This window comes from Rubellimicrobium thermophilum DSM 16684 (assembly GCF_000442315.1).
Taxonomy (GTDB): Bacteria; Pseudomonadota; Alphaproteobacteria; order Rhodobacterales; family Rhodobacteraceae; genus Rubellimicrobium; species Rubellimicrobium thermophilum.
Window position 1 is genome coordinate 82067 of the sequence record NZ_KE557322.1, and the last position, 56020, is coordinate 138086.

47 protein-coding genes, 1 tRNA gene and 11 pseudogenes (1 of these 59 only partly in view) are annotated in these 56020 nt (G+C 72.0%); 31 read left to right on the plus strand and 28 right to left on the minus strand.

Translation table 11 applies throughout. The features are described 5' to 3' along the window. Positions 1-1299, minus strand: a pseudogene (glpD, locus tag RUTHE_RS09990) (glycerol-3-phosphate dehydrogenase); the annotation flags it as partial. A 197-nt stretch (positions 1300-1496) separates the two neighbouring features. Between glpD and RUTHE_RS09995 the strand changes: the two are divergent. Continuing rightward, entirely contained in the window at positions 1497-2282 is a 786-nt protein-coding gene (locus RUTHE_RS09995; RefSeq protein ID WP_021098278.1) for a DeoR/GlpR family DNA-binding transcription regulator, read from the plus strand. A 12-nt stretch (positions 2283-2294) separates the two neighbouring features. Here RUTHE_RS09995 and ureG read toward each other — a convergent pair whose 3' ends face one another. From ureG to RUTHE_RS10050, 13 genes and pseudogenes are all read right to left on the minus strand, one after another. After that, entirely contained in the window at positions 2295-2912 is a 618-nt protein-coding gene (gene ureG / locus RUTHE_RS10000) for an urease accessory protein UreG (protein ID WP_021098279.1), read from the minus strand. Positions 2913-2939: 27 nt separating this feature from the next. Further along, positions 2940-3581: an urease accessory protein UreF gene (locus RUTHE_RS10005; protein WP_021098280.1), complete on the minus strand. Its 642-nt coding sequence runs from the start codon at positions 3579-3581 to the stop codon at positions 2940-2942. Beyond that, positions 3560-3910, minus strand: coding sequence for an urease accessory protein UreE C-terminal domain-containing protein (locus RUTHE_RS10010; protein WP_021098281.1), 351 nt, complete (start codon positions 3908-3910; stop codon positions 3560-3562). Before RUTHE_RS10010 ends, RUTHE_RS10005 begins: the two co-directional genes overlap by 22 nt. 5 nt (positions 3911-3915) lie before the next feature. Then, complete coding sequence (locus RUTHE_RS18315; RefSeq protein ID WP_021098282.1) at positions 3916-4119, minus strand: hypothetical protein; 204 nt, start codon at positions 4117-4119, stop codon at positions 3916-3918. 20 nt (positions 4120-4139) lie between these two features. Further along, positions 4140-5848, minus strand: a pseudogene (gene ureC / locus RUTHE_RS10015) (urease subunit alpha). A 133-nt stretch (positions 5849-5981) separates the two neighbouring features. Beyond that, positions 5982-6287: an urease subunit beta gene (locus RUTHE_RS10020; protein WP_021098284.1), complete on the minus strand. Its 306-nt coding sequence runs from the start codon at positions 6285-6287 to the stop codon at positions 5982-5984. Between the two features lie 18 nt (positions 6288-6305). After that, the gene (locus tag RUTHE_RS10025) at positions 6306-6608 is read right to left on the minus strand and encodes an urease subunit gamma (protein WP_021098285.1); all 303 of its coding nucleotides are present in this window, start codon (positions 6606-6608) and stop codon (positions 6306-6308) included. A 6-nt stretch (positions 6609-6614) separates the two neighbouring features. Beyond that, positions 6615-7490, minus strand: coding sequence for an urease accessory protein UreD (locus RUTHE_RS10030; RefSeq protein WP_021098286.1), 876 nt, complete (start codon positions 7488-7490; stop codon positions 6615-6617). A gap of 405 nt (positions 7491-7895) precedes the next feature. Next, positions 7896-7971, minus strand: a tRNA-Thr gene (locus RUTHE_RS10035). Positions 7972-8013: 42 nt separating this feature from the next. Next, positions 8014-8778, minus strand: a complete 765-nt coding sequence (locus RUTHE_RS17595) for a tetratricopeptide repeat protein (protein WP_245542221.1) — start codon at positions 8776-8778, stop codon at positions 8014-8016. A gap of 388 nt (positions 8779-9166) precedes the next feature. After that, positions 9167-9535 (minus strand): annotated as a pseudogene (locus RUTHE_RS17600) (heme biosynthesis HemY N-terminal domain-containing protein); the annotation flags it as partial. A 39-nt stretch (positions 9536-9574) separates the two neighbouring features. Then, positions 9575-10894, minus strand: a complete 1320-nt coding sequence (locus RUTHE_RS15510) for a COG4223 family protein (protein ID WP_021098288.1) — start codon at positions 10892-10894, stop codon at positions 9575-9577. Between the two features lie 522 nt (positions 10895-11416). Further along, entirely contained in the window at positions 11417-11980 is a 564-nt protein-coding gene (locus RUTHE_RS10050; RefSeq protein WP_021098289.1) for a uroporphyrinogen-III synthase, read from the minus strand. Between the two features lie 208 nt (positions 11981-12188). On the opposite strand from RUTHE_RS10050, the gene tsaD reads away from it, so the two are divergent. Genes tsaD through RUTHE_RS10065 form a run of 3 tightly spaced genes read left to right on the plus strand, consistent with a single transcriptional unit; the run spans position 12189 to position 14682 of the window. After that, entirely contained in the window at positions 12189-13274 is a 1086-nt protein-coding gene (tsaD, locus tag RUTHE_RS10055) for a tRNA (adenosine(37)-N6)-threonylcarbamoyltransferase complex transferase subunit TsaD (RefSeq protein ID WP_021098290.1), read from the plus strand. Beyond that, positions 13271-14245 (plus strand): NAD(P)H-dependent glycerol-3-phosphate dehydrogenase, encoded by a 975-nt coding sequence (locus RUTHE_RS10060; protein ID WP_021098291.1) that lies wholly within the window; start codon positions 13271-13273, stop codon positions 14243-14245. The genes tsaD and RUTHE_RS10060 overlap by 4 nt, the downstream gene beginning before the upstream one ends. An 11-nt stretch (positions 14246-14256) precedes the next feature. Further along, entirely contained in the window at positions 14257-14682 is a 426-nt protein-coding gene (locus RUTHE_RS10065; RefSeq protein ID WP_021098292.1) for an EVE domain-containing protein, read from the plus strand. A 59-nt stretch (positions 14683-14741) separates the two neighbouring features. Here RUTHE_RS10065 and ahcY read toward each other — a convergent pair whose 3' ends face one another. Beyond that, on the minus strand, positions 14742-16145 hold the full coding sequence (gene ahcY / locus RUTHE_RS10070) for an adenosylhomocysteinase (RefSeq protein ID WP_021098293.1): 1404 nt from the start codon (positions 16143-16145) through the stop codon (positions 14742-14744). A gap of 148 nt (positions 16146-16293) precedes the next feature. On the opposite strand from ahcY, the gene RUTHE_RS10075 reads away from it, so the two are divergent. Continuing rightward, positions 16294-16893, plus strand: coding sequence for an HD domain-containing protein (locus tag RUTHE_RS10075; protein ID WP_021098294.1), 600 nt, complete (start codon positions 16294-16296; stop codon positions 16891-16893). Positions 16894-16942: 49 nt separating this feature from the next. Here RUTHE_RS10075 and RUTHE_RS10080 read toward each other — a convergent pair whose 3' ends face one another. Together RUTHE_RS10080 and RUTHE_RS10085 are read right to left on the minus strand one after the other, a co-directional pair. Continuing rightward, entirely contained in the window at positions 16943-17500 is a 558-nt protein-coding gene (locus tag RUTHE_RS10080; protein WP_021098295.1) for an ActR/PrrA/RegA family redox response regulator transcription factor, read from the minus strand. Between the two features lie 84 nt (positions 17501-17584). Further along, a complete protein-coding gene (locus RUTHE_RS10085; protein ID WP_021098296.1) occupies positions 17585-18208 on the minus strand; it encodes an SCO family protein in 624 nt (207 codons plus the stop codon). A 117-nt stretch (positions 18209-18325) separates the two neighbouring features. Between RUTHE_RS10085 and RUTHE_RS10090 the strand changes: the two genes are divergently transcribed. The 13 genes and pseudogenes from RUTHE_RS10090 to hslU all read left to right on the plus strand — a co-directional run bounded on the left by RUTHE_RS10090 (position 18326) and on the right by hslU (position 33431). After that, positions 18326-19741, plus strand: a complete 1416-nt coding sequence (locus RUTHE_RS10090) for an ActS/PrrB/RegB family redox-sensitive histidine kinase (protein ID WP_021098297.1) — start codon at positions 18326-18328, stop codon at positions 19739-19741. A gap of 740 nt (positions 19742-20481) precedes the next feature. Next, positions 20482-20889 (plus strand): annotated as a pseudogene (locus RUTHE_RS18630) (hypothetical protein); the annotation flags it as partial. Between the two features lie 236 nt (positions 20890-21125). Further along, on the plus strand, positions 21126-21707 hold the full coding sequence (locus tag RUTHE_RS17605; RefSeq protein ID WP_021098298.1) for a PAS domain-containing protein: 582 nt from the start codon (positions 21126-21128) through the stop codon (positions 21705-21707). Positions 21708-21914: 207 nt separating this feature from the next. Beyond that, the gene (gene tsaE / locus RUTHE_RS10100; protein ID WP_021098299.1) at positions 21915-22376 is read left to right on the plus strand and encodes a tRNA (adenosine(37)-N6)-threonylcarbamoyltransferase complex ATPase subunit type 1 TsaE; all 462 of its coding nucleotides are present in this window, start codon (positions 21915-21917) and stop codon (positions 22374-22376) included. 73 nt (positions 22377-22449) lie between these two features. Continuing rightward, on the plus strand, positions 22450-23382 hold the full coding sequence (locus tag RUTHE_RS10105) for an aminoglycoside phosphotransferase family protein (protein ID WP_040645694.1): 933 nt from the start codon (positions 22450-22452) through the stop codon (positions 23380-23382). After that, positions 23379-24086, plus strand: a complete 708-nt coding sequence (locus tag RUTHE_RS10110; protein ID WP_021098301.1) for a nucleotidyltransferase family protein — start codon at positions 23379-23381, stop codon at positions 24084-24086. Before RUTHE_RS10105 ends, RUTHE_RS10110 begins: the two co-directional genes overlap by 4 nt. Beyond that, positions 24083-25288 carry a PD-(D/E)XK nuclease family protein gene (locus tag RUTHE_RS18320; protein WP_021098302.1) on the plus strand — a complete coding sequence of 402 codons (1206 nt, stop codon included), beginning with the start codon at positions 24083-24085 and terminating at the stop codon, positions 25286-25288. Before RUTHE_RS10110 ends, RUTHE_RS18320 begins: the two co-directional genes overlap by 4 nt. Further along, positions 25234-27066 carry a double-strand break repair protein AddB gene (addB, locus tag RUTHE_RS18325; RefSeq protein WP_021098303.1) on the plus strand — a complete coding sequence of 611 codons (1833 nt, stop codon included), beginning with the start codon at positions 25234-25236 and terminating at the stop codon, positions 27064-27066. The genes RUTHE_RS18320 and addB overlap by 55 nt, the downstream gene beginning before the upstream one ends. A gap of 97 nt (positions 27067-27163) precedes the next feature. After that, positions 27164-30292: a double-strand break repair helicase AddA gene (gene addA / locus RUTHE_RS10120; RefSeq protein WP_021098304.1), complete on the plus strand. Its 3129-nt coding sequence runs from the start codon at positions 27164-27166 to the stop codon at positions 30290-30292. After that, complete coding sequence (locus tag RUTHE_RS18330) at positions 30184-30699, plus strand: PD-(D/E)XK nuclease family protein (protein WP_342662241.1); 516 nt, start codon at positions 30184-30186, stop codon at positions 30697-30699. Before addA ends, RUTHE_RS18330 begins: the two co-directional genes overlap by 109 nt. Before the next feature lie 62 nt (positions 30700-30761). Then, complete coding sequence (gene trxA / locus RUTHE_RS10125; protein WP_021098306.1) at positions 30762-31082, plus strand: thioredoxin; 321 nt, start codon at positions 30762-30764, stop codon at positions 31080-31082. A 37-nt stretch (positions 31083-31119) separates the two neighbouring features. After that, positions 31120-31674, plus strand: a complete 555-nt coding sequence (gene hslV, locus RUTHE_RS10130; protein WP_021098307.1) for an ATP-dependent protease subunit HslV — start codon at positions 31120-31122, stop codon at positions 31672-31674. A gap of 437 nt (positions 31675-32111) precedes the next feature. Beyond that, positions 32112-33431, plus strand: coding sequence for an ATP-dependent protease ATPase subunit HslU (hslU, locus tag RUTHE_RS10135; protein WP_021098308.1), 1320 nt, complete (start codon positions 32112-32114; stop codon positions 33429-33431). Here hslU and RUTHE_RS10140 read toward each other — a convergent pair. The 5 genes from RUTHE_RS10140 to RUTHE_RS10160 all read right to left on the minus strand — a co-directional run bounded on the left by RUTHE_RS10140 (position 33419) and on the right by RUTHE_RS10160 (position 37524). After that, positions 33419-34270 carry a metallophosphoesterase family protein gene (locus RUTHE_RS10140; RefSeq protein ID WP_021098309.1) on the minus strand — a complete coding sequence of 284 codons (852 nt, stop codon included), beginning with the start codon at positions 34268-34270 and terminating at the stop codon, positions 33419-33421. The two genes, hslU and RUTHE_RS10140, sit on opposite strands and share 13 nt — an antisense overlap. Then, positions 34267-35208, minus strand: coding sequence for a diacylglycerol/lipid kinase family protein (locus RUTHE_RS10145; RefSeq protein WP_021098310.1), 942 nt, complete (start codon positions 35206-35208; stop codon positions 34267-34269). Before RUTHE_RS10145 ends, RUTHE_RS10140 begins: the two co-directional genes overlap by 4 nt. 83 nt (positions 35209-35291) lie before the next feature. Next, on the minus strand, positions 35292-35948 hold the full coding sequence (locus RUTHE_RS10150) for a Smr/MutS family protein (protein ID WP_021098311.1): 657 nt from the start codon (positions 35946-35948) through the stop codon (positions 35292-35294). Next, positions 35945-36865, minus strand: coding sequence for a murein transglycosylase A (mltA, locus tag RUTHE_RS10155; RefSeq protein ID WP_021098312.1), 921 nt, complete (start codon positions 36863-36865; stop codon positions 35945-35947). The genes RUTHE_RS10150 and mltA overlap by 4 nt, the downstream gene beginning before the upstream one ends. After that, on the minus strand, positions 36862-37524 hold the full coding sequence (locus tag RUTHE_RS10160; RefSeq protein ID WP_021098313.1) for a Tim44/TimA family putative adaptor protein: 663 nt from the start codon (positions 37522-37524) through the stop codon (positions 36862-36864). Before RUTHE_RS10160 ends, mltA begins: the two co-directional genes overlap by 4 nt. A 174-nt stretch (positions 37525-37698) precedes the next feature. On the opposite strand from RUTHE_RS10160, the pseudogene RUTHE_RS16110 reads away from it, so the two are divergent. Continuing rightward, positions 37699-38186: pseudogene (locus tag RUTHE_RS16110) on the plus strand (FxsA family protein). Positions 38187-38482: 296 nt separating this feature from the next. Next, a complete protein-coding gene (secB, locus tag RUTHE_RS10170; RefSeq protein WP_051150456.1) occupies positions 38483-38986 on the plus strand; it encodes a protein-export chaperone SecB in 504 nt (167 codons plus the stop codon). 16 nt (positions 38987-39002) lie between these two features. Here secB and dnaQ read toward each other — a convergent pair whose 3' ends face one another. The 4 genes and pseudogenes from dnaQ to RUTHE_RS10190 form a co-directional block, all read right to left on the minus strand. Further along, positions 39003-39710, minus strand: a complete 708-nt coding sequence (dnaQ, locus tag RUTHE_RS10175; protein ID WP_021098316.1) for a DNA polymerase III subunit epsilon — start codon at positions 39708-39710, stop codon at positions 39003-39005. Further along, entirely contained in the window at positions 39710-40318 is a 609-nt protein-coding gene (gene coaE, locus RUTHE_RS10180) for a dephospho-CoA kinase (RefSeq protein WP_281167468.1), read from the minus strand. Before coaE ends, dnaQ begins: the two co-directional genes overlap by 1 nt. 20 nt (positions 40319-40338) lie before the next feature. Continuing rightward, a pseudogene (locus RUTHE_RS10185) lies at positions 40339-41178 on the minus strand (shikimate dehydrogenase). Then, positions 41175-41786, minus strand: a complete 612-nt coding sequence (locus tag RUTHE_RS10190; protein ID WP_342662232.1) for a Maf family protein — start codon at positions 41784-41786, stop codon at positions 41175-41177. The pseudogene RUTHE_RS10185 and the gene RUTHE_RS10190 overlap by 4 nt, the downstream one beginning before the upstream one ends. Before the next feature lie 357 nt (positions 41787-42143). On the opposite strand from RUTHE_RS10190, the gene hemJ reads away from it, so the two are divergent. The 7 genes and pseudogenes from hemJ (at position 42144) to RUTHE_RS18635 (ending at position 49542) form a co-directional block, all read left to right on the plus strand. Then, positions 42144-42584, plus strand: coding sequence for a protoporphyrinogen oxidase HemJ (gene hemJ, locus RUTHE_RS10195; protein ID WP_040645696.1), 441 nt, complete (start codon positions 42144-42146; stop codon positions 42582-42584). Between the two features lie 173 nt (positions 42585-42757). Next, positions 42758-44029 carry a transcription termination factor Rho gene (gene rho, locus RUTHE_RS10200; protein WP_021098321.1) on the plus strand — a complete coding sequence of 424 codons (1272 nt, stop codon included), beginning with the start codon at positions 42758-42760 and terminating at the stop codon, positions 44027-44029. Further along, positions 44022-45347 carry a tRNA uridine-5-carboxymethylaminomethyl(34) synthesis GTPase MnmE gene (gene mnmE / locus RUTHE_RS10205; RefSeq protein ID WP_021098322.1) on the plus strand — a complete coding sequence of 442 codons (1326 nt, stop codon included), beginning with the start codon at positions 44022-44024 and terminating at the stop codon, positions 45345-45347. Before rho ends, mnmE begins: the two co-directional genes overlap by 8 nt. Positions 45348-45351: 4 nt before the next feature. Further along, on the plus strand, positions 45352-47229 hold the full coding sequence (gene mnmG / locus RUTHE_RS10210) for a tRNA uridine-5-carboxymethylaminomethyl(34) synthesis enzyme MnmG (RefSeq protein ID WP_021098323.1): 1878 nt from the start codon (positions 45352-45354) through the stop codon (positions 47227-47229). Then, positions 47226-47860 (plus strand): annotated as a pseudogene (gene rsmG / locus RUTHE_RS10215) (16S rRNA (guanine(527)-N(7))-methyltransferase RsmG). The gene mnmG and the pseudogene rsmG overlap by 4 nt, the downstream one beginning before the upstream one ends. Then, positions 47853-48646, plus strand: a pseudogene (locus tag RUTHE_RS10220) (ParA family protein). The pseudogenes rsmG and RUTHE_RS10220 overlap by 8 nt, the downstream one beginning before the upstream one ends. A gap of 12 nt (positions 48647-48658) precedes the next feature. Continuing rightward, positions 48659-49542, plus strand: a pseudogene (locus RUTHE_RS18635) (ParB/RepB/Spo0J family partition protein). On the opposite strand, the gene ubiB reads toward RUTHE_RS18635, so the two are convergent. After that, positions 49539-51062 carry a 2-polyprenylphenol 6-hydroxylase gene (ubiB, locus tag RUTHE_RS10230; protein ID WP_021098329.1) on the minus strand — a complete coding sequence of 508 codons (1524 nt, stop codon included), beginning with the start codon at positions 51060-51062 and terminating at the stop codon, positions 49539-49541. The pseudogene RUTHE_RS18635 and the gene ubiB overlap by 4 nt on opposite strands. Beyond that, complete coding sequence (gene ubiE, locus RUTHE_RS10235) at positions 51063-51767, minus strand: bifunctional demethylmenaquinone methyltransferase/2-methoxy-6-polyprenyl-1,4-benzoquinol methylase UbiE (RefSeq protein ID WP_051150458.1); 705 nt, start codon at positions 51765-51767, stop codon at positions 51063-51065. Between the two features lie 327 nt (positions 51768-52094). On the opposite strand from ubiE, the gene mutM reads away from it, so the two are divergent. From mutM to dnaN, 4 genes and pseudogenes are all read left to right on the plus strand, one after another. Further along, positions 52095-52967: a bifunctional DNA-formamidopyrimidine glycosylase/DNA-(apurinic or apyrimidinic site) lyase gene (gene mutM, locus RUTHE_RS10240; RefSeq protein WP_021098331.1), complete on the plus strand. Its 873-nt coding sequence runs from the start codon at positions 52095-52097 to the stop codon at positions 52965-52967. 107 nt (positions 52968-53074) lie between these two features. Then, the gene (rpsT, locus tag RUTHE_RS10245; RefSeq protein ID WP_021098332.1) at positions 53075-53389 is read left to right on the plus strand and encodes a 30S ribosomal protein S20; all 315 of its coding nucleotides are present in this window, start codon (positions 53075-53077) and stop codon (positions 53387-53389) included. Between the two features lie 814 nt (positions 53390-54203). Continuing rightward, positions 54204-55560: pseudogene (gene dnaA, locus RUTHE_RS10250) on the plus strand (chromosomal replication initiator protein DnaA). A 66-nt stretch (positions 55561-55626) separates the two neighbouring features. Beyond that, a pseudogene (gene dnaN, locus RUTHE_RS10255) lies at positions 55627-56020 on the plus strand (DNA polymerase III subunit beta) (it continues 724 nt past the right edge of the window).

Sequence of the window (56020 nt, forward strand, 5' to 3'; positions counted from 1 at the left end):
CCAGGAAGGGATGATCGGCGCGCAGCCGCTCCATGAGGGCGGGGGCCCCGTCCACCGGGAAATCCCCCCCCGGCAGGGGCGCCCGGGCGGTCCAGGATGGGCCCCGCACGCCCAGCACCGGGCGATCCGCTCCATCGCCGCCTCGGCCAGGCGGCGATGTGTCGTGATCTTGCCGCCGATGACATGCAGCACCGGAGCCCCCGGCGCCGTCTCCAGCCGCAGCGCATAATCGCGCGAGGCCGCCGCCGCAGACCCCGTGCCCGGGTCATGCAGCGCCCGCAGCCCCGAAAAGCTGTGCACGATCTCGCCTTCGGTCACGGGACGGGCGAAATAGTCCGACACGAAGGCCAGCAGATAGGCCCGTTCCTCCGGGGTGCAGACCGGGGGCGTGTCGGGATCCGGATGATCGACATCGGTGGTCCCGATCAGGGTGAAATCCTGCTCGTAGGGAATGGCAAAGACGATGCGCCCGTCGCGCCCCTGCAGGAAATAGGCGCGGTCATGATCATGCAGGCGGCGCGTGACGACATGCGACCCCCGCACGAGGCGGACCGTCTCCTCCGCGGGCAGGCCGAGGCGGTGGCCGATCTGCCCGGCCCAGGGACCGGCGGCATTGACCAGAAGCCGCGCCTGCAGCGCCTGTCCGCCGGCCTGCACCGTCCAGAGCCCCTGGTCCGCCCGCGCCTCCGTCACCCGGCAGCGGGTCAGGATCCGCGCCCCTCGCGCCGCCGCATCCCGCGCCAGCAGCACGACAAGACGCGAATCATCCACCCAGCAGTCCGAATATTCGAAGGCACGGGTGAAGCGGGATTGGAGCGGCTGTCCGGCCGCATCCCGGCGCAGATCGAGGCTGCGCGTGGGGGGCAGGATCTCGCGCCCCCCCAGCCCGTCATAGAGGGCCAGTCCCAGCCGGATCAGCCAGGCCGGCCGGCGCCCCCTGGCCCAGGGCATCGCCAGCCCCAGCAGGCGGGAGACGGGGGTCGAGGCCTCGAAGCGCATCTGGGGATGAAGGGGCAGGACAAAGCGCAGCGGCCAGGCGATATGCGGCATCATCCGCAGCAGCACTTCCCGTTCGGCCAGGGCCTCTCGCACGAGGCGCAGCTCGAGATATTCGAGATAGCGCAGCCCCCCATGAAACAGCTTGGTCGAGGCCGAGGACGTCCCCTGACCGAGATCGCCCGCCTCGCACAGCGCGACGCGCAGACCGCGGCCCGCCGCATCGCGGGCAATGGCACAGCCATTCACCCCCCCGCCGATCACCAGGAGATCGAAGGGCCCGCCGCCGTCCTGCTGCGCCATATCCGCCTTCTCCCCGCCTCTTCGGCCCGCCAGGCCCGCCAGACATTACCCATTGCTGCGCGATCTGTAAAGATTTCTGTTCGTTTCTGTTCGTTTCGGGTGGGCGCTTTCGCGATCGGCGCGCGGTTGCGCGCCTCCTCGCGCAGGGGGCGGCAAACTGCTAGCAAGAGCCATCCCCCCGACGCGATCGCCCACCCATGTCCCAGACCCTGCGCCAGCCCGAGATCCTCGACCTTCTGCGCCGCGACGGACGCGTCACGGTCGAGGGGCTGGCGCAGCATTTCGGGGTCACGCTCCAGACGATCCGGCGCGATCTGGCCGATCTGGCCGAGGCCGGGCAGATCGAGCGGGTCCATGGCGGGGCGGTGCTGCCCTCGCGCATCGCGAATATCGGCTATGAGGAGCGCCGCCGGCTGCACGGGGCCGCCAAGGCGGCGATCGGCCAGGCCTGCGCCGCGCTGGTGCCGCAGGACTGCTCGCTCTTTCTGGCCATCGGCACCACGACCGAGGCCGTCGCCCGCGCCCTGCGCGGCCACCGCAACCTTCTGGTGGTGACCAACAATGTCCATGTGGCCCAGATCCTGCTCGGCAACCGCGACTGCACGGTGATCCTGTCGGGCGGGGCGATCCGGCGCGCGGACAGCGGGCTTGTCGGCCCCCTGACGGTGCAGACGATCCGGCAGTTCAAGTTTGACATCGCCATTCTCGGCTGTTCGGCCCTGGACGAGGAGGGCGACCTGCTCGATTTCGACATCGAGGAGGTGGGCGTGAACCGGGCTGTCATCGAGCAGGCGCGGCGGACGATCCTCGTGGCCGATCATTCCAAGTTCCAGCGCAGCGCGCCGGCGCGCATCGCCTCGCTGCGCGACATCGGGACCTTCGTCACCGACCGCCCCCTGGCGCCGGCCCTTGCCGCCCGCTGCCGCGACTGGGGAACCGGGGTCGTCGTCACCGGTCCTGCGGCCGAGACCCCAGAGGTCTGAAGGCCGGCCGCCTCAGACCGGAAGCCCCCCCAGACGGGCAAGTGTTTCGACGATGGCCTCCACGCCTTCGCCCCGCCGCAGCGCGGCGAAGATCACCGGCCGTTCGCCCCGCATGCGGGCGGCATCACGGGCCAGCACCTCGAGGCTGACCCCGACATGGGGGGCCAGATCGGTCTTGTTGATCACGAGGAGATCGGAACGGGTGATGGCCGGGCCGCCCTTGCGGGGGATGTCCTCGCCGGCGGCCGTATCGATGACATAGACGGTCAGATCGGCCAGTTCCGGCGAGAAGGTGGCCGACAGGTTGTCCCCCCCCGATTCGATCAGGATGAGATCGAGATCGGGATGACGGCGGTTGAGCTCGGCCACCGCGGCGAGGTTGATCGAGGCATCCTCGCGGATGGCGGTATGCGGACAGCCGCCCGTCTCCACCCCGATCACCCGGTCCGCAGGCAGGATCTGCATCCGCATCAGGGCCTCGGCATCTTCCCGGGTGTAGATGTCGTTGGTGATGACCGCGACGCTCAGCCGGTCCCGAAGACTGCGGGCCAGGGCGGCGGTGAGCGTCGTCTTGCCGGCGCCGACGGGGCCGCCGATACCGATCCGCAGGGGGCCGTGGGGGCTGGTCATCACAGGGTCTCCCGGAACAGGGCAGGATCAGGAACGGAAGATCCGCGGAAAGCAGGTCTCGTGCTGCAGCGCGGCGATGTCGATGCCCAAGGCACAGCCGCCGAGATCCTCGACGGACAGGGTCCGGGTCTCTTCGGCGATGCGGATGCAGAGCGGGATCAGGCGGCGCAGGACGGCCTGCCCGGCGGTCTGGCCCAGCGGCATGAGCCGCAGCGCCGCCTGCACCTGCCCCGAGGCCAGGTTCAGCAGATGGAGCCGCACCGCCGGCCCCGGCGGCAGACCGGCCAGCGCCACCGCCCGGCCCACCGCCACCGGCAGGGGCAGATCGGGCAGATCGAATCCCCAGGACCCCCGCAGCGCGGCAGCAAAGGCGGCCCCCTGTTCGCGGATCTCGGCCAGCCGTTCGGCCGACGGGGCGAGCGCCAGCGCCAGCTCGGCCAGGGCGGCCAGAGCGGGCCCCTCGGCCCGGGCGGCCTCGGTCAGCAGGATCGCATCGCTGCGCCCCGCCCCGCGAAGCAGCAGCGTCCCGATCCAGGACTCGAGCCCCGCGGCATCGGCCACGGCGCCGGTGGCCACCGCGGTCTCGAGCCCATGCGACCAGGCGAAGCCCCCCGTCGGAAAGGCAGGCGAGAGCCACTGGGCGAGCGTCAGATGCGCCTCAGCCTCCATGCCCCCTGTCCTGCGCCGCCCTGCCCGGGATGGCCGGCCCCGGCGTCATGGTCGCCGTGGCCGTCATGCCCGTCATGGTCGTCATGACGATGATGGTGGCCCATCGTCCGGCCGTGACCATAGGCCCCCCCCTCGGGCTGGAAGGGGGCGGTCACCTCGCGCAGCTCGGCCCCAAGCTGCCGCAGCATCCCCGCCAGGACATGATCATGCGGCACCAGCAGGCGCCCCGCCTCGATCCGGCAGGGGGCGTGGCGGTTGCCGATATGCCATGCCAGCCGCGCCAGATCGGGGCCGCGGACCTCCAGCAGGGCCTCGGGGGCGGCTTCCACCGCGATCAGCCGCCCATCCTCGAGCAGGAAGGCATCCCCCGGCCCGACATCGGTGGTCGCAGGCAGATCGACCAGGAATCCCTCCCCCCGGTGGTGACAAGGCGGCGGCGGCGCAGCAGACGCTCCTCATGGCGCAGCACCACATGGCCATGCGGCTCCCCCCCCAGGGGAGCGCGCCGGACGGATCGGGCGGGGGGAAGATCGGGCATGGCCGGCCTGCCTCAGAACATCAGAAAAGGAAGTAGCGCTGCGCCATCGGCAGGACGGCGGCCGGTTCGCAGGTCAGCAGCGCGCCATCGGCGCGCACTTCATAGGTTTCGGGATCGACCTCCATCCGTGGCAGGGCATCATTGAGCCGCATGTCCCGCTTGCCGATTCCGCGGGTGTTGCGCACCGCGACCGTCTCTTTGGCCAAGCCGAACCGGCGGCCGACATCCGCCGCCTGCGCGGCCGCGCTGACGAAGAGGACGGCCCCCCGTTGACACTGCGCCCGAAGGCCCCCCACATCGGCCGGGACCAGACCGGCTGGGGCGTCGGGATCGAGGCATTGGGATCGCCCATCTGGGCACAGGCGATGCTGCCGCCGATCAGCACCATCTCCGGCTTCACGCCGAAGAAGGCCGGATGCCAGAGCACGAGATCGGCGCGCTTGCCCGCCTCGACCGATCCGGTCTCATGCGCGATGCCATGCGCGATGGCGGGGTTGATCGTGTATTTGGCGACATAGCGGCGCGCGCGCAGATTGTCGTTCGCGCCCTGCTCCTCCGGCAGGCGCCCGCGCTGGCGCTTCATCTTGTGCGCGCTCTGCCATGTGCGGATGATGACCTCGCCCACGCGCCCCATCGCCTGACTGTCCGATCCGATGATCGAGAAGGCGCCCATGTCATGGAGGATATCCTCGGCGGCGATGGTCTCGCGCCGGATGCGGCTTTCGGCAAAGGCGACATCCTCGGGCACGCGGCGGTCGAGATGGTGGCAGACCATCAGCATGTCGAGATGTTCATCCACCGTGTTGACGGTGAAGGGGCGCGTCGGATTGGTCGAGGCGGGCAGCACATGCGGCTCGCCGCAGATGCGGATGATGTCGGGGGCATGGCCGCCGCCGGCCCCCTCGGTATGAAAGGCGTGAATGGTGCGCCCGCCGATGGCGCGGATCGTATCCTCGACAAAGCCGCTCTCGTTCAGCGTGTCGGTGTGGATCATCACCTGCACATCCATCGCATCGGCCACGCGCAGGCAGCAGTCGATGGCGGCGGGCGTCGTGCCCCAGTCCTCGTGCAGCTTCAGGCAGGCCGCCCCGGCCAGGACCTGCTCCTCCAGGGCGGCCGGGCGCGAGGCATTGCCCTTGCCCGCGAACATCAGGTTGACCGGAAAGGCGTCGGCAGCCTGAAGCATCCGCCCGATATGCCACGGCCCCGGCGTGCAGGTGGTGGCCAGCGTGCCATGCGCGGGGCCGGTGCCGCCGCCGATCAGGGTCGTGATGCCCGAATGCAGCGCATCCTCGATCTGCTGGGGACAGATGAAATGGATGTGGCTGTCGATGCCCCCGGCGGTCAGGATGCGGCCCTCGCCCGCGATGGCCTCGGTCCCCGGCCCGACGACGATGGTCACGCCGGGCTGGATATCGGGGTTGCCGGCCTTGCCGATCCCCGCGATCCGGCCGTCGCGCAGGCCCACATCGGCCTTGTAGATGCCGGTGTGGTCCAGGATCAGGGCATTGGTGATGACCGTGTCCACCGCCCCTTCGGCGCGCGACCGCTGGCTTTGCCCCATGCCGTCGCGGATGACCTTGCCGCCGCCGAACTTCACCTCCTCGCCATAGAGGGTCAGGTCGCGCTCCACCTCGATCCACAGATCGGTATCGGCAAGCCGGATCCGGTCCCCGGTCGTGGGGCCATACATGGCGGCATAGTCGCGGCGCGAAATCGTGACGGGCATGACGATGGTCCTGTCGATCCGGGTGGGAGCTTCGGCCTCGGCCGGGGAGGGCGCCAGCCCCCGGCGCGCCCGCGAGGGGGCATCCGGGGCCCGGCCCGGACCGATCTGCACGGAAAACGGGCAGATGGCGCCGTCAGAGCCTGCCCATGATGCAGCCGTTGAATCCCCAGATCTCCCGCGCCCCGCCGACGGGAATCAGCCGGACCTCGCGCCGCTGGCCGGGCTCGAAGCGCACCGCCGTGCCGGCGGGGATGTCGAGCCGCCGGCCCCGCGCCGCCCCCGATCGAAATCCAGCGCCGCATTCGCCTCGGCGAAATGATAGTGGGAGCCGACCTGCACCGGCCTGTCGCCGCGGTTGGCCGACCATGAGCGTGATGGCCTCGCGCCCGGCATTGAGTTCGATATTGCCCTCGGCGACCCGGATCTCTCCCGGAATCATGGACAGCATCCCTCCCTGTCAGCGGATCGGCTGGTGCACGGTGACAAGCTTGGTGCCGTCCGGAAAGGTCGCCTCGACCTGCACCTCCGGGATCATCTCGGCCACCCCCTCCATCACCATCTCGCGCGTCAGGACCCGGGCCCCCGTCTCCATCAGCTCGGCGACCGAGCGGCCGTCGCGGGCCCCTTCCATGACCGCATCGGCGATCAGCGCGATGGCCTCGGGGTGATTGAGCCGCAGGCCGCGGGCCAGCCGCCGCCGCGCGACCTCGGCCGCCATGGCGATCAGGAGCTTGTCCTTTTCGCGGGGGGTCAGTTGCATGAATCCTCACAATCTCCAGACCTTGGGCAGGGCCCGGTTTCCCAGAAGCTCCAGCGCGGGGATGAGACTCCGCCGCAGCGCGAATCCGTCCTCGGCCAGGAGGCGGGCGAAGAGCAGCCCCTCCCGCAGGAGGCTGGCCCCGGCCCGTCCGGGCAGAAGGCGCCGCAGCGGATCGAGCCGCGCCTCGGCCTCCGGCGCGACAAGCAGGAGGCTGGCCCAGGCGCCCGCATCCCCCAGCATCGCCGCTGCCCCGGCCGCCGGCCAATCCTCCTCCCCGATCCGCAGACGGTCGGCGAAGACAAGATGCCCTTCGCGGATCACCTCCCAGCGGTCGCGGAACCAGGCGCGGCGGACCCTCTCGCCCATCGCCCGGCGCCCGAGGATCACCGGTTCGGCCAGCAGCGCCCGCGCCCCGGAGCCCAGATCGAGCCGCAGACGCCGGTGGATCGCGCCGCCGTCGTAGAGGATCGTCTCCTGCGGCAGCCAGTCGAGACGCCCGCCGCTCTCCACCTGAAGATCCACGGTCATCTCCGCCGGCCCCGAAACCGTGCGATAGATCCGCTCGGCGGCCTGGGTCGAGACGCGAAGCCAGCTTCCCGCGCCCGCAGACAGGTGCAGATCCAGCCTGTCGCCCCCCGTCAGCCCCCCGGCGGTGTTGAGCAGGACCGCCTCGAGAGGGTCCTCGCCATCGCCATGCGGCCAGAGGAGCTTGAGCGATCCTTCCTGACGGAAGCGAGCCAGCCGCGAGGACCCGTCCCGGCGGATCGCCCGCGCCGCCGCTGCGCCGCGCGTCCGGGGCAGGGACGCAGGGACATCCGGCGCCGCACCGGCCTCGGGCAGGGGGGCGCTCCGGTCGGACCCGGACAGGCCGAAGCGGGGCATCCCGATCCGGCCTGCCGGGGCGGGGGGCCATGGCAACGGCCGGGCGGTCACGGTGCCGGACAGGCGCCGCGCCGCGCCCTCTGCCCGCCCGTCGGGATCCGATACCGCCTCGCCAAGGGTCCGCCCCGTCTTGCCTCATGCGGAATGGACAGGCCGGAAGGCGGAAGGAAAAGGCATGGCGGCGCCGGATCGGGCCATTGCGCGGCCTGTCTGCCCGCAAAACAGGCAGATCCGGCCAAAGTGTCCGCCGATTGGGCGATTTCTGTCCGGGGGACGGCGCCTCCGCGTCTCGGGCGGAATGCGGGGCCCGGGGGAAGACGGGAGCGATTCGCCGCGGCCTCTGGCCGGACCGCTGCCGCCAGCCGCAGCGGGATGCGGCCCTCAGTTGGGCGATACGGGGAGATCTGGTGCCGCAGAAGGGACTCGAACCCCCGACCCCATCATTACGAATGACGTGCTCTACCAGCTGAGCTACTGCGGCGCCGGGCGGCTCTTAGCATTGCCCGGCGGCGGGGAAAGGGGGTCAGCGAAGCGGTTCGACATCGGGTCGCGGCGGTTCGATCGCGTCGCGGACAGCGGAAGGGGGGCCTTCGCTGTCGGGCCGCACGGGCGGCACCTCCGGCATGGCCGCGGCGGCGCCGTGCCCCCGGTCCGGCGCGGCGGGGGGGCGTGCCTCGCCCACAAGCAGCGGCAGGAGTTCGACACCGCCCGGCAGCTTTGCCTCGGCCGGCGGGGTCTTCCAGCTCAGCGTGTCGAAGGCATGGCAGCTCTCGCAGACCGGGACCCAGTCCTGATGGATGCGTCCGCAATTGTCGCAGACCCATTGCGGCCCGCGGGGGGCGGCCAGCGCACGGGTCAGCCAGCCGCGCACCGCGGCTTCGTCCTCGCCCATGCCGCGCGCGATCGCCGCCATCAGCGTCAGGTTGCGGCCGGTGGGTTCGCGCTCGGGCAGATCGCCCAGCGCGCGCCGCGCCTCGGCAAAGTCGCCGGCGGCGATCAGCAGCTCGGCTTTCAGCATGCGCGTCTCGGGATGGTCGGGACGCAGATCGGTCAGCGCCCGGAACCGGGCCAGCCGTTCGGACGGGCTTTCGGAGGGGGCGATCTCGGCAAAGGCGGCGGCCAGATCGGGATGGGGCTGCGCCTCCCAGGCCTTGCGCAGCACACGCGCGGCATGGCGGGCCTGGCCCTGGGCGATATAGCCGCGCGCGGCCATGACGGCGGCAGGGGACGAGATCGGGCGAAAGCCGGTTCGCCTCGATGGCGGCCTCGCGCGCTTCGATGCTGGCATCGTCCCGGGCCACATCGGCGGCCTGCGACAGGGCCAGGATGGCATCGCGCCGCCGGTGGACATCCCGGGGCAGGCCGCCCGTCCGGCGCTGCGCGGCCAGAGTGCGGCGTGCCCCCGCCCAGTCATGGGATTCGGCCTGCAGGCGCAGCAACAGATCCTGCACCTCGCGGTGGCGCGGATCGACCTCGAAGGCCTTTTCGGCCAGACGCAGCGCGGTCACGTCGTCGCCTTCGGCCATCTTGTGGCGCAGAAGGCCGAGCAACCCGGCCAGGCGCGTCCGGTCATGGCGGGCCAGCAGCGCCCATTCCTCGGCCGCGCGGGGGCGGTCGCCGGCCGCCTCGGCCGCCTGGGCGATCATCAGATGCACCAGTTCCGGTTCGTCGAGATGGCGGCGGGCCGCCTCGGCCCGGCGGAGCGCCCCCGCCCCGTCGCCGGTGACCAGCAGCAGGGCCGCCTCGGTCAGCGCCTCCATCCCCTTGCGCTGCCGGTTGCGCCTGAAATGCCGCGACAGGGCCGTCTCGTCGCCGTTGAGAAAGCGCAGGATCGCCCCCAGGACGCCCAGGAGCTTCAGCAGCAGCCACAAGGCGACCAGCAGGATCAGGAGCGCCAGGCCAAGCTGGATCGGGCTCAGCGTCACCTCCCAGCCGCCGATCGCGATCACCGCCCCGCCGGCCTGCTCCATGAGCCAGGCCCCGCCCAGCGTCACGGCTGCCACAAGGGCCACGAAGAGGAGGATCTTGAGAAGGGACCAGAGCATCGCGGGCCTTTCGGGGACTGGACGGCAGGGAGGTCGGGGTCAGGGGACGGCCGCGCGCAGATCGGCCAGGGCGGCATCGGCGGCCGCCCGGGCTTCGGCACGGTCCAGCCAGTCCGCCATCGCGGTGCGGGCCATCCCGGGAAGGGTTTCGAGTTCCGCCAGCGCCCCGGTGAGGTTGCCTTCCGCCAGAGCGGCTTCGGCGCGCGAGAGGACGGCATCGGGGTCGTCTCCGGCGCGGGGGGTCGTCGAACGCAGCGCAAGCCAGCGGCTCAGCAGGCCGCCCAGCCCCCCGCCCTCGGCCGCTCCGGCCTCGCGGGCCGCAGCCAGCGCCGCACGCGCCGCATCGGGAAAGGACTGACGCAGCGCGGCAAGGGTCGGGGCGCCTTCCTCTCCCAGCGCCTCCAGCGCTCCGGGCACCGGCGTTCCGGCCGCGGACAGCGCCTCAAGCGCCGGGGCAAAGGGCTGCCCCGTCTCGAGCGCCGCGGCGATCTCGGCCAGGGCGGCGCGGCGGGCGGCTTCGGCCTCGGCCGCGGCGACCCGCGCCTCGGCCTCCTCGACCCGCCCGGCGGAAGCCTGCGCCTCCTGCGCCAGGGCCCGGGCCTGTTCGGCCATGGCCAAGGCCTCGGCGGCGGCCTGCTCCCCAGCCTGTTGCGCTGCGGCAAGGCCGCTTTCGATCTGCTCGCCAAGATCGGCCTGTGCCGCCTCGAGCGCATCAAGGCGCGCGCCGAGGGCCGTCAGCTCCTCGCGCAGCGCCGCAACCTCGCTGTCAGGGGGCGCCTCTGTCCGGGGGCCGGTCCCGAGGGCCTCACCGGCATCGGGGCGGGCTTCGAGGGCGGCGATCCGTTCCTCGAGGGTGGCCATGCGCGCCGCCATTCCTGCCAGGCTCTCCTCGAGAGCCCCCGCGGCAGGGGCCTCGGCGGCTTCGGCGGATGCGGACAGGGCCTCGACCCGCTCCCCAAGAGCGTCAATCCGCCCTTCGGCCTCTGTCAGCGCAGCCGAGAGGGGTTCGATCGCCGCGGCGATGTCCGGTGCCGGCCGAGCCTCGAGAGCGGTGAGCCGGGCCTCGATCCCTTCCGGCAGGGGCAGGGCAAGGCGCCCGCTGTCGAGCGCCCACCATCCCCCGCCCAGCGCCAGGGCCGAGACCAGAAGCCCGCCCAGCAGTCCGGCACCGAATCCCCCGCGCGCCCGCCGCGCGGAGGGCATCGCCGCCCCCGCCCCCGCGCCCGGCGCCGCGCCCGCCGCGGGGGGCATCAGGCCCGCCGACGCCCGATCCGGCTCCTTCTCCGGCCGGCTCTCCTCCACCCCGAGGACCGGCAGCCGGCCGGCCCCGTCCGCCTCGCCGTGCGGAGTTCCGGGCATCGCCCCGGGGGCGCCGGCCAATGGAGCCGATGGATCGGGGGCCCGAGTCTCATCGGGATCCGTCTCGGGGGCGCGGCCGGAGCAGCCGTCCCATCGGGGACGGCGGGGGCCTCTTGCGTCGAACTGCCCGCCCCGGCGCCGCTGTCCGCGGTCCCGCCACCGGGGGCGTCGCCGGTCCCCTCACGGACTGCATCCGGAGCTTCGCCGGCTTCGTCACGGGCCTTTTCGCGGTCCTCATCCCGGGGGCCGGCAGCAACCGCATCGGTTGCCGCAGCGTCCCCGGTCCGGATCCCGGTGTCCGCCTGCGGCAGCCCCCCCTCCTCCGGAGAAGGAGGATGTTCCGGCATTCCGCCCTCCGATCGGGAACCCGCCTTGCGCGTCATTCCGCGGTCCTCTTCCTGGCCAGAGCCGCTGCGGCCCCATCTGATATCCGATACCTAGTCCGGCCGCTCCGACCCCTCAAGCGCCGCTCCTCCGGCCTGCTCCAGCCGCCGCAGCGTCGCTTCGGCCATCGCCGCTCCATCAGGGTGGTCCGCGATGCCGATCGTCTGCGCCCCGAGCCTGTCCGCCTGCCGCGCGACGGCGGGGCTGATCGCCACGACATGCAGGGGGGGCCTGCAAGGGAACCGCCCCGCCCCAGCCGGCCACAAGCGCCGCGCTGCGCGGCGAAAAGAGCGGCAGCACCACGGGGCGGGTCCCGCCCAGCGCCTCCCGTGCGGCCGCATTCGGCGGCAGCGCCCGCTGGCGATAGGCGACGGCCTCGCGGATCTCGAGGCCGCCTTCGCGCAACCGCGCGGCCAGCGGCACAGCCACCTGCTCGCCCCGCAGCTGCAGCAGGGGGCCGGCGGGCCGTTCGGCGAGGAGGCGGGCGATCAGCCCCTCGGCATCCGGTCCCGCCTCGATGGCCCGCAGCCCCGCCGCCCTTGCCGCGGCTGCCGTGCGCGGCCCCACGCACCAGGCATCCAGCCCCGCAAGCCCCAGCGCCCCGGCCCGCGCCGCCCCGTTCTCCGAGGTCAGCACGAGGGCCTTCGGGGGGGCGGCCAGTTCCACGGGCAGCGGCTCGATGGCCAGCACGGGCGAGATCACGGCCTCGATCCGCTGCCGGGCCCGCGCCTCGATCTGCGCCAGGAAGCGGCGGCTTGCAGGATCCGGTCGCGTCAGGAGGAGGGATGGGGGGCCGATGATCCCGTGCCGGAGGGAGAGGAGGGGCGCCCCGAGCCCGTGGCCTGCTGGACGGGGCGCGGGGGCGATGCTAGGCCGCGCCTGACCGAAACCGCAAGGCCCGCTGTCCTCCGTGGCTCACCGCTCCCTGACCCTGCTCGGCCTCGAATCGAGCTGCGACGACAGTGCCGCTGCCGTGGTGCAGGACGGAACGGGGGGGCCGCGCATCCTGTCCTCGATCCTGCAAGGGCAGACGGGCCTTCATGCGGCCTATGGCGGTGTCGTGCCCGAGATCGCCGCCCGCGCCCATGCCGAACGGCTCGATCTGTGCATCGAGACCGCCCTGGCCGAAGCCGGCCTGACATGGGCGGATCTCGACGGGATCGCCGTGACCGCCGGGCCCGGCCTCATCGGCGGGCTGCTGGCCGGGGTCATGACGGCGCGAGGGCTTGCCGCGGCGACGGGACTGCCCCTCTGGGGGGTCAATCATCTGGCCGCTCATGCGCTCACGCCGCGGCTCACCGACGGGCTCGACTTTCCCTATCTGATGCTCCTCGTCTCGGGCGGGCATGCCCAGTTCCTGGCCGTGGAGGGGCCCGAATCCTTCCGCCGTCTCGGGGGCACCCTCGATGACGCCCCCGGCGAGGCCTTCGACAAGGTCGCCCGGCTTCTTGGCCTGCCCCAGCCGGGCGGCCCCGCCGTCGAGGCCGCCGCCACAGGCGGCGACCCCGGACGCTTTGCCCTGCCGCGCCCGCTGCTGGACCGCGAAGGCTGCGATCTGTCCTTCTCGGGCCTCAAGACCGCCGTGCTGCGCCTGCGCGACCGGCTGGTGGCCGAACAGGGCGGGCTGCGGGAAAGCGACCGGCGCGATCTCTGCGCCGCCTTCGAGGACGCGGTGGCCACGATCCTGAGCGAGAAGGCCCGCCGTGCGGTGGCGCTCCTTCCCGGCGCCACGGCGCTTGCGGTCGCGGGGGGGGTGGCAGCCAACCGCCGGGTGCGGGCCGGGCTTCAGGCAGCCGCCGCCGAGGCCGGCCTGCGCTTCGTCGCGCCCCCCCTGGCGCTGTGCACGGACAATGCCGCCATGGTCGCCTGGGCGGGCATCGAACGGGCCCGTGCCGGCATCGCGCCGGGCAGCGACCTCATCGCCCGACCCCGCTGGCCGCTCGATGCCCACGCCGCGCCGATTCTGGGCGGCGGACGCAAGGGGGCCAAGGCATGACGCGGATCGCGGTGGCGGGGGCCGGGGCCTTCGGCACGGCGCTGGCTGTGGCCCTCTCGGGATCGCCGCCGGAGGACTGCCGTGTGACACTCTGGGGGCGCGACAGGGCCGGGATGGCACGCCTCGCCGCCACGCGCGAGACGGCGCGCCTGCCGGGCCTGCGACTGCCCCCCGCCCTGACCGTCACGGCCGATCCCGAGGCGCTGGCGGCCGATGTGGTGCTGCTGGCCGTTCCGGCCCAGGCCCTGCGCGGCTTTCTGGCCGAACATCGCGCGCATCTGGCGCAGGCCATGCCCGTCGCCTGCTGCAAGGGGATCGACCTCACCACCCTCGAAGGCCCCACCCGACTGATGGCCGCGGCCCTGCCCAGGAGCCGCCCCGCGATCCTCACCGGTCCCGCCTTTGCCGCCGACATCGCCCGCGGCCTGCCGACGGCCCTCGTCCTCGCCTGTGCCGACGAGACCCTGGGCACAGGCCTGCAGAGGCTTCTGTCCACGCCTGTGCTCCGGCTCTATCGCACGGCGGATGTCGTGGGGGCGGAACTGGGCGGCGCACTCAAGAATGTCATCGCCATTGCCTGCGGGGCCTGCATCGGCGGGGGCCTGGGCGAATCGGCCCGGGCCGCGCTGCTGACCCGCGGCTTTGCCGAGATGCGCCGCCTTGCGATCGCCCTCGGGGCGGAGGAGACGACGCTGATGGGGCTGTCAGGCCTCGGAGACCTCGTGCTGACCGCAACCTCGGAAGGCTCGCGCAACTATCGTCTCGGCCTCGCGCTCGGACGGGGAGAGGGTTTTGATCCGGGGGTGACGGTCGAGGGCGCGGCAACTGCCCGCGCGGCGCTGGCGCTGGGCGGGCGGCTCGGGATCGCGATGCCGGTGACGGCGGCGGTGGCCGGCCTGGTCGAGGGACGCCTCACCCTGCCCGAGGCCCTGCGCGTGCTGCTCGACCGCCCGTTGCGGGCAGAGATCTGAAGGAGGATGGCATGGCCTGGTGGCTCTTCAAGTCGGAACCCGATGCCTTCAGCTGGGACGATCAGGTGGCGCTGGGAGAGGCCGGCGGCGCCTGGACCGGCGTGCGCAACTATGCGGCCCGCAACAACATGCGCGCGATGCAGGTCGGAGAGCGGGGATTCTTCTACCATTCGGTGAAGAATCCCGCCGTCGTCGGCATTGTCGAGGTGATCGCCCCCTCCCATCCCGATCCCACGGCCGAGGGCGATGACCGATGGGACTGTGTCGATGTCCGGGCCGTCCGGCCCCTGGCCCGTCCCGTACCGCTGGCGGAGATCCGGGCCGATCCCGCCTTGGCGCAGATGGTGCTGGTGCGCCATTCGCGCCTCTCGGTGCAGCCGGTGACCCGCGCCGAATGGGAGCGCATCTGCGCGCTGGGCGGAACGGATCCCGACTGAGGCCCCGGCCCCTGCCCTGCGGCCCGCAGCCCGGGGCCCGGGGCCGGCCGCCCCTGCGCTCAGTAGCGGTAGTGCTCGGGCTTGAAGGGCCCTTCGGGAGAGACGCCGATATAGTCGGCCTGTTTCTGGTCGAGCACCGTGAGCTTGGCCCCGATCCGCTCCAGATGGAGCCGCGCCACCTTCTCGTCGAGCAGCTTGGGCAGGATATAGACGCCGGGCGCATAGGCGCCGGGCTTCGTCCACAGCTCGATCTGGGCAAGAACCTGGTTGGTGAAGCTGGCCGACATGACGAAGGAGGGATGGCCCGTGGCATTGCCGAGATTGAGAAGGCGCCCCTCGGACAGGAGGATGATGCGGTTGCCCGAGGGCATCTCGATCATGTCCACCTGATCCTTGATGCGCGTCCATTTGTGGTTGCGCAGGGCGGCCACCTGGATCTCGTTGTCGAAATGGCCGATGTTGCCGACGATGGCCATGTCCTTCATCCGCCGCATGTGCTCGATGCGGATCACGTCGCGGTTGCCGGTGGTGGTGATGAAGATGTCGGCGGTTTCCACCTCGTCCTCGAGCAGCGTGACCTCGTAGCCGTCCATCGCCGCCTGCAGCGCGCAGATCGGATCGATCTCGGTCACCTTGACCCGTGCCCCGGCCCCGCGCAGGCTCGCGGCCGAACCCTTGCCGACATCGCCATAGCCGCAGACCACCGCCACCTTGCCGGCGATCATCGTGTCGGTGGCGCGGCGGATGCCGTCCACGAGCGATTCGCGGCAGCCATATTTGTTGTCGAACTTGGACTTGGTGACGCTGTCATTGACGTTGATTGCCGGGAAGGGCAGCAGGCCTCTGCGGTGCAGGTCGTAGAGGCGCTTGACGCCCGTGGTCGTCTCCTCGGTGACGCCGCGGATGGCATCGCGCTGGCGCGTGAACCAGCCGGGGGTGGCGGCCATGCGCCGGCGGATCTGGTTGAAGAGGCAGACTTCCTCCTCGGAGGTCGGCACGGCGATCAGATCGGTCTCGCCGGCTTCGACGCGCGCGCCCAGAAGGATGTAGAGCGTGGCATCCCCCCCGTCGTCGAGGATCATGTTGGCCGTCCCTTCGGGAAAGTCGAAGATGCGGTCGGTATAGGCCCAGTATTCCTCCAGCGTCTCGCCCTTGACGGCGAAGACGGGGACGCCGGCCTCGGCCATGGCGGCGGCGGCATGGTCCTGGGTGGAAAAGATGTTGCAGGAGGCCCAGCGGACCTCGGCACCCAGATGCCGCAGGGTCTCGATCAGCACCGCGGTCTGGATCGTCATGTGCAGCGATCCGGCGATGCGCGCGCCCTTCAGGGGCCTGCTGTCTCCGTATTCGCGGCGCAGCGCCATCAGACCCGGCATCTCGGTCTCGGCAATGGCGATCTCGCGACGGCCGAAGGCCGCAAGCGAAAGATCCTTCACGATGTGATCGGGGGCATCGAGCGGCATGGGAGGGGATCCTGTATGGGACGAGGCAGGTCTGCGGGGCGCTTAGCATCCCCGCTCCCGCCCGTCCACCGCGCGCCTCCGGATCCGTCTTGAGGCCCGTGCTCCTGCACGGCAGGATCCCCGTCCGGGCCGGCAGGGGAGGACGGGGATGGCAACGCGCGCCTGGCAGCGGATGCTTTCGGGACGCAGGCTGGACCTGCTCGATCCCTCGCCGCTCGACGTGGAGGTGGAGGACATCGCCCATGGCCTGGCCTTCGTGGCCCGCTGGAACGGGCAGACACGGGGCGACTGGCCCTATTCGGTGGCGGAGCATGCGTTGCTGGTCGAGGCGATCTTCGGCCGGCTGGGCCTGCCCGGCGCGCCCGAGCCGGGGCCGCGCTGGCGTCTGGCCGCCTTGCTGCATGATGCGCCCGAATATGTCATCGGCGACATGATCTCGCCGGTGAAGGCGCAGCTCGGCCCGGCCTATGCGGCGCTCGATGCCCGCCTGGCGGCGGCGGTGCATCTGCGCTTCGGCCTGCCGGCCGTCCTGCCTGCGGCCGTCAAGCGGGCGATCAAGCGGGCCGACCGCGTCTCGGCCTGGCTCGAGGCAACGCGCATTGCGGGGTTCTCGATCCCCGAGGCCGATCGTCTCTTCGGCCGCCCGCCCGACGGGCTGCTCGAGGGGCTGACCCTCTGTCTGCGGCCGCCGGCGGAATCGCGGGCCGCCTTCCTCGCGCGGCATGCGGCGCTTCTGGCCCAGGCCTGAGGGCCGCGGCAGCCGCCCGACGGGCGGGATGTTTCACGTGAAACACCCCTTAGCGGGGCGAACGCTTGGCCAGGATGCGCTGGAGCGTGCGGCGATGCATGCCCAGCCGCCGGGCCGTCTCGGACACATTGCGATCGCACATCTCGAACACGCGCTGGATGTGCTCCCAGCGGACGCGATCGGCGGACATGGGGTTTTCGGGCGGCTCGGGCAGCTCTCCCTCCTCGGCCAGAAGGGCGCGCGTGATGTCCTCCGCATCGGCCGGTTTGGCCAGATAGTCGATCGCGCCGATCTTGACGGCGGCCACGGCGGTGGCAATGGCCCCGTATCCGGTCAGGACGATCACCCGCGCCTCGGGCCGCCGCTCATGCAGCTGCTCGACGACCTCGAGCCCGTTGCCGTCGCCCAGCCGCAGATCGACGACGGCATAGGCCGGCGGGCGCGTTGCGATCGCCTCTCGCGCGGCGGCAACCGATCCGGCGGTTTCCACCACGAAACCGCGCCGCTCCATGGCGCGGGCGAGCCGCTTCAGGAAGGGTTCGTCATCATCCACGAGCAGAAGCGAAGGATCCGGCCCGATCGCCGACTCCGCTGCTTTCTGCTCCATCCGACTGTCCTTTCCGGTTCCTGTCTACGGCAAGAATAGAAGCAGAAGATGCCCCGTCAACGGATCCCGTCCCGGGCGCGTGCCTCAGGCCCCGGCGGCTTCGAGGAAACATTCCATGCGGTCGGCCACCGCTTCGGGCGCCTCCTCGCGCGAGACGAAGTCCACGAAGCCATGGCCGGGCAGCACGAGATAGCTGAAGGTCGAATGATCCACGAGATAGAATCCGTCCTCGGCCGGCTGCGCCTGCGCATAGACCCGCCAGGCGCGCATCGCGGCCTCGATCTGTTCGCGGCTGCCTGACAGGCCCACGGCATTGTCGGCGAAATTGAGCGCCCATTCGCCCGCGATCGGGGGCGTGTCGCGTTCGGGATCGACGGTGATGAAGACGGGCCGCACCTCATGACCCCGTTCGGCCAGAAGGCGCGCTGCCTCGCCATTGCGCATCATGTCGAGCGGGCAGACATCGGGGCAGAAGGTATAGCCGAAATAGAGGATCGCCGGGCGGTCGAAGACCTCGGCATCGGTCACCGTTCGCCCCTCTCCGTCCACCAGGGCAAAGGGTCCGCCGATATCGCCGCCGGCGACCTGCCCGTTCCGACAGGCGGCGAATGCGTCCCCGCCGCGCCACAGGGGGGCCAGGGCGATGGCCCCGAGGCCCCCGGCAGCGACGGCCAGCGCGACGACAAGGACAAGGGTGCTGCGACGCATGTCGGTCCTTTCCTGATGCGGATGCAGAATGACGGATGCGGACGGGCCGGGATTGGCCGGCGGGGTCCTTCTTGACAATGCGGCCAGCCGCCGCAAGCCCTCGTTTCAGGAGGCCCCATGACCGATCCGCCCAGCCCTCCCCGGACAGATGCCGCCACAGACCCTGCCACCGCCCCGCTGCTGCCGGAGCGGCGGCCGGACTGGGTCGCGCTGCGCACCCTGACGGGGGCGCGCTGGGGTGGCGATCCGCCGGCCAGGTCGGCGGCCGTTGCGGTGGCGGCGGGGCCGCTCGGTGTAGCGGTGCCGCTGGGCCCTGTCTCGCTCGTCATCGGCGCCTCGATCCTCGTCAATCTCGTCGCCGGCGTAACGATGCCCCGCAGCCGCCGCCTGTCCGAGCGCGAGGCGGCCGCCCTGCTGACCTTCGACATCCTCCAGCTCGGCCTGCTGCTGGCGCTGACGGGGGGCCTGGCCAATCCCTTTGCGGTGCTGATCCTGGCCCCCGCCACCATCGCGGCCAGCGTGCTCGGCCCCCGGACGGCCCTGGCGCTGGGGGGGGTGACGCTCGCGCTGATCCCGGCGATCGGCCTGTGGCATCTGCCGCTGACCGCAGCCGAAGGGCCCCTGGCCCCGCCCGCCCTGTTGCAGTGGGGCTTCGCGCTGGCCCTGGCCACGGGTGTGGTGTTCCTCGGCCTTTATGTGCGCAGCGTGACGGGCGAGCAGACGGCCATGGCCGACGCCCTGACCGCCACGCAGATGGCGCTGGCCCGGGCGCAGCGGCTTTCGGATCTCGATGGCATGGTGGCGGCGGCGGCGCATGAGATGGGCACGCCGCTGGCCACCATCACCCTCGTCACCTCGGAGATGATCGCCGCTCTCGAAGAGAAAGACGACATGCCCGATCGCGCGGCGCTGCTCGAGGATGCGCGGCTCCTGCGCGAACAGGCCGACCGCTGCCGCGACATCCTGCGCACCATGGGCCGCGAGGGGCGACGCGACCCCTATCTGGACCGCGCGCCCCTCTCGGCGGTGGTAGACGAAGCCGCCGCGCCCCATCGCGGCCGCGGCAAGAGGATCGTCGTGCTGACCCCCGAAGCCGCCGAAGGCCGCCAGCCCGATCTGCCGCGCCGCCCCGAGATCGTCCACGGCCTGCGCAACCTCGTGCAGAATGCCGTGGACTTCGCCAGCGAACGGGTGGAGATCCGGCTCGACTGGGGAGGCGGGCGCATCGCCGTGCGCATCCTGGACGATGGGCCCGGCTTTCCGCCCTCGCTGATCGGCCGTCTGGGCGATCCCTTCGTGACAGGGCGCGCCGGCGTGGCCGAACAGGGCGGCGATCCCGCCCGCCTTCGTCAGGGCTATGAGGGGATGGGCCTCGGCCTCTTCATCGCCAAGACCCTGCTCGAACGCACGGGGGCGCGGATCGCTTTCGCCAACGGGCCGCAGGGGGGGGCGGTGGCCTCGGTCGTCTGGCCAGCCGAGGCCCTGACGCAGCCTGTGGCTGAAAATCCATACATGAAATCCTCTCAAGGTTGAATTAACGAAGATTTAACCATTTGCGCCGATCCTCGCCGTACCGGGCAGGCCACGGCACCGCCTGCGTCCCGGGGCCGGAACAGCGGGGGACGGGGATGACAGCTCTGATGGACAGCATGGCCGCGGGGCTCTTCGCGCTGGTCGGTGGGCTTTTGATCGCGCTGGTGCTGGCCCGGCTCGGCCCGGCGCGGATGGGCGGGATGGCCCCACTGGGCAGCCTGGCCGCGGAAGAGGCCGTGTTTCTCTTCAACGGCGCCGAACTGATCGATGCCACGGCCGCGGCGCGGCAGCTCCTGCGCGGGGCGGGAACATCCCTGAAGACCGTGGCCGGGTCGGATCGGGGCGCGAAGTCGCCGGCAGGTTCCACGGACGAACCGTCGGCAGCCGCCGGGCCCGGTGGGGGCGGCGACCGGGAACGGGTGGTCGCCCTGCTCGGTCGCCGGTTCGGCCCCGATCTGACGCGGCGTCTGGCCGGCCTGGCGCCGGAGGGGCGCCTGCTGCTCACCGCGCCGGATGGGTCCACCCTGCTGGCCGAAGCCGAGGCCCCGCTGCTGCGGCTGAGTCTTCGGCCCGGGCCCGATGGAGGAACGTCACTGGACCGCCTCGCCCTCGAGGTGCTGCAGGAGGAACTCGATCTGCTGCGCGGCCTGGCCGGGGAATCGCCCCAGCCGGCCTGGGCGCTCGATGCGGGCGGAACGGTGATCTGGGCCAATCGGGCCTATCTGGCCCTGTCGGACCTGATGCAGGACGGCGCGCCGGCCCCACCGGCCGCCGAGCCCGAAACGCCGGAGGCCGAGGCCTCTCCTCCGCCCGGCGCCTTCTGGCCGACCGTGCCGCTCTTCGGGCCGCCCCCCGCGCTGACCGGCAACGAACCCGTCACGCGCCGTCTGTCGCTCTCTCCCCCCGGCTCGCGCGAGCCCTTGTGGTATGAGGTCACGAGCGTCCGGCACGGGAGCGGGAGCCTGCATTTCGCTGCCGACGCCACCGGAGCCGTGCGGGCCGAGACAGCCCGCCACGACCTCGTGCGGGCGCTGGGCAAGACCTTCGCCCATCTGTCCACGGGTCTGGCCGTCTTCGACCGCAGCCGGCGGCTCGTGCTCTTCAACCCCGCCTTCGTCGAGATGACGGGCCTGCCCCCGCCCTTCCTCGCCGCCCGCCCGCGCGTGCAGACCGTGCTCGACCGGCTGCGCGATGCCCGGCCTTCCTGCCCGAGCCGCGCCATTATGCAAGCTGGCGGGACCAGCTCGCCGCGCTCGAGGCCGAGGCCCGGCGCGACCGCTATTGCGAGACCTGGTCGCTCCCCGGCGAGCGGACCTGGCGCGTCACGGGGCGCCCTCATCCCGATGGCGCGCTGGTCTTCCTGTTCGAGGACATCAGCGAGGAGATGGGCCTGGCGCGGCGCTTCCGGGCCGAGATCGACTGCCTGCGCGCGGTGCTCGATGCCATGGGCGAGGCGGTGGCCGTGTTCGGTCCCTCGGGCGCGCTGTGCCTGGCCAATGCGGCCTATCGGCAGCTCTGGGGCGGGGCCGGGGACAGCGGACCGGCAGCAGGCAGCCGCGACAGCCTGGCCGAGCGCGATATCGGCGAGGAGGCCGCGCGATGGGAGGCGGCCTGTGTCCCCTCGCCGGTCTGGGCCGAGCTGCGCGAGGGGCGGGCCATGCGAAGCTGGAAGGCCGGGATCCTGCTGCGGGACGGGCGCTCCGTGAGCGCCTCGACCGAACGGCTGCCGGGGGGGATGACGCTCGCCCGATTCCGGGAGGAGGCGCCCCCCGGAGCCCCGCTGAAGGCCAGCAGGGCGACCCGGCCCACCCTGTCCTCCGGCAACTCCCCGGCTGTCCTGGCACTGGGCGAGGAGGCGGCCTGCTGGACGCCGGCGGAGAGCCGGACAAGCCGCGGCCCCCGGCGGCGTCCGGGCCGCCGCCGCTCTGCCCGGACCGGGCAGACGGCTCCGCAGGAGACCGTCTAGGGCGGTTGGTCGGCTGTTCCGCGGTCGCTCTCCCGGTCGCTTCCCCGGCCGACTTCCTCCGGCGGGACCGGACGGCACAGGGCGAGGACGAGGAAAAGCGGACAGCACGGGGTCGGCCTGCTCCGGCCTCTGGTCCTCGGCGCCGGGGGGGCCTAGTCTCGCCTCATGGTCTTGACGGATCCGATCGCCCTTCCGCAGGAGGAGGACATGACGCGCCTGGCCGCGGCGCTGGCCCGACGGCTCGGGGCGGGGGATACGCTGCTGCTCGATGGTCCGGTCGGCGCGGGCAAGACCACCTTCGCCCGCGCTCTGATCCGGGCCCGGCTGGGTGACCCGGAGGCCGAGGTGCCCTCGCCCACCTTCACCCTGGTCCAGACCTATGGCGAGGGGCCGGAGGCCATCTGGCATGCCGATCTCTATCGTCTTTCGGGACCGGAGGAGATCCTGGAGACGGGACTGGCCGATGCCTTCGGCCGCGCGCTCTGCCTCGTCGAATGGCCGGGCCGGCTCGGGGCCCTGGCCCCGCGCGATGCGCTGACGCTGCGCCTCGACCACCGGGGCCCGACAGGGGACGAGGGACGGATCGGAGTCTTCGAGGGCCCCGACCCCTGGGCGGACCGCCTTGCCGGTCTTGCGCAGGGCATCCCTGCGGAGGCGGCCCGTGGCTGAACGGGCGGCAGGACAGGGAGGCGCAGGGTCGGCCGCGAGCCGCCGCCCGGCCCCTGCCCCATCGGACGACCCGGTGGCAGCCTTCCTGGCCGCCTCGCCCTGCGCCGGCTGGAGGCGCCAGCCCCTGGCGGGGGATGCCTCGGCGCGGCGCTACGAACGTCTGACCGCCCCGGACGGGCGCAGCGCGGTGCTGATGGATGCGCGGGCCGAACCCGCCTCGGTCGCCCCCTTCCTGCGCATCGCCGCGCATCTGCGGGGTCTGGGCCTGGCCGCGCCGACCGTTCTGGCCGAAGGCGAAGGGGTCCTGCTGCTCGAGGATCTGGGCCCCGAGACGCTGGCCGCCCGTCTGGCCCGCAGGCCCGGCGAGGCGCCGCGGCTCTACGGGGCGGCCGTGGACCTGCTCCTGCGGCTGCAGGCCGCGCCGCCGCCTGCCGGTCTTGCGGCGCTGACGCCGCAGCGCCTGGCAGGGATGATCGCCCCCCTCTGGGAACATTTCCTGCCCCGAACCGATGCCCGTCTTGCCGCAGGGATCGGGGAAGGGCTGCAGGACGCGCTCGAGCGGCATGCGCCGCAGCCTTCGGTCCTCTCCCTGCGCGATTTCCATGCCGAAAACCTGATCTGGCGACCGCAGCGCAAGGGACTCGACCGCCTCGGCCTGCTCGATTTCCAGGATGCGGTGCTCGCGCCGCCCGAATATGATCTCGCCTCGCTCCTGCGCGATGCGCGGCGCGACACCGATGCAGAGCTGCGCGCCGCCATGACCCGCCGTTTTGCCGAAGGAACAGGCCGCAGCGAAGCGGCCGTGGCCGCCGCGGCTGCGGTGCTCGGGCTTGCGCGGAACCTGCGTATCCTCGGCATCTTTGCCCGGCTGGCGCAGGAACGGGGACGGACCGGCTATCTCGCCTTCGTCCCGCGGCTGCGCGCGCATCTGGCGGGGGATCTGGCCCATCCCGCGCTGGCGGCGCTGGCGCCCCTGCTGCGCCGTGCCCTGGGGGATCCGGCATGACGCGCCCGCTGATGATCTTCGCGGCCGGTCTGGGCACGCGGATGGGCGCTCTCACCGCCGACCGGCCGAAGCCGCTGATCCCCGTGGCCGGACGGGCGCTGATCGACCATGCGCTTGACCTGGCGCGCGGCGCGCGGGCCGCACCGGTCGTCGTCAACCTGCACTGGAAGGCGGCGATGCTGCGCCATCACCTCGCCGGGGCGGGGGTGCGCTTCTCGGACGAATCGGACCGCCTGCTCGAGACGGGAGGCGGCCTGCGCGCGGCGCTGCCCCTGCTGGGACCCGAGGCCGCCTGCGGGCCGCTCTGGACGCTCAACAGCGATGCCGTCTGGACCGGACCGAACCCTCTCCTGATGCTGGACTCCGCCTGGCGGGAGGGGATGGAGGCGCTGCTGCTGCTCGTGCCGAGGGGGGGAGCCGTGGGCTATCGGGGGGCGGGCGATTTCGCGATGGATGCCGAAGGGCGCCTGTCGCGCGGGGGCCCCTTCGTCTTCACCGGCGCGCAGATGCTGCGCAGCGAAGGGCTCGCGGCGATTCCCGACCCGGTCTTCTCGCTCAACCGGCTGTGGGACAGGATGGAGGCACGGGGCAGGCTGTTCGGCGTTCTCCATCCGGGGGGCTGGGCCGATGTCGGCCGCCCCGAGGGGATCGCGCTGGCCGAGGCGCTGCTGGCCGGGGCGCTGCCGCAGGACGCCGCGCCATGACCGCCGCGCTGTTCGACAGCCCCGCGCCGCGTGTCTTCGGCCTGCCGCCCGGGCTGCCCTTCGCCGCCGCGCTGACAGAGGGACTGGCCGCACGGCTCGCGGGGGCGCCGCCCGAGGCCTGGGGGCGGATCACCCTTTATCTCCCCGCCCGGCGGATGCTGCGCGCCGTGCGCGATGCGCTCGAGGCGCGCGGACCGGGGCTGTTGCCCCGCCTGCGCCTGCTGTCCGAAGTCGCGCTCGACCCGGCCTGGGTCGGCCTGCCGCCGCCCGTTCCCCCCTTGCGCCGCCGGCTCGAACTGGCCCGGCTCGTCGGGGCGCTGCTCGAGAAGGAACCCGATCTCGCCCCCCGCGCGCATCTCTACGACCTGGCCGACAGTCTCGCGCAACTGATGGAGGAGATGCAGGGCGAGGGCGTGCCCCCGGCGGCCATCGCCAGGCTCGAGCCGACGGATCTTGCCGATCTCTCGGGTCATTGGGAGCGCAGCCTGCGCTTCCTGCGGATCCTCGAGCCCTGGTTCGGCGAGGGCGGCGCTCCGGAGGGAGAGGGCCGGCTGCGTCAGGTGGCCGAACGCCTCTGCACCCTGTGGGAGAGCGCGCCGCCGCAGGATCCCGTGATCGTCGCCGGCGCGACGGGGGCGCAGGGGGGTGCCCGCCTGCTGATGGAGGCGGTCGCCCGCCTGCCGCAGGGCGCAGTTGTGCTGCCCGCCTTCGACTTCGACCTGCCCGAACCGGTGTGGGAGGGCTTCGATTCGCCCCTGACGGGCGAGGATCACCCCCAGTTCCGCTTCGCCTGCCTGCTGCGCCGGCTCGGCCTGTCGCCCCGCTCCGTCCGCCCCTGGACCGTGAGGGAGGCCCCGGTGCCCGCCCGCGCGAGGCTGATCAGCCTCGCGCTGCGCCCGCCCCCCGTGACCGATCAATGGCTTGCCGAGGGGCCTGCCCTGGGGGATCTGCGCCCCGCCTGCGCGGGGCTGACGCTTCTGGAGGCCCCTTCGCCCCGGTTCGAGGCCGAGGCCATCGCCGCGCGCATGCGTGACGGAATCGCACGCGGGGAGACCTGCGCCCTCGTCACAGCCGACCGCAGCCTTGCGCGCCGTGTCGCGGCGGCGCTCGACCGCTGGGGGGGGTGGTGCCGGACGACAGCGCTGGCATGCCGCTCGGACTCTCGCCGCCGGGCCGGTTCCTGCGGCAGGTGGCACGGCTGATCGGCACGCGACCCACGGCCGCCGATCTGCTGGCGCTGCTCAAGCATCCGCTCTGCCATGCCGGACCGGGGCGGGGGACGCATCTGCGCCATGTCCAGACGCTCGAACTCGCCCTGCGCCGACATGGCCCCCCCTTTCCCGACGCGGCCTCGCTGGCCGCTTTCGCCGAGCGGGAGCAGCGCGCGGGCCGGGCCGATCCGGACCTTGCCGCCTGGGCCGCCTGGGTGGGAGAACTGCTCGGGCGTCTTGCCCCGGACGGGGTCCGTCCCCTGCCCGATCTGCTGCGCCTTCATCTCGAGGTCGCGGAAATGGCGGCCCGCGGGGCCGGGGCCGCCGAGGGCAGCGGCACGCTCTGGGATGCGGCGGCCGGACGCGAGGCACGGGCCGCCTGCGCGGATCTGTCGCGGCATGCCGAGGCAGGGGGGCCGTTTTCGCCCTTCGACTATGTGGGACTGTTCGACGGCATCCTCGCCTCGCGCGAGGTGCGCGAGCGTGACCGCGGACATCCGCAGGCGCTGATCCTCGGCCCGCGCGAGGCCGCCGCACAGCAGGCGGATCTGGTGATCCTCGGGGGGCTCAACGAGGGCGTCTGGCCGCCGGCGCCGCGGCCCGATCCCTGGCTCAACCGCCGCCTGCGCGAAAGGGCGGGCCTGCCTCTGCCCGAACGCGAGATCGGCCTTGCGGCGCTCGACTTCGTCACCGCCCTCAATGCGCCGCAGGTCTGGATCACCCGCAGCCTGCGCAGCGACGACGCCCCCCTGCTGCCGTCGCGCTGGCTCGTGCGGCTTCTCAACCTCCTCGAAGGTCTGCCTGCGGCGCAGGGGGGGGGCGATGCGCTGGCGGCCATGCGCGCAGGGGGGGCGCAATGGCTCCTTCTGGCCGAGACCCTGAGCCGCCCGCAGACCCGCATCGCCCCGGCGCGCCGTCCCTCGCCCCGTCCGCCGGCGGCGGCGCGGCCGCGGCGCTTCTCGGTCACGCAGTTCGCCCGTCTCTACCGCAACCCCTATGCCATCTACGCCGAACAGATCCTGCGCCTCGCGCCGCTCGATCCGCTGCGGCCCGAGCCCGAATCGCAGCTGCGCGGCACGCTGATCCACCGGGCGCTCGAGCGGGTCTTCCGGGACGGGTTCGACCCCGAGGCCCCGCAGGCCCGCGACCGCCTGACCGAGGCCGTCGCCCGCAGCCTTGCCGAAGGCTGTGCCTGGCCCGTTCAGGGACGGTTCTGGCTGGAGGGCTTCGCGCAGGGGATCGACGATTTTCTCGCCCATGAGCGGCAGCGGCGCAGCCTGGGCCAGCCGCAGCATTTCGAGATCAAGGGCGAGATCCGCGTCGATGTCGGCGGAGAGCCCTTCGTTCTGACGGGCAAGGCCGACCGTCTGGATACCGACGCCGATGGCGCGCTGTGGATCTACGACTACAAGACCGGCAGGGCTCCCACCGAAAGGCAGCAGGAGCTGTTCGACAAGCAGCTTCTCCTGCTGGCCGCGATGGCCGAACGCGGCGCCTTCGGCGCGATCGGGCGGGCCAGGGTGGCCGGGGCGGCCTTCCTCACCCTCGGACAGGCGGTGAAGACGGTCCCTGCCCCGCTCGATCGGCATCCGCCGGACCGGATCTGGAGCGAACTGCAGGAGGTTCTCGCGCTCTGGAGCAATCCTGCACGCGGCTATACCGCCCGCATGGCCGCCGAACGGACCGACGAGACCGACGAATACGATCATCTGGCCCGCTTCGGGGAATGGAGCCTCGACGAGGATCCGCTGCCCGAGGATCTGGGATGAGATGGCCCGGATCCTCCGGCCCGGCCATCTCGCATCCGGGGGGCCGGGCTGCTAGGCTCTGCCCTGCCGGCCCCGCTCAGGGAGAGCCCTCCTCCGCATGACCGAATTGCGCGCCCTGTCCGTCCCGCCCGCGGCCCCGCCCGATCAGGGGCCGGAGACGGCGCCGCATCCGGCCAGCCGGCGCCAGATCGAGGCCGCCGATCCACGGGTCTCGACCTGGCTGGGGGCCAATGCCGGATCGGGCAAGACGCGCGTGCTGACCGACCGGGTGGCGCGGCTTCTCCTTGGGGGAACCGATCCGCAGGCGATCCTGTGCCTGACCTTCACCAAGGCTGCCGCGGCCGAAATGCAGACCCGCCTCTTCCGCCGCCTGGGGGCCTGGGCGCTGATGCCCGATGCCCCCCTTGTGGCCGAGCTGCGCGCCCTTGGCCTGACGGAGGGGATCGGACCCCTCGATCTGCCGCGGGCGCGGCGGCTCTTTGCGCAGGCGCTCGAAACGCCGGGGGGGCTGCGGATCCAGACCATCCATGCCTTCTGCGCTGCGCTGCTGCGCCGCTTTCCGCTCGAGGCGGGGGTGAGTCCCCAGTTCCGCGAGCTCGACGATGGCGAGGCCGCCGCCCTGCGGGCCGAGGTGGCCGAGGCCCTGGCCCTGGGGCCGGAGGGCGCCCTGCTGGAGGCCGTCGCCCGCCACGATCCCCGCCTGGATCTCGATGAGCTGCTGCAAGCCGTCCTGACGCGGCGCGACAGCTTCCTGCCCGCAGCGACCGAGACAGAGCTGCGGGCAGCCCTGGGGCTGAAGCCCGAGAGCGGCGAGGACAGCCTGCTGGCCTGCCTCGAAGGGGCCGAACGGCGCCAGCTCCTGCGCGAGGCAGCAGCGGTGCTGCAAACGGGCCGGACCAAGGGCGACAAGGCCGCTGCCGCGCTCTTCGAGAGGATCGCCGCACGGACGGCGCCCACACTGGACGATCTGGCCGCGCTTGCGGATCTCTGCCTCTACAAGTCCGGCGACAGGCGGCATACCGCCAAGCCCGATGCTTTTCTCTCCGCGGAACTGAGAAAGTCCCACCCCGAACTGGCCGAGGCCCTGCGGCAGCTGGCCGTCGATGTCGAGGCGGCGCATGACCTGCGCCTGTGCCTGGCCGCCCATGACCGCAACCGGGCCCTTCACGCCTGGGCCACGGCCTTCATGCAGGCCTATGAGCAGCGCAAGGCCGCTTGCGGGGCCCTCGATTTCGACGACCTGATCGCACGGGCGCTCGGGCTGCTGACCGATCCGGCCGTCGCCAGCTGGGTCCTCTGGCGGCTCGATGGCGGCATCGATCACATCCTGGTGGACGAGGCCCAGGATACCAGCCCTGCCCAATGGGCCGTGATCAGACGGCTGGCCGAAGAGATGACCAGCGGATGGTCCGCCGATCCCGACCGCCCCCGCACCCTTTTCGTGGTCGGGGACCGCAAGCAGTCGATCTTCTCCTTCCAGGGTGCCGATGCCGAAGGCTTTGACGGCATGGCCCGTGAATTCGGCACGCGGATGGCCCAGGCGGGGCGGCGACTGATGCTGCAGGATCTGGAATATTCCTTCCGCTCCTCGCCGGTGGTGCTGCGCGCGGTGGACGCCTGCTTTGCCGCCGATCACGGCGGTCTGGGGAACAGGCCCCCCTGCCATCGGGCCTTCCGCGCGCAGATGCCCGGGCGGGTGGATCTCTGGGCGCCGATCCCGCCGGCCGAGAGCGCCGGGGATGATCGACCCTGGACCGATCCCGTGGACGCCCGCAGCCCCCGGGATCCCGATCGGGTGCTGGCTGCCCGGATCGCGCAAACTGTCCGGGCGATGCTGGACAGCGGCCATGTTCCCGTCGAACGTGACGGCCGCTGGTATCGCCGTCCGGTGACACCCGGCGACATCATGATCCTGGTGCAGCGGCGCAATGTCCTGTTCCATGCCATCATCCGCGAGCTGAAGGCGGCGGATCTGCCCGTGGCCGGTGCCGACCGGCTCCGCCTGCGCGAGGAACTCGCCGTGCGCGACGTGGAGGCGGTGCTGCGCTTCCTCGCCCTGCCGCAGGACTGTCTGGCGCTGGCCTGCGCACTGCGATCGCCGCTGTTCGGCTGGAGCGAAAGGCAGCTCTACGATCTGGCCCGGCCGCGGCCCGAGGGGCAGACGCTGTGGGAGGCCCTGGAGGCAGCACCGCCCGCACCGCATGTGGACCATGCCCGCGCCGTCCTCCACGACCTGCGGGACCGTGCCGATTTCCTGCGCCCGCACGAGCTGATCGCACGGCTTCTGCTGCGCCATGACGGGCGGCGGCGGCTTGTCGCGCGGCTTGGCCCCGAATGCGAGGACGGTCTTGATGCCCTGCTGGCGCAGGCCCTCGCCTGGGAAGCACAAGCCGTGCCCTCGCTGACGGGCTTCCTTGCCTGGCGGGCCGGAGACCGGACCGAGGTCAAGCGCCAGATGGGAACGGCCGACGGCCGCATCCGGGTGATGACGGTGCATGGGGCCAAGGGACTCGAGGCCCCCGTGGTCATCCTGCCCGACTGCCGCAAGCGCAGGCCCGGCAAGCCGCCCCCCCTGCTCGCGATGAAGGACGGCCGCGTCGCCGTCTGGCCCGGCCCCGTCGAGGATCAACCCCGAATCCTGCGCGAACGGCGTGCGGCCTCGATCGCCGCCGAAGCCCATGAGCGGCAGCGCCTGCTCTATGTTGCCCTGACGCGGGCCGAATCCTGGCTCGTGGTCTGCGCCGCAGGCGACTGCGGCAACGGCGCAGAGAGCTGGCACGGCCTCGTGCGGGAAGGGCTTCGGAGAGCGGGGGCGGCCGAGCAGGATTTCGGCCATGAGGAAGGCCCCGGCTCTGCCTCCGCTCGCCCGACTGGGACAGCCTGCCGCCATTGCCGGGGACAGAAACGGCGGCCGATTCGCCTGCCGCCGATCCGCCCGCCCTGCCCGACTGGGGGCCGCTCCCCCCGCCGGGGCCACGCCCCGCCCCCCTCTCGCCCTCCGATCTGGGGGGCGCCAAGGCGGTCCTGGCCGAGGCGGATGCCCCGACGGACAGCGAAGAGACCCTGCGCCGGCTCGCCCGGGCGCGTGGCACGCTGCTGCATCGCGCCCTCGAACATCTGCCGGCGGGCACCGATCCCGATACTCTCTGCGCGCTGCTCGGGGCGATGGAGGAGGCCGCGCTGGTCGGCGATGTCGCCCCGATCGTCGAGGAAGCCGCCCGCCTGACCGCCGCGCCCCATCTGGCATGGCTGTTCGCCCCCGGCGCCCTGGCCGAGGCCGCCCTGACCGCCGAGGTGGAGGGCCTGGGGCGGCTCCGGGGGCAGGTGGATCGCCTGATCGTCACCCCACAGGCCGTGACGGTGGTGGACTTCAAGACCAACCGCATCGTTCCGGCCCGCCCCGAAGAGGTGCCCGAGGGAATCCTGCGCCAGATGGCGGCCTACCGGGCGATGCTGCAACGGATCTGGCCGGACCGCGAGGCCCGCGCCGCCATCCTGTGGACGCGCGAGGCGCGCCTGATGGAGCTGCCCGCGCCCCTGCTCGGGACCATGCTGGCCCGCATGACCGCCATGCAGGAGACGGAACGGTCAGAGGCAGAGGCCACCCTTGACGCCCTTCCGGGGGGTCCATAGCTATCGGTGCGATCCCGGCGGAACCTCCCGCCCCTCACCCGCCATTCAGGAGAGCCTGTCCGATGGCCACTGTTCCCGTCACCGATGCCACCTTCGAACAGGAGGTGAAGAACTCTCCCATCCCTGTCGTGGTGGACTTCTGGGCCGAATGGTGCGGGCCCTGCCGGATGATCGGCCCCGCCCTGGAGGAGCTGTCCGAACAGTATCGCGGCCGGGTCAAGATCGCCAAGGTCAATGTGGACGAGAACCCGGAAATGGCCGCCCGCCTGGGCGTGCGCGGCATCCCGGCGCTGTTCCTGTTCAAGAACGGGCAGGTGATCTCCAACCGCGCGGGCGCGGCACCCAAGGCCGCGCTCCAGTCCTGGATCGACTCCGCCCTGTGAGCGGCAGCCCGTGAGCCTTCCCGCGCAGGACAGCCCGATGGCCAACGCCTTTCCCGGCTGGCACGGCACGACGATCCTGGGCGTCCGCAAGGGCGGCCGGGTCGTCATTGCCGGGGACGGGCAGGTCTCTCTCGGCCAGACCGTCATCAAGGGCACGGCACGCAAGGTGCGCCGCCTCTCGCCCGGGGGGCAGAGCGTCGTCGCAGGCTTTGCCGGCTCCACCGCCGATGCCTTTGCCCTGCTCGAACGGCTCGAGGCCAAGCTCGAGGCGACACCCGGCCAGCTCCAGCGCGCCTGCGTGGAACTCGCCAAGGACTGGCGCACCGACCGCTACCTCCAGAAGCTCGAGGCGATGCTGATCGTCACCGACGGACGGCAGCTCCTCGTGGTCACGGGGGCGGGCGACGTTCTCGAACCCGAACATGACGTCGCCGCGATCGGATCGGGCGGCATGTATGCCCTGGCCGCCGCGCGGGCCCTGATGGACAGCGATCTGGATGCCGAGACCATCGCACGCCGTGCCATGGCCATCGCCGCCGAGATCTGCGTCTATACCAATGGCGCGCTCACGCTGGAGTCGATCGGCGGCTGAGGTGCCACCGCGCGCTCCGCTGGCAGCAGGATCGCCGGGCGCAGACGGCCTCGCCTTCGCCAAGAGCGCCTTCGCGAAGAAGAAGTGGAAGACGCGGGAGCCAGGCCCGCCCTTCCCCCGAAGGGGCTGAAGACGGGCCGGGTCGAGGGCCCTATGGCTCGCTTCGGTTGCCACGACGACAACCCCGGAGGAGTGGCCCGGCGGGCCGGCACAGCCGGTTCGGCCCGTCCAAAGAGCAAGGCAGGGCAAGACCCCGCAAGGCGCCCCGGTCCCGGGCTGTCCCCCCGCAAGGTGGCGGGCCGGGGAGCGTCCTTGCGAATCGCTCTAGCAGGGAAAGGTTAAGATCGGGTTAAGACGGGATGCTTCATGATGTGTCATGGCCCCGGCTTCACATCCGCCGCCCGCGCCCCTATCTCGGCCCGGCAAAAGGAGGCTTCATGACCGACCTCACCCCCCGCGAGATCGTCTCCGAGCTGGATCGCTACATCGTCGGCCAGGAGGCGGCCAAGCGGGCCGTCGCCGTCGCGCTCCGCAACCGCTGGCGGCGCCGACGCCTCGACCCCGCCCTGGCGCGCGAGGTCACGCCCAAGAACATCCTGATGATCGGCCCCACCGGCGTCGGCAAGACCGAGATCAGCCGCCGCCTGGCGCGTCTGGCCCAGGCCCCCTTCATCAAGGTCGAGGCGACGAAATTCACCGAAGTGGGCTATGTGGGCCGCGATGTCGAACAGATCGTGCGCGACCTTCTGGACATCGCGGTGGCCGAAACGCGCCAGAGAATGCGCGAGCAGGTCCGCGCCCGCGCCCGCGAACGGGCCGAGGAGCGGGTCATCGACGCCCTGGCCGGGCCCGAGGCCCGATCCTCCACGCGTGAGGCCTTCCGCCGCCGCCTGCGCGCGGGCGACCTCGACGGAACCGAGATCGAGCTCGAGGTGCAGGACCAGGCACCGCCCTTCGGGATGCCGACCGGCCTCGATCTGCCCGGCGGGCAGGGGATCGCCCTGGCCTCGCTCGGGGATTTCTTCGGCAGGGCCTTCCGCCGCACGACGCGCAAGCGCATGACCGTGGCCGAAAGCTATGATGTCCTGATGGCCGAGGAGGCGGACAAGCTGCTCGACGACGAGGCGGTGCTGCGCGAGGCCATCCGCAGCGTGGAGGAGGACGGCATCGTCTTTCTCGACGAGATCGACAAGATCGCCGCCCGCCAGGATGGGCCCGGCGCGCGCGGCGGTGCCGATGTCAGCCGCGAAGGGGTGCAGCGCGACCTGCTGCCCCTGATCGAGGGCACGACCGTCTCGACCCGGCATGGCCCGGTGCGCACCGATCATATCCTGTTCATCGCCTCGGGCGCCTTCCATCTGGCCAAGCCGTCGGACCTGCTGCCCGAACTGCAGGGGCGTCTGCCCATCCGGGTGGAGCTGTCGCCGCTGTCGGAGGCCGATTTCGTGCGCATCCTGACCGAGACGGAGAACGCCCTGACGCGGCAATATGCGGCGCTGATGGCGACCGAAGGCGTGACAGTGACCTTCACCGATGACGGCATTGCTGCCCTTGCGCGCATCGCCGCCGAGGTCAACCGCAGCGTCGAGAACATCGGCGCGCGGCGTCTGCACACGGTGATGGAGCGCGTCTTCGAGGAGCTGAGCTTCCAGGCCCCCGACCGCGGCGGCCAGACCGTGACCATCGATGCCCCCTATGTGGAGCGGCATCTGGCGGCCTTGGCGGCGCGGGCCGACCTGTCGCGCTACGTGCTCTGATCCGGGCCGGCGGCCGGACCGGGCCTGACGCAGGGCTCATGGGCGGCCATCTCCCAGGGAGAGCCGGGGCGGTCCAGGTCGCGCAGGAAACGGGCGCTCTCGATCACCTCATAGGCCGGGCGGTCGAAGGCCGCCCAGCGGTGGACGCGCACATGGCCGGGCTCGATCTCCAGCAGGTTGACGGTATTGGGTTCGGAGCGCAGGCGGGTGGACAGGCCCGTGCCCGCCTGCACGAGCAGGATGCCCGGTGCAGCGCTGAGGGGCGTCACGCGCGCATTGTGCAGATGCCCCGACAGGACGATATCCGCCCCCGCCCGGACGAGGGCGGCGACGCCGCGGCCGGCATGGCGCATCGGCGGCTTGGTCGAATCCGCCGGATGTTCCGGGGGGTGATGCATGACCACCACCAGCGTCCGCTGCGGCCTCTCCTGCGCGGCCTGCGCGATCACCCGAAGCTGGCGCCGTCCGATCCGTCCCGACTGATGGGCATAGCGATTGACGGTGTTGAGACCGATGACGGTCAGCTCCTCATCCTGCCAGCGGGGGCTGAGATCGTCCTGGATGAGGCTGCGATAGCGTCCCCAGGGATCGAGCAGCCGCACCAGAAGATTGTCGAGCGAGATGTCGTGATTGCCCGGCACCGCGAGCCAGGGGGCCTCGATCCGCGCGAGGAAGCGTGCCGCCTCGACGAACTGGCCGCGGCGGGCGCGCTGGGTGAGATCGCCCGAGACGGCCACGAGATCGGGCGCGAGGCGCCGGGCGAGGTCGAGCAGCGGTTCGAGCAGCTCGGGCCGGGTGCGACCGAAATGCAGATCCGACAGATGGAGGATGCGTCTCATGCGGCGGTCTCTCCCCGCAGGGGAGAGGCGGCGGCCTCAGCGGCCGCGACAGGGGCGAAGACCTCGATGGCATCAGGCCGCATGCGCAGATGCAGCGGCGTGCGCATGCGGTATTTCTCGCCGTCGCAGGCCACCGTCAGATGGCGCGAGCGGGTCAGGATCGTCACCGCCTCGGCGCAGATCAGGTCGAAATCCCGCCCCTCGCGCATGGAGCGCCGCACGAGGCGCCAGGCCTTGTGGATCATTCCGGCGCGGCCGGTATCGGGAGCGACGAAGACCGCCAGGCGCCCCCGCTCCACGCAGTCCGTCCCGGCCAGGCCGAAGCTTTCGAGCTGATAGGCGGAGCGGGCGGCAAAGAGCAGCGGCGTCCTGACGCGTCGCTCCTCGCCATCGGCGAGGATGGTCAGATGCAGGGGCCGCTGGAAGCGCAGGAAGGTGCGCAGCGCCGTCCAGTGGGCTACCAGACGCCGGCGTCCCCAGCGGGCATAGGTCTCCTCGCGGGCCCGCAGGATCGCGGGATAGATGCCGACGGAGGCGTTGTTGAGGAAGAGGCGGCCATTGACCTCGCCCATCGGCATGCGGCGGGTATGGCCGGCCAGGATCACGCGCGCCGCCTCCTCGGGGTCTTCGGGGATGCCGAGGCCGCGGGCGAAATAGTTGAAGGTGCCCAGAGGCAGGACCCCGAAGCGCAGGCCGCGGCCGGCGACGGCCCCGGCGACGGCCATGATCGTGCCGTCGCCTCCGGCGGCGATGATGGCGCCGAAACCCTCGGCCACCGCACTGCGCGCGGCCTCCTCGAGATCGCGCCCGGCAACCTGTCGCAGGACGGCCCGGTCCCCCAGCACCGCCATCGCGGCATGGACGGCATCGGCCTCATGGGTGTTGCGACCCGATCCCTTGTTGCAGATCACGCACAGACGACCCGACAGATCGGCCATTCGCTTCCCCTTTCGCCTCTTCGACCCGGCCCCGACGCCAGCGGCAACGCCCCCGGCGCGGGGCGGTTCCGTCCGCCCCCCCCTCAGGCTCCCGGCCCGCCCCTTCCGCGCGCGCGCAGATAGACATAGAGCGCCCCTTCGCCTCCATGCCGGGGATGGGCGGGGGCGATCTGGAGCACCGCATCGCGCGGCGGCGGCAGCATCAGCCAGTGCGGCACCTCGTGCCGCAGGCGCCCGGCCCGGACGGGCAGGGGCGGCAGATCGTCCCGCCCCCCGCCGCGCCCCTTGCCGGTGATGACGAGGACAAGCCGCCGTCCCCGTGCCTGCGCCCCGAGCAGGAAGGGAACCAGCGCCGCATGCGCCTCGGCGGCGGTCATCCCGTGCAGGTCGATCCGCGCCTCGGGGCGGAGCTTGCCGCGGCGCATCCGCGCATGCAGACCGGCATCCATCCGCAGCGGAAGCTGTCCGAGACTTTCGACAAGGCCCGGCAGCAGGTCATGGGTTCCGCGATGGTCCGCCTTCTCGCCGATGCGGAAGGGGCGCAGGGGCGGCGGCGGGCCCCCGGCCGGGGAGGATGGCGGCGCAAGGGCCTGCGGCGGCGGCGGATCGGCAAGAGGCCGTGGCGGGGGCGGCGCAGAGGGCGGCGGCGCGGCGGCGCGCCCGGGATGCAGGGGCACCGCGGTGGCGCGCACGCGGTCCCACAGGGCCTGATCCTCGGGCGAGAGCCTGCGCCGCCTCATGGCCTGTCCCTCGGCAGCAGGACCGTCAGGCGTGCCTGCGCCTTCAGCCGTCCCGCCCGTTCGCCCGCCTCCGCGCCCCAGCCAAGGAAGGCATCGGCCCGCCCCGGCCCCCTGATCGCCCCGCCGGTATCCTGGGCGATCATCAGCCGGGGAAAGCCGGGCTCCCCCGCGGCCTCGACCCAGACCGGAGCGCCAAGAGGGACATGGGCGGGATCGACGGCCAGGCTCCGGCCCGGCAGGAGCGGCACCCCCAGCGTCCCGAGCGGCCCCCGATCGGGGGGCAGATCGAGCCAGCGGAAGAACACGACCGAGGGATTCTCTGCCAGCAGGGCAGGCAGTTCCGCAGGATGGGCGGCGGCCCAGGCCCGGATCGCCGGGATCGAAACGGCCTCGGCCGCGATCGCACCGCGCGCAACCAGGATCCGCCCGATCGAGCGATAGGGATGCCCGTTCTGGCCGGCATAGCCGATGCGGCGCACGGCACCGTCCGGCAGACGCAACCGCCCCGAGCCCTGCACCTCGAGCAGGAAGGCCTCGAGCGGATCGGCCGCCCAGGCCAGCGCGTGCCGGGCCAGGGCCCCGGCCATGACGGCGGCGCGGTCCGCAAAGGGCCCGTCGCCCGGCGGCCGCCCAAGCAGCGGCACGGCAAAATCCGGCGAGGGGGCGAGGGCGGCGGCGATCTCGGGCTCCCAGTAGCCGGTGAGCAGGCCCGTCACCGGCGCCGTGGGGACAAGGCGGCGCTCGAAGGCGAGGCGTGCCGCCTCTCCGTCATGTGCAGCGTCCCCCCCTTCGTCCCCTTCTGCCAGGGCGACCCAGGGCGGCCCCGCTGCGACGGCCGAGGCCCGGAAGGCAGCCCAGGCGGCGGCGTGATCCTCTCCCTCCCAGCCGGGGGGCCAGCCGGGGGACGAACGGTTCATTCGCCGGTGGCGACAAGGATCCAGTTGGGATCGGGCGATCCCATCACGCGCGCGAAGGTCCAGACATCGCGCTGGCGGCGGATCTCGGTGGGCGATCCCTCGACCACGGCGCCCGTCGCATCGCGCACGACCGAGGTCAGTTCGCCGGTGAAGCGGACGGTGATCTCGCCTTCGCGGGTGCTGCGGTCATAGGTCGCATCCTTGATGCCCAGATCGGACAGGCCGACGAAGGTCGCCTCCACCTTGAGGCCCCGGGACCGGCGCTCCTCGACGACGCGGACCATGGCCTCATGGACCTCGGGGGCGATGAAGGGTCGGACGGGATCCAGATCGCCGCGTTCGAAGGCCATCAGGATCATCTCGTAGGCGGCGCGGGCGCCCTGGAGGAATTCGCGGACCGAGAAAGCCGGATCGGCCGCCTTCATCGCGGCAAGGGCGCGGGCGGCGTCGCTGTCCTCGGGGACATGGTCGGTGATGTCGCGGTCGGGGCGGCCCTCGATGACCTCGAGCTCGGGACGACTGCGACGGGCAGCCTGAGGCGGCAGGGGCGGCGGGGTCTTCTCGAAGCCCTCGCGCGTGCCCAGCACGCTCCGCAGGCGCAGGATCAGGAAGATGGCGATCCCGGCAAGGACGAGGAGCTGGAGGATGGGCGAGTTCATGGCGTCCTTTCGGCTCGGGGCATGGAAGCTGGCAGGGCGGGATCGGACTTCCTATGTATGGTTCCTGTCCGGCCAAGTCCACCTCGGGAGGGGGGAAGACGGCGGGATGCCCGGCGGGGAAGGACCGCCGGGAACAGGCGACGGGACGAGACGGACGAGACGGAGGGCAGGACGATGATTCGCGTGACGGCCGTGGCCTTGGTCCTGCTCGAGATCGCGGGCTTCGTGATCCTGGGACAGCGGATCGGCGTGTGGGGCGTGCTCGGGCTCGTCCTGCTGGGCGCAGCGACAGGGATCCTGCTGCTGCGTGCGGGCGGCGGGGCCGCGCTGATCGAGGTGCGCCGGGCGATGGCGCAGGGCCGCGATCCCGGACCGGCGATCGCCCGGGGCGGTTCCGGATGCTGGCGGGCCTGCTGCTCCTGCTGCCGGGATTCGTCAGCGATCTGGCGGCCATCGCGCTGCTGCTGCCGCCGGTCCAGCGCGGGGTGCTGCGGGCGCTGACCGCGGGGGGGTTCGTGCGGGCGGCAGGGCGCCCCGCCGACCGGGCCGACCGGCCGGCTTCGCGCGCGTCTTTCCGTGCCGGGATTCCCGAGGCCGACTGGGAGGAGATCCCCCCGCCCAAGCGTCCGACGCATCGGCCCTCGGGCTGGACACGGCACTGACGGCCGCCCTCCGGCCGGGGCCGGCAGAGCCGGTGCCGCCGGCGGACCGGTTGAGCCCTTCGGCCGCGGATGCTAGGGCTGGCCCCGCACGCAAGGCGGCCGCGCCAGAACCGCCCAGAACCGCCCAGAACCGCGATGCCGGAGGGAGACCGATGCCAGACACGCCCGACAACCCCACCGGGGGCCCCGCCGCGCCTGCCCAGGGGGCCGCACAGGGGGCCGCACAGGGGGCTGCACAGGGGGCTGCACAGGGGGCCGCACCGGGCTCGGCCCCGGGGACGGGCCAGGTCCCGCGCGTGAGCACGCGCATCCTTGCCCAGTACATCCGCGATCTCAGCTTCGAGAATGTGCTTGCCCGCAAGGGCGTGCAGGGCGAGGTGACCCCCGAGGTGCAGGTTCAGGTCGCGCTCGATGCCAAGAAGCGCAGCATTCCCGGCCAGTACGAGGTGGCCACCAAGCTGACCGCCACCTCGAAGACCCGCGCCGCGGGCGAGGTGCTGTTCGTGCTCGAGGTGGATTATGTGGGTGTCTTCGAGATCCAGGGCGTGCCCGAGGATCAGCTTCACCCCTATCTGCTGATCGAATGCCCGCGCCTGATCTTCCCCTTCCTGCGGCGCATCGTTTCGGATGTCAGCCGCGACGGGGGTTTCCCGCCGCTCAATCTCGACATGATCGACTGGGTGCAGCTCTATCGCGCGGACATCGCCCGCCGCGCCCAGCAGGCCCAGCAAACCCAGCAGGCCCAGGGCCAGCAGGGCGGGGACGCTGCCCCCGCCGCCGCCCCGCGGCTCGACGCCTGATCCGCGGCAGCCGGCCTCAGCCGCGCAGCCAGAGCGCAGAGGGGCCCATCGCCTCCACGAAGGCGCGATGGGCCTCGGCCTCGGCCTCGGTCAGGCGCGGGGGCAGCGGCCGGGGCCGGCTCCGGCGTCCGCTGCCGCCGGGGTCCGCCTCCGGCCGGGCGGCGGCGGACAGCGCCAGGGGACGGGGCGCCGCCTCGATGGCCAGCCCCGGCTGGCGCCCGCCGATCAGCTCCAGATAGACCTCGGCCAGAAGCTGGCTGTCGAGCAGCGCCCCGTGGAGGGTGCGGCCCGAATTGTCGATCCCGAAGCGGCGGCAGAGCGCATCGAGCGAGGCCGAGGCCCCCGGAAAGCGCCGCCGCGCCAGGGCCAGCGTGTCCAGGGCTCGGTCCTCGGAGAAGGGCGGATGACCGAGCCGCCCCAGCTCCCAGTTGAGAAAGCGTAGATCGAAGGCGGCGTTGTGGATGACCAGCCGCGCCTGCCCGACAAAGCGCAGGAACTCCTCGGCGATATCGGCAAAGACGGGCTTGTCGGCCAGGAAGTCGTCGGACAGGCCATGAACGGCGAAGGCGTCCTCGGGCATCGGCCGTTCGGGATTGATGTAGACATGGAAGGTCTGACCGGTGGGCAGATGGTTGATCAGCTCGATCGCGCCGATCTCCACGATCCGGTCGCCGGCTTCGGGATCGAAGCCCGTCGTCTCGGTGTCGAGCACGATCTCGCGCATCATCGCTCTCCTGCCTTGCCTTGCGCCCTTGCGGCCTGCCTTGCGGCGATGGCGGCCAGGATGTCCTGCACCGCCTGCCGCGCGGCCTCGAATGTCGTGCCGGGGATCACCCAATCGGCCCGGGCGCGCTTCTCGGCATCCGGCATCTGCCGGGCGAGCAGGGCCTCGATCGCGGCCTCTTCAAGCCCCCGGGCCCGCAACCGCGCGCGCTGGACCGCTGCAGGGGCCGAGACCACCGCCACCCCGTCGCAGAGGGCATCGAGCCCCGTCTCGTAGAGCAGCGGCACCTCGAGCACCGCCACCCCCCCTGTCTGCAGCCCGGCCAGGAACCGCTCCCGGTCCTGGGCCACAAGGGGATGGACGGCCGCCTCGATCCGGGACCAGAGCGCCGGATCAGCCGTCAGCGCGGCGCGCAGCCGGCCGCGGTCCACGGCGCCTTCGCGGACGGCATCGGGCCGCAGCGCGGCGATCAGGGGAACCGCCGCCCCGCCCGGCGCATAGAGCCGATGAACGGCGGCATCGGCATCCCAGACCGCGCAGCCCGCCTCGCGCAGCATCGCCGCCGCCGTCGTCTTGCCCATGCCGGCCGATCCGGTGAGGCCGAGCACGAAGGGCCGTCCCGTCCCCGTCACGCCAGCACCGCGCGGCGCAGATCCTCGTCCACCGCGGGGCGGATGCCCCACCAGGCCTCGAAGGCGGGCACCGCCTGATGGAGCAGCATCCCCAGCCCGTCCACGGCGACGGCGCCGGCGGCCCGCGCCTCGGCCAGAAGGCGCGTCTCGAGCGGCGCATAGACGAGATCGACCACGACCTGACCGGGATGCAGCCCGTCCAGCGGCACGCGGAAGGCGGGCTTGCCCATCATCCCGAGCGAGGTCGCGTTGACGACCAGCACCCCTTCCTCGACGGCATTGCCGGCGCCGGACCCCAATCGAGGACGCGGATGCGCGGCCCCCGATTCGGCCTGCGCCGCGCAGCCAGCGTCTCGGCCGCCTCGCGGGTGCGGTTGGTGAGGATCACTTCGGGCACGCCGGCCTCGAGCAGGGCATCGAGAACCGCCCGCGCGCCCCCCCCGGCGCCCGAGGACCGTCGCCGGCCCGGCCGCCGGATCCCAGTCCGGCGCCCCCTGGCGCAGGGCGCAGAGGAATCCTTCCCCGTCGGTATTGTCGGCAAGGATGCGGCCGTCGCGAAGGATCAGGGTGTTCGCCGCCCCGATGCGGCGGGCCCGCGCCGTCACCTCATCGGCCAGCGCCAGCGCCGCAACCTTGTGCGGCACCGTCACATTGACCCCGACAAAACCCATCCGCGGCAGCATGCGCACCACCGCCTCGAGATCCGCCGGGGCGACCTCGATCGCGACATAGTCACCGGGCAGCCCGTGCCGGGCCATCCAGTGACGGTGCAGACGGGGCGAGCGGGAATGGGCAATCGGCTGGCCAAGGACACCGGCAAGCGGATGCGAGGTCATGCGTCAAGGACTCCGCGCTGGATGAGAAAGGTCAGAAGCGGCAGCAGAGGCAGGCCCTGGATCGTCCAGGGATCGCCTTCGACCCGTTCGAAGAGGCGCACCCCCTCGGCCTCGATCCGGTAGGCGCCGACCGAGTGGCGGATCGCCTCCCAGTGGCGGGCGACATGGGCGGCGATGAAGCCCTCGGACAGCGGGCGCATGGTCAATCGTGCCTCGGCGACATGGCGCCAGACCGGCCGGCCCCCTTCGGCCAGCACCGCCGCCGAGACCAGGCGATGGCGCCGACCGGCCAGCGCCGCAATCTGGGCGCGCGCCTCCTCCGGCGTGGCGGGCTTGGAGAACAGCCGTCCCTCGCAGTCGAGGGTCTGATCGGCACCGAGCACCAGCGCCTGCGGATGAGCGGCCGAAACCCGCAGGGCCTTCATCTCGGCCAGGGCATCGGCGATCGCCCGCGCGTCATGACCTTCGGCCAGAAGGGCATCGCGCAGGGCGGCCTCGTCCACACGGGGGCGGACCACCCGGAAAGGCAGCTCGGCGGCCTGCAGCATGGCGGCACGGGCCGCCGAGCCGGAGGCGAGGATCAGGGCTGGGGACGGATCGGTGGACAAGCAGGGGACCGGGGCTGGAGCAGTCAGGGGACAGAACGGGGGAAAAGGCGGGGCTTACCCTGCCCCAGCCGGACGGCGGGGGGAAGGGGGTGGGCGAATCCCCGAGTCCTCCACCCCTCGGACCCCGATTCGCCCACCGCTTCCGGCCCGGCTGTGGACAAGCCCGGCCCCCTCCCCGGCCGCGAGGGATTCGGCCAGCATCCGCACAGGTCTGGCAGCGCCCTTGCAGAACAGCAGGCTGGGGAAGACCCGGTGGACAGGGCCGGGTCATCCCCAGCATCCACAGGCCCAGCCGCCACCGCTTCCCTTTCCTTCGGGAGTCGCGGAAGAGAGAAGAGGCGCCTGCCCGCAAAGGAGATGTTCCCCGTGGATGCCTATCCCTGGATCAAGGCGGCCCATGTCGTGGCGATGGTCGCCTGGATGGCCGGTCTGTTCTACCTGCCCCGCCTGTTCGTCTATCATGCCGAGACCGCCCCGCCCGGATCGCCGCTCGATGCCACCTTCCAGGTGATGGAGCGCCGTCTGCTGCGAGCCATCATGACCCCGGCGATGATCGCCACCTGGATCCTGGGCCTTGTCCTCGTCTGGATGGGGGGTTGGTGGATGGCGGGCTGGTTCCATCTGAAACTGGCCGCGGTGCTGGCGCTGTCGGCCTTTCACGGCTGGTGCGCGGCGCGGCGACGCGACTTTGCCATGGGCCGCAACCGTCGCAGCGGACGGCATTACCGCTTCATGAACGAGGTTCCGACGCTGCTTCTGCTGATCATCGTCGGGGCGGTCGTCGTGAAACCCTTCTGAGGCAGACCCTGCAGACCCCGTTGACCGCTGCCTGCAGGGGCCTTATGTCGAAGGCGCCGCCCGTCCGGGACCGGCACTTCATGATTGTTTCCGTCCCCTCCCGAGGGACTGTCGGACCAGCGCCGCCCCCGGAGTCCCGGCTCTGCGCGGGGCCGCGCGTCATCAGGATCTCCATGACTCAGGATCGTCTCAACCTCGCCGATCTCAAGGCGCAATCGCCCAAGGACCTGCTTGCCCTCGCCGAGGAGCTCGAGATCGAGAACGCCTCGACCATGCGCAAGGGCGACATGATGTTCGCCATCCTCAAGGAACGGGCCGAGGAAGACTGGGTCATCGGCGGGGACGGCGTGCTCGAGGTGCTCCAGGACGGTTTCGGCTTCCTGCGCAGCCCGGAGGCGAACTATCTGCCCGGCCCGGACGACATCTATGTCTCGCCCGAGATGATCCGGCAATACGGGCTGCGCACGGGGGACACCGTCTCTGGCGTGATCCAGGAACCGGGAGAGAACGAGCGGTATTTCGCCCTCGTCTCGGTCGAGAAGATCAATTTCGAGGATCCCGAGCGGGCGCGGCACAAGATCGCCTTCGAGAATCTCACCCCCCTCTATCCCGATCAGCGTCTGCGGATGGAGATCGATGATCCCACGCTCAAGGACCGTTCGGGGCGGGTCATCGACCTCGTGGCGCCGATCGGCAAGGGGCAGCGCTGCCTGATCGTGGCGCCGCCGCGCACCGGCAAGACGGTGCTTCTGCAGAACATCGCCCATTCGATCGAGAAGAACCACCCCGAATGCTATCTCATCGTGCTGCTGATCGACGAGCGGCCCGAGGAGGTGACCGACATGCAGCGCAGCGTGAAGGGCGAGGTGATTTCCTCCACCTTCGACGAGCCGGCCAGCCGCCATGTCGCCGTCGCCGAGATGGTCATCGAGAAGGCCAAGCGCCTGGTCGAACACAAGCGCGATGTGGTGATCCTGCTCGATTCGATCACACGTCTGGGCCGGGCCTACAACACGGTGGTGCCCTCCTCGGGCAAGGTGCTGACGGGCGGTGTGGACGCCAATGCCCTGCAGCGGCCCAAGCGTTTCTTCGGCGCGGCGCGCAACATCGAGGAAGGCGGCAGCCTGACCATCATTGCCACCGCGCTCATCGACACGGGCAGCCGGATGGACGAGGTCATCTTCGAGGAGTTCAAGGGCACCGGCAACAGCGAGATCGTCCTGGACCGCAAGGTGGCCGACAAGCGCACCTTCCCCGCCATCGACATCCTCAAGTCCGGCACGCGGAAGGAGGAGCTTCTGGTGGACAAGGCCGATCTGGCCAAGACCTATGTCCTGCGGCGCATCCTCAACCCGATGGGCACGACCGATGCCATCGAGTTCCTGCTGTCCAAGCTCAAGCAGACCAAGAACAACGCCGACTTCTTCGACAGCATGAATGCCTGACGGGACGGCGCCGGAAGAGGTCCGCCGGGGGGATCCGCCGGCGGACACGATCTTTGCCCCGGCCACGCCGCCGGGCCGGTCGGGAATCGCGGTGATTCGCCTTTCGGGTCCGCGCGCGCGGGAGGCGGTCGAGGCGCTGGCCGGGGGACCGCTGCCGGTTCATGGCCGGGCGCTGCGGATCCTGCGCGATGAGACGGGCGAGCCGCTCGACGAGGCGCTGATCCTGACCTTTGCCGAGGGGCGCAGCTTCACCGGCGAGGAGACGGCCGAGATCCAGGGCCATGGCTCGCCGGCGGCGGTGGCGGCGATCCTGGGCGCGCTCGGGCGCCAGCGGGGGCTGCGGCTGGCTGCTCCGGGCGAATTCGCACAGCGCGCCCTGGCCCATGGCCGGCTGGATCTGGCGCGGATCGAGGGTCTGTCGGCCCTTCTGGAGGCCGAGACCGAGGCCCAGCGCCGCCAGGCGATGCGGGTGTTCCAGGGCGCGCTCGGAAAGCGGGCCGAGGACTGGCGCGAACGACTCCTGCAGGCGGCCGCCCTCACCGAGGCGATGATCGACTTTGCCGAGGAGGACATCCCCGAAGCCCTGCCCGAGATCGCCCGGTTGTGCGGCGAGATCGCCGGCGAGCTGGAGGCCGAGGCCCGCGGGGCCCGTCTGGCCGAGCGGCTGCGCGAGGGCTTCGAAGTTGCCATCGTCGGGCCGCCCAATGCCGGCAAGTCCACGCTGCTCAACCGCCTTGCGGGGCGCGAGGCGGCGCTCGTCTCCGATGTTGCGGGCACCACGCGCGACGTGATCGAGCTGCGCATGGTGCTTGACGGGATGCCGGTGACGCTGCTCGACACGGCGGGCCTGCGCGAGACCGCGGACAGCGTGGAGCGGATGGGGGGTGAGCGGGCCCGGGCCCGGGCCGCGGCCGCCGATCTGCGGGTGCATCTCGTCCTGCCGGACGGGCCGCGGCCGGCCGAGGGGCCGGACGACATCGTGCTGCGCGCGCAGGCGGACCGCCTGGCCGGAGAGGGGCCCGGCATCTCGGGTCTGACGGGCGAAGGGGTAGAGGCGCTGGTGGCCGAGATCGCCCGCCGTCTCTCGGCCCGCACCGCGGCGCTGGGGGCGGGCCTGACCGCACGCCATGCCCATGCGATGGCCGAGGGCGCGGCCGCCCTGCGCGAGGCCGAGGCCCTGGCCCGGGCGGGCGCCGCCCCCGAACTGGCCGGCGAGGCGTTGCGCCGCGCCCTGGCGGCGCTCGATGCCCTTGTGGGCCGGGTCGGGACGGAAGATATACTGGGGGCGATCTTCCAGCGGTTCTGCATCGGCAAGTGAGGCGATGTTTCACGTGAAACAGCCCGAGGGTTCGGATTTCGACGTCGTCGTGGTGGGCGGCGGCCATGCCGGCACCGAAGCCGCCCATGCGGCGGCGCGTCTGGGTGCGCGCACCGCCCTGGTGACGCTGAAGGCCGATGCGATCGGGACGATGTCCTGCAATCCCGCCATCGGCGGCCTCGGCAAGGGCCATCTCGTGCGCGAGGTGGATGCTATGGACGGCGTGATGGGGCGCGCCGCGGATGCCGCCGGCATCCAGTTCCGCCTGCTCAACCGCTCCAAGGGGCCGGCCGTGCAGGGGCCGCGGACGCAGGCCGATCGCCGCCTCTACCGCGAGGCCGTGCAGGCCATGACCCGCGCCTGCGCCGGACTGACCGTGATCGAGGGCGAGGCCGCGGATCTGATCCTCGAGGGCGGACGCGCCGCGGGACTGCGCCTGGCGGACGGATCGGCGATCCGCGCGCGCGCGGTGGTGCTGACCACGGGGACCTTCCTCAACGGCGTCATCCATGTCGGCGACCGTTCCCGCCCCGGCGGCCGCCTGGGCGAGCCGCCCTCGAAGGCACTGGCCGATCGGCTCTACGGCCTCGGCCTGCCGATGGGCCGTCTCAAGACCGGCACGCCGCCGCGGCTCGACGGGCGGACCATCGCCTGGGACCGGCTCGAGATGCAGCCGGGCGACGAGGATCCGGTGATGCTCTCCTTCCTGTCGGAGGGTCCCGTCGTGCCGCAGATCGCCTGCGGCATCACCCGCACCAATTCCGTGACCCATGCCATCATCCGCGACAACCTCCACCGCTCGGCCATGTATGGCGGGCATATCGCCGGGGTGGGGCCGCGCTACTGCCCCTCGATCGAGGACAAGGTGGTGCGCTTTGCCGACAAGGACAGCCATCAGGTCTTTCTCGAGCCCGAGGGGCTTGATGACGACACGGTCTATCCCAACGGGATCTCCACCTCGCTGCCGGCGGAGGTGCAGGAGGCCTATGTGCGCTCCATCGCCGGGCTCGAGCGGGCCGTCATCACCCAGCCTGGCTACGCCATCGAATACGACTATGTGGATCCCCGCGCGCTGACCCCTGCGCTGGCGCTCAAGGCCTTGCCGGGGCTGTTCCTGGCCGGGCAGATCAACGGCACCACGGGCTATGAGGAGGCGGCGGCGCAGGGCCTTGTCGCCGGGCTCAACGCCGCGCGCGAGGCGAAGGGCGAGGGGCCGGTCGAGTTCTCGCGCGCCACGTCCTATATCGGCGTGATGATCGACGACCTCGTGAGCCGCGGCGTGAGCGAACCCTACCGCATGTTCACCTCGCGCGCGGAATTCCGCCTGTCCCTGCGCGCCGACAATGCCGATCAGCGGCTGACGCCGGCGGCGCGGGAATGGGGCCTGGTCGGAGAGGCGCGCTGGGCCGCCTTTGCCGCGAAGATGGAGGCGCTCGAGGCGGCGCGGAGCGATCTGCGCGCCCGCCGCTTCACGGCGCGCCGCCTGCATGCGGCGGGGCTCAACCTTGCCCCCGACGGAGAGACACGGGACGGGCTCGGGGTGCTGGCGCTGGCCGATGCGGGATGGGAGCATCTGGCCGCGCTCGATCCCACGCTGGTCCTGCCGGCCCCCTGGGTGCAGGCCCAGCTCAGGCGCGAGGCGCAATATGCCCAGTATCTCGACCGGCAGGCCCGCGACGCCGAGGCCCTCAAGCGCGAGGAGGCCCGCCGCCTGCCGCCCGATCTCGACTATGCCGCGATTCCGGGCCTGTCCTTCGAGCTGCGCCAGAAGCTTGAGCGGCTGCGCCCGGCGACCCTGCGCCACGCCGCCCAGATCGACGGCATGACGCCGGCGGCGCTGCTGCTGCTGGCGGCCCGGCTCAAGGCGCGGGAGGCGGCATGAACGCCCCGCCGCGCGCGCTTGCGGGGGTTGCTGTGCCCCCCGCCGTGCTGGCGCGGCTCGAGACGCTCGAGGCGCTGGTGCGGAAATGGACGGTGCGCATCAACCTGGTCGCCCCCTCGACGGCGGCCGAGCTCTGGACGCGCCACATCGCCGATTCGGCCCAGCTCTGGCCGCTCGCGCCGCCAGAGGCGCGAACCTGGGTGGATCTGGGATCGGGGGGCGGGTTTCCGGGCCTCGTGATCGCTGCCCTTGCGGCCGGGACGGGCCGCCCCGCCGTCACCCTGATCGAAAGCGACGGCCGCAATGTGCCTTCCTGCGCGAGGCGGCGCGCGCCATGGGGGTGGATGTGACGGTTCTCGACCAGCGGTCCGAACAGGCCCCGCCACAGGGTGCCGAGATCGTCTCGGCGCGGGCGCTCCGCCCCCTGCCGAAGCTGCTGCCGCTGGTGGCCCGCCATCTGGCCCCCGGGGGGACGGCCCTGCTGCCCAAGGGGCGCGGCTGGGCAGCCGAGGTGGAGGCTGCACGGGCGGCCGGATGGCGTTTCGCTCTGGACAGCCGGCCTTCGGCGACCGACCCTGACGCGCGCCTCCTGCGCCTTACCGATCTGGAGTCTGCCCGCACCGATGCCTGAGCCTGCGCGCCGCCCCCGCATCATCGCCATCGCCAACCAGAAGGGGGGCGTGGGCAAGACGACCACGGCGATCAATCTGGGCGCTGCGCTGGCCCGGCGCGAGCGGCGGGTGCTGCTTGTGGATCTCGATCCGCAGGGCAATGCCTCGACCGGGCTCGGCATTCCGCCCGAGGCGCGCGAGCGGACCGCCTATGACCTGCTGACGGGGGGGGCCAGCCCTGCCGAGGCGGCACAGCCGACGGGGGTGCCGGTCTGTCGATCGTCCCGGCCTCGCCCGATCTGTCCTCGGCCGATACCGATCTGGCCGGGCGGCCGGGTCGGGCGGCCCTGCTGCGCGGGGCGCTGCGCCAGCCGGCGATGGACGGGCTCGGCCTCGACTATGTCCTGATCGACTGTCCCCCCTCGCTCAACATCCTGACCGTGAATGCGCTGGTGGCGGCACATGCCGTCCTGGTGCCGCTCCAGTCGGAGTTCTTCGCGCTCGAGGGGCTTTCGCAGCTCATGCTGACGATCCGCGAGGTCCGGCAGAGCGCCAATCCCTCGCTGCGCATCGAGGGGGTGGCCCTGACCATGGTGGACCGGCGCACGACGCTGTCGCAGGCGGTGGAGCAGGACGCGCGCGAGAATTTGGGGGATCTGGTGTTCCGGACGGTGATCCCGCGCAATGTGCGCCTGTCGGAGGCCCCCTCGCATGCCCTGTCGGTGCTGGATTACGATCCCTCCTCGGCAGGGGCGACGGCCTATCGCGCGCTGGCCGAGGAACTGATGTCCCGCGAGACCGCCTGAGGAGGATTGCCCATGGCCGACAAGACGATCCGCCGCGGTCTCGGACGCGGTCTCTCGGCGCTGATGGCGGATCTGGGTGCCCAGGCCGCCGATGGCGCCCCGACCGCCCCCCGCGCCCGATCGGATGCTGCCCGTGGAGGCGATCCATCCCAACCCGGCCAGCCGCGGCGCCGCTTCGACGAGGAGGCGCTGGAGGAGCTTGCCGCCTCGATCCGGCGGCGGGGCATCATCCAGCCGCTGATCGTGCGCCCCCGCCGCGATGGCCGGGGAGGCGAGAGCTGGGAGATCGTCGCCGCGAACGGCGCTGGCGGGCGGCCCAGCGGGCGGGCCTGTCGCTGGTGCCGGTCCTCGTGCGGGACTATTCGGATGCGGAGATGGCCGAGGTGGCGGTCATCGAGAATGTCCAGCGTGCCGATCTCGACCCCATCGAGGAGGGGGCCGCCTATCGTGCGCTGATCGAACGCTTCGGCCATACGCAGGAGCAGGTGGCCGAGGCCCTGGGCAAGAGCCGCAGCCATATCGCCAACCAGATGCGCCTGCTCCAGCTGCCCGAGGAAGTGCAGGCGATGGTGCAGGAGGGCCAGCTGACAGCGGGTCATGTCCGGCCCCTGATCGGTCATCCCCGTGCGGTCGAACTCGCCCGGCGCATCGCCGAACGGCGGCTGAGCGCGCGCGAGGCGGAAAAGCTGGCGAGGGATCCCGATCCGGCCCACCGTGCCGCCGCCCGCCGCGCGGCGCATGATCCCGACACCCGCGCCGTCGAGGAGGACCTGTCGGCGAATCTCGGCATGCCGGTGACGATCCGGCACGGACGGGACGGGGGCGGGCGTCTCACGATCGCCTATCGCGATCTCGACCAGCTCGACGAGCTGCTCGCCCGGCTTTCGGGACGCTAGAGCCCCGCGCCCGCCGCCACCCCCAGCAGCGCGATCGCCCCCCCGAGGCCCATCCAGAGCAGCGGCGCAAGCCGGGATGTCCGCCGTCCCCCATGGGCAGACCGTTCAGGGGTCAGCGCATCCCGGGCGATCTGCGGCAGATGCGGCGACAGGCGGGCCAGGACGCGCGCCGCCCGCCACAGATCGCGCGCGACGGCCTGCGGCCCAAGGCTTGCGCGGATGTAGTCCTCGACCACGGGGGCGGCGGCGCGCCAGATATCCACATGCGGATCGAGCGAGCGGGCCACCCCCTCGACCACCACCATGGTGCGCTGCAGCAGGATCAGCTCGGTCCGGGTCTGCATCCCGAAACGTTCGGTCACCTCGAAGAGATGGGTCAGCAGCCGCCCCATCGAGATGCGGCTGGCATCCATGCCGAAGATCGGCTCTCCCACTGCGCGCAGCGCCTGGGCGAAGGCCTCCACACTGCGGTCCGCCGGCACATAGCCGGCCTCGAAATGGACCTCGGCCACGCGGCGGTAGTCGCGGCGGATGAAGCCCCAGAGGATCTCGGCATAGACGCGGCGGGTGTAGTCGTCGATGCGTCCCATGATGCCGAAGTCATAGGCGACGATTGCCCCGTCGGCGGCGATCTTCAGGTTGCCCTGATGCATGTCGGCGTGGAAATAGCCGTCACGCAGGGCATGTCTGAGAAAGAGCTGGAGCACGCGCTCGGCCAGGGCGGGCAGGTCATGGCCGGCGGCACGGATCGCCTCGGGATCGCCCGCCGGGATGCCGTCCACCCAGTCGAGCGTCATCACGCGCCGCCCCGTTTCGGGCCAGCGCACGGCCGGCACGCGGAAGCCCGCATCCCCGGCGGTGTTGGCCGCGAATTCGGAGGCGGCAGCGGCCTCGAGCCGCAGATCCAGCTCGCCCCGCACCACGCCTTCGAAATGATCCACGACATCGAGCGGGCGCAGCCGCCGGCTGGCGGGGATCAGATCGAGCAGGCGGGCGATCAGGCGCATCCCGTCGATGTCGCGGCGGAAGGCCCGTTCGATCCCCGGGCGCAGGACCTTGACGGCGACCGGCTCTCCGGTGGCGCGCAGCCGCGCCCTGTGGACCTGGGCGAGCGAGGCCGCGGCGACCGGTTCGGAGAATTCGGAGAACAGCGCCTCGACCGGCAGGCCGAGTTCGCGGGCGATGACGGCGCGGGCGGCCTCCTGCGGGAAGGGCGGCAAGCGGTCCTGCAGCAGGCGGAGCTGTGCGGCAAGGCGCGTGCCCACGACATCAGGCCGGGTGGAGAGGATCTGGCCGAACTTGATGAAGGCCGGTCCCATCGCGGTCAGCGCCCGGGCGAGGGGGGGCAGCGCCGGGTCGCCCCGCCGCCCGGCCCAGCGCAAGGGCCAGACCAGCGCCCGCACCGTCCCCCGCAGGAGGGGCGAGGCCCCGAGCGATTCGAGCACGAGCGCCAGCGCCCCCGCCCGTTCGAAGGTCGCGCCCGTGCGGATCAGCTGCGGGATGGCCGAGAGTATGCCCATTCAGATCTTCCAGGCCGAATGCAGGCAGGCCACGCCCATCGTCAGGTTGCGATACCGCGCCCGTTCGAAGCCGGCCGCCCGGATCATCCCGAGGAAGCTCTCCTGATCGGGGAAGCGGCGGATCGATTCGACCAGATAGCGGTAGGATTCGCGATCGCCCGTCACGGCCTGTCCCATCGCCGGGATGACATGGAAGGAATAGAGGTCATAGGCCCGTTCCAGCAGGGGCACGCCGACCCGCGAGAATTCGAGCACCATCAGCCGTCCGCCGGGGCGCAGCACACGGAAGGCCTCGGCCAGGGCGGCTTCGGGGCGGGTGACGTTGCGGATGCCGAAGGCGATGGTCCAGGCGTCGAAGCTGCGGTCCGGGAAGGGCAGCGCCATGGCATCTCCCGCAACCCAGGACAGGCCCGCGATCCCCCGCGCTGCCGCCCGCCGCCGCCCCTCCTCGAGCATCGCAGGCGTCAGATCGAGCACCGTGACGCGCGCCGTCGGAGCCCGGCGGAGGATGCGGAAGGCGATGTCGCCGGTCCCTCCTGCGACATCGAGCACGGCCATGCCGGGGCGCGGGGCGAGCCAGTCCACCGCGGCATCCTTCCACAGCCGGTGCAGGCCGCCCGACATCAGGTCGTTCATCAGATCATAGCGCGAGGCGACGGATTCGAACACGCCGCGCACGCGCCGCGCCTTGTCGGTCTCGGGGATGGTCTCGAAGCCGAAATGGGTGGTGGCGGGGGCCTCTCCGCCCGGGGGCGATTCCCCGGACGATCCTGTGAATGACCCTGTGGATGATCCTGTGGATGACCCTGTGGAGGATTTCCCGTCAGGGGATGAGGGGTCGGCGCCTCCGGCGGCGGTCTGCGCAAGGCGGCGGGGGACGGGCAGGATCGGGAAAGTCGGGCAAGGCTGTCTCCATCCTCCGGTCGGGATCCTCCGGGCGGGACATGGGGCCTTTCGGCCCGCGCGCAAGGCTTGCCCGGTCCGGTTCCGGTCCTTATAGGAGGCCGCCCGCCGCGGAAAGGGAGCCGATCCATGCCCGAGCTGCCCGAAGTCGAGACGGTGCGGCGCGGCCTCCTGCCGGTGATGGAGGGGCGCCGCATCGAGGCCGCCGAGATCCGCCGCGAGGGTCTGCGCCGCCCCTTTCCCGAAGGGCTGGGCCAGCGTCTGACGGGTGCGCGCGTGCTGACGCTCGGCCGGCGGTCCAAGTATCTGCTGATCCATCTTGATCGCGGCGAGACGCTGATCGCCCATCTGGGGATGTCGGGGCGGATGCTGGTAGGGGGGCGCGTGCTGGGCGAATATGTCCACGGCATGGCGGCGGCCGGGGCGGGTGCGGAGGCGCGGGAGGGTTCTCCCCACGATCATGTCGTGCTGCATCTGGAAGGCGGCCTGCGCGTGACCTTCAACGATGCACGCCGTTTCGGCCTGCTCGACCTGTGGCCGACGGCGCGTCTGGAGGAGCATCCGCTGCTGTGCGATCTCGGCCCCGAGCCGCTGGAGGAGGGATTTTCCGGCGCCGTGCTGGCACGGGCTTTCGCCGGGCGACGCGGGCCGGTCAAGGCCGCGCTGCTCGATCAGCGTCTGCTTGCCGGGGTGGGCAACATCTATGCCTGCGAGGCGCTGCATCGGGCGGGCATCCATCCCGCCCGTCCCGCCGGCCGCATCGGACGGGCGCGGCTCGACCGGCTTGCCCAGGCGATCCGCGCCGTGCTCGGGGAGGCGGTGGAGGCGGGGGGCGCCTCGCTGCGGGATCATCGTCGGCCGGATGGCGAGCTGGGCCTGTTCCAGCACGCCTTCCGCGTCTATGGCCGTGCGGGCGAACCCTGCCCGGACTGCGCCACCCCCCTGCGGCGGATCGTCCAGGGGGGGCGGTCCAGCTTCTATTGCCCGCGCTGCCAGCATTAGGCCGGATCGGGGGCGATTCGGCCCCTGGGGGCGGTTGACATGGGCGGCGGCGGCGTCTAGGGACGCGGCCTCAGGTTTCACTCGCCATCCGCGGGATCACAGGACTCATGGCCAACACGCCCCAATCCGCCAAGCGCGCCCGCCAGAGCGTGGCCCGCTATGCGATCAACAAGCAGCGCCGTTCGCGCATCCGCACCTTCCTCCGCAAGGTCGAGGAGGCGATCGCCGCGGGCGATCATGCCCGTGCCCGCGAGGCTCTGCGCGCCGCCCAGCCCGAACTGATGCGCGGTGTCTCCAAGGGGGTCGTCAAGAAGAACACCGCCGCGCGCAAGATGTCCCGCCTGTCGGCCCGGGTGAAGGCGATCGGCCTTCAGGCTGCCGCCCAGCCTGCCGCCCAGCCCGCCGAGCAGTCCGGCGCCTGACCGGGACAGGTCCGGCAGCGCTGCCGGGCCCGGACAGCGTGATCACACAGGGGGCGTGTCCTGCAAGGGCACGCCCCTTTCGCATGCGCCCTGGCCCATGTCCGAGAGGGGCGTCGCCATCCCCTTCCGCGGCTCCCTCCCGCGGTTTGCGTCAGCGGTTTCCGTTCCGGCGCCCCCGTCCGGCGCCCCCGTCCGGCGCCCCCGGCGTCCGCCTGCCGGTTCCCTCCGCATGGGTGGTCCTGCAACTCTTTCCGGCAGCGTCACCGGACTGTCACAGTCCTGTGACGCGACTCGGGCCGACTCTTCAGGATTCGGCCCAAGCCGTCCCTCCCCCCGCTGATTCGCTGTCGCGCGCGGGGTGGTCAAGCGCATTGTCCGGTTGCGGGGCGCCCCCCGTCTTGGAATCCTCTGCGGGCGATTCCGGTCGTTCCTGGGGGAATGAGGAATCGGCGCGATGGTCCCGCTGTCCCGGCCGCTGCCACGGCGAAGGGACGGGGCCCGCAGGCCCGGACCCTGCCAGGTCCGCCCTGCGCCATGAGGCGCCGATCCGCGATGACGGGTCCGCCCTGCCATGGGCGGGCCACGGTTCTGTGCGCCTGCCGCACAGGCCCTCTTTCCCCTCCGGGGCCACGGCACGGGCCGCATGCTTGGCAAGTGGTCCTCCGGGGGGGACCGCGCGGGCCGCCGGCCCGCTTCACGGATGGAGGGCAAGACGATGGCGGATGGCGCAGCAGAATTCGGCTTCCGGGCGGGCCTTGCGGAAGGCGGATTGCACGCTGCACTGGCCGGTGGGACAGCGCCGGCCGGGACCGGACTGTGGGAGCGCGCCCGGACCGCCCTGCGCGACCGCCTCGGGGCGGCCAGCTTCCAGAGCTGGATCGCCCCCTTGCGCCTTGTGACCATCGAGGGCGGCGTTGCCCGCCTCGAGGCGCCGACGGCCTTTCTCGGCTCCTATGTCGCCCGCAGCCTGGGCGAGGAGATCCTGGGTGCCCTTGCCCAGGCCGGCGGCCGGGCTCACCGGATCGAGGTGGCGACGGCCTCTCCCGCTGCCCTGACCGGAGCCGCTGCCGGGGCTGGCCGGGCGGCCGGGATGCCCCCTGCCCCGCCGGCCGCGCTGCGCCCGCCGGCGGAGGAGGAGTGCCGCCTCGATCCGCGCCTGACCTTCGAGCGCTTTGCCGTCGGTGCGCCCAATGCGCTGGCCCATGCCGCGGCCCTGCGGGTCGCCTCGGGCGAGGCAGGCTTCAATCCGCTCTTCCTCCATGGCGGGGTGGGCCTGGGCAAGACGCATCTGCTGCAGGCCACCGCCCATCGGCTGCGCGAGAGCGATCCGGGCTTGCGTGTCCTCTACCTGTCGGCGGAACAGTTCATGGTCCGCTTCGTGACCGCCCTGCGCGAGCGGCGGATGATGGACTTCAAGGCCGCGGTCCGCGCCCTCGATGTGCTGCTTGTGGACGATATCCAGTTCCTTGCCGGCAAGGAATCGACGCAGGAGGAATTCTTCCATTCCTTCAACGCGCTCTTCGATCAGGGCCGGCGCATCGTGCTGTCGGCCGATCGCGCCCCGGCCGAGATCGCCCATCTTGACGAACGCGTGGCCTCGCGCCTGCAGGCGGGACTGGTGGTCCAGATCCAGCCCCCCGACCGAGGCCCTGCGCCTCGCTGTCCTGCGCCTGAAGCTCGAACAGGCGCAGGCCGCCGATCCCGCCCTGCGCATCGGCGAGGAGGTGCTCGAATTCCTGGCCCAGCGCATCACCGCAAGCCTGCGCGTCCTCGAAGGGGCGCTCACCCGGCTCGTGGCGCAGGGCCAGCTCGTGCGGCGCGAGATCACCGTGGAGATGGCGCGCGAGAGCCTGGCCGATCTGCTGCGCGCCGCCGACCGCCGGGTGAGCGTCGAGGAGATCCAGCGCCGCGTCGCCGAACATTACGGCATCCGCCATGCCGATCTGGTGGGGAACCGGCGCCTCAAGGGGTTCGCCCGACCGCGGCAGGTGGCGATGTATCTGGCCAAGGCCCTGACGACGCGCTCGCTGCCCGATATCGGTCGGCGCTTCGGCGGGCGCGATCACACCACCGTGCTGCATGGCGTGCGCCGCATCGAGGCCCTGATGGCCGAGGATCCGCAGCTGGCCGAGGATGTGGCAACCCTGCGGCGGGTGCTCGAAGGGCACTGAGGCCCTTGAGGGATGCGCCGAAGCCTGTCAGGGTCGGCCTCCCGGAGTGGCAAGGGAGAAAGAGGGATGAAGGTCAGCATCGAGCGCGCCGCGCTTGCCCGCGCGGTGGCGCAGGCGCAATCGGTGGTCGAGCGGCGCAACACCATTCCCATCCTTGCCAATCTCCTCATCGAGGCCGAAGGGGATGAGGTCCGCCTGCGGGCCACCGATCTCGATGTGGAGGTGGTGAACCGCGCGCCGGCGCAGGTGGAGCAACCCGGCGCCACGACCGTGGGCGCCGTCATGCTCAACGAGATCGTCCGCAAGCTGCCCGACGGGGCGCAGGTCCTGCTGTCCAGCCAGGGCGGGGGGGGCGGCTGACCGTGGCCTCTGGCCGTTCCACCTTCCATCTGGCGACGCTGCCCCCCGAGGACTTTCCGCAGATGGCCTCGCCCGATTACACCACCGGCTTCGAGGCCCC

Bases quoted from the DNA above. Each gene is read 5' to 3' on its own strand.
- mltA (WP_021098312.1), bottom strand. From the start codon at position 36,865: ATGAACCGTTCGTCCCCCGGCTGGCCCCCCGGCTGGGAGGGAGAGGAT.
- RUTHE_RS15510 (WP_021098288.1), bottom strand. From the start codon at position 10,894: ATGCCCGGAACTCCGCACGGCGAGGCGGACGGGGCCGGCCGGCTGCCG.
- rho (WP_021098321.1), top strand. From the start codon at position 42,758: ATGACTCAGGATCGTCTCAACCTCGCCGATCTCAAGGCGCAATCGCCC.
- mnmE (WP_021098322.1), top strand. From the start codon at position 44,022: ATGCCTGACGGGACGGCGCCGGAAGAGGTCCGCCGGGGGGATCCGCCG.
- RUTHE_RS10145 (WP_021098310.1), bottom strand. From the start codon at position 35,208: ATGGCCGATCTGTCGGGTCGTCTGTGCGTGATCTGCAACAAGGGATCG.
- RUTHE_RS10160 (WP_021098313.1), bottom strand. From the start codon at position 37,524: ATGAACTCGCCCATCCTCCAGCTCCTCGTCCTTGCCGGGATCGCCATC.
- RUTHE_RS17595 (WP_245542221.1), bottom strand. From the start codon at position 8,778: ATGCCAGCATCGAAGCGCGCGAGGCCGCCATCGAGGCGAACCGGCTTT.
- RUTHE_RS10140 (WP_021098309.1), bottom strand. From the start codon at position 34,270: ATGAGACGCATCCTCCATCTGTCGGATCTGCATTTCGGTCGCACCCGG.
- RUTHE_RS17605 (WP_021098298.1), top strand. From the start codon at position 21,126: ATGGGCCTGGCGCGGCGCTTCCGGGCCGAGATCGACTGCCTGCGCGCG.
- hslV (WP_021098307.1), top strand. From the start codon at position 31,120: ATGGCCAACGCCTTTCCCGGCTGGCACGGCACGACGATCCTGGGCGTC.
- addA (WP_021098304.1), top strand. From the start codon at position 27,164: ATGACCGAATTGCGCGCCCTGTCCGTCCCGCCCGCGGCCCCGCCCGAT.
- RUTHE_RS10020 (WP_021098284.1), bottom strand. From the start codon at position 6,287: ATGATTCCGGGAGAGATCCGGGTCGCCGAGGGCAATATCGAACTCAAT.
- rpsT (WP_021098332.1), top strand. From the start codon at position 53,075: ATGGCCAACACGCCCCAATCCGCCAAGCGCGCCCGCCAGAGCGTGGCC.
- RUTHE_RS10110 (WP_021098301.1), top strand. From the start codon at position 23,379: ATGACGCGCCCGCTGATGATCTTCGCGGCCGGTCTGGGCACGCGGATG.
- RUTHE_RS10065 (WP_021098292.1), top strand. From the start codon at position 14,257: ATGGCCTGGTGGCTCTTCAAGTCGGAACCCGATGCCTTCAGCTGGGAC.
- RUTHE_RS10090 (WP_021098297.1), top strand. From the start codon at position 18,326: ATGACCGATCCGCCCAGCCCTCCCCGGACAGATGCCGCCACAGACCCT.
- trxA (WP_021098306.1), top strand. From the start codon at position 30,762: ATGGCCACTGTTCCCGTCACCGATGCCACCTTCGAACAGGAGGTGAAG.
- addB (WP_021098303.1), top strand. From the start codon at position 25,234: ATGCCGCTCGGACTCTCGCCGCCGGGCCGGTTCCTGCGGCAGGTGGCA.
- mnmG (WP_021098323.1), top strand. From the start codon at position 45,352: ATGTTTCACGTGAAACAGCCCGAGGGTTCGGATTTCGACGTCGTCGTG.
- RUTHE_RS18320 (WP_021098302.1), top strand. From the start codon at position 24,083: ATGACCGCCGCGCTGTTCGACAGCCCCGCGCCGCGTGTCTTCGGCCTG.
- ureG (WP_021098279.1), bottom strand. From the start codon at position 2,912: ATGACCAGCCCCCACGGCCCCCTGCGGATCGGTATCGGCGGCCCCGTC.
- RUTHE_RS10030 (WP_021098286.1), bottom strand. From the start codon at position 7,490: ATGCCCCGCTTCGGCCTGTCCGGGTCCGACCGGAGCGCCCCCCTGCCC.
- RUTHE_RS10085 (WP_021098296.1), bottom strand. From the start codon at position 18,208: ATGCGTCGCAGCACCCTTGTCCTTGTCGTCGCGCTGGCCGTCGCTGCC.
- RUTHE_RS10005 (WP_021098280.1), bottom strand. From the start codon at position 3,581: ATGGAGGCTGAGGCGCATCTGACGCTCGCCCAGTGGCTCTCGCCTGCC.
- ahcY (WP_021098293.1), bottom strand. From the start codon at position 16,145: ATGCCGCTCGATGCCCCCGATCACATCGTGAAGGATCTTTCGCTTGCG.
- mutM (WP_021098331.1), top strand. From the start codon at position 52,095: ATGCCCGAGCTGCCCGAAGTCGAGACGGTGCGGCGCGGCCTCCTGCCG.
- hemJ (WP_040645696.1), top strand. From the start codon at position 42,144: ATGTTCCCCGTGGATGCCTATCCCTGGATCAAGGCGGCCCATGTCGTG.
- tsaE (WP_021098299.1), top strand. From the start codon at position 21,915: ATGACGCGCCTGGCCGCGGCGCTGGCCCGACGGCTCGGGGCGGGGGAT.
- RUTHE_RS10080 (WP_021098295.1), bottom strand. From the start codon at position 17,500: ATGGAGCAGAAAGCAGCGGAGTCGGCGATCGGGCCGGATCCTTCGCTT.
- ubiB (WP_021098329.1), bottom strand. From the start codon at position 51,062: ATGGGCATACTCTCGGCCATCCCGCAGCTGATCCGCACGGGCGCGACC.
- RUTHE_RS18315 (WP_021098282.1), bottom strand. From the start codon at position 4,119: ATGCCCGATCTTCCCCCCGCCCGATCCGTCCGGCGCGCTCCCCTGGGG.
- hslU (WP_021098308.1), top strand. From the start codon at position 32,112: ATGACCGACCTCACCCCCCGCGAGATCGTCTCCGAGCTGGATCGCTAC.
- dnaQ (WP_021098316.1), bottom strand. From the start codon at position 39,710: ATGCGCGAGATCGTGCTCGACACCGAGACGACGGGCTTCGATCCCGAA.
- RUTHE_RS10060 (WP_021098291.1), top strand. From the start codon at position 13,271: ATGACGCGGATCGCGGTGGCGGGGGCCGGGGCCTTCGGCACGGCGCTG.
- RUTHE_RS09995 (WP_021098278.1), top strand. From the start codon at position 1,497: ATGTCCCAGACCCTGCGCCAGCCCGAGATCCTCGACCTTCTGCGCCGC.
- RUTHE_RS10025 (WP_021098285.1), bottom strand. From the start codon at position 6,608: ATGCAACTGACCCCCCGCGAAAAGGACAAGCTCCTGATCGCCATGGCG.
- RUTHE_RS10150 (WP_021098311.1), bottom strand. From the start codon at position 35,948: ATGAGGCGGCGCAGGCTCTCGCCCGAGGATCAGGCCCTGTGGGACCGC.
- RUTHE_RS10075 (WP_021098294.1), top strand. From the start codon at position 16,294: ATGGCAACGCGCGCCTGGCAGCGGATGCTTTCGGGACGCAGGCTGGAC.